Below are 54,375 nucleotides of genomic sequence, written 5' to 3'. Positions count from 1 at the left end.
CCGCAGCCGTCGAACTGGAACATCGCGCTGACCCAAGGGGACGCCAGCCGCGACGATCTGATTTCTGAGATGGGCACCGGGCTGTTGGTCACCTCAATGATCGGCAGCACGATCAACCCCAACACGGGCGATTATTCGCGTGGGGCGTCGGGCCTCTGGGTCGAGAATGGTGAAATCACCCATGCGATCAACGAATGCACCATCGCGGGCAACCTGCGCGACATGCTGCGGGCGATGATCCCGGCCAATGACGCGCGCACGCACCTCAGCCGGGTTGTGCCCTCGCTGCTGGTGCCGGGGATGACGCTTGCCGGTGCCTGAGGATGACCTTGCCCTTTTGATCGACGCTGCGCGCAAAGCGGGTGCTGTGGCGCGCGGCTTTACGGGGGCCACGGCGAAACGATGGGACAAGGCCGATAACGCGGGCCCGGTGACCGAGGCCGATTTGGCGGTGAATGACCTGCTGCTGGCAGAGCTGCGCGGCGCACGCGCCGACTATGGTTGGCTGTCGGAGGAGACCGAGGACAATACCGACCGACTGGGCCATGAGCGGGTCTTTATCATCGACCCGATCGACGGCACCCGGAGCTTTGTCGAAGGCTCCGACACTTGGGCGCATTCGCTGGCTGTGGCAGAGGCGGGCGAGATCACGGCAGCCGTGGTCTACCTGCCGATGCGCGACATGCTATACGCCGCCAGTCGTGGGGGTGGGGCGACGCTGAACGGCGCGCCGATCCGCAGCTCATTACAGACCAATCTGACCGAGGCCACGGTGCTTGCCGCCCGCCCCGCGCTGGTGGCCGAACGCTGGCACGGCGGCGCGCCGCCCGTGTTCAAACGCAGCTACCGCCCCTCGCTTGCCTACCGCATGGCGCTGGTGGCCGATGCGTCCTTTGACGCGATGATCACCCTGCGCCGTACGTGGGAATGGGACATCGCCGCTGGCACCTTGATCGTGGCCGAGGCGGGCGGCACCTGCGCCACCGCCACGGGCGCGCCGCTCAGGTTCAACAACCCTGATCCGCGCGTGGACGGCATCGTCGCGGGCGGCCCCGCAGTGCACCGCGCGTTGATCGACGCCCTTGCGTGACTGGCCCTATCTGCTAGGCACTGTGCGCAGCACCGCAGCTTTGACAGATCAGAGGACAGTCCCATGACCCAACGCCTGCACCTTGTTTTCGGGGGCGAACTTATCGACCCGACCAAGAACGCGTTCAAGAACGTCGACGACATCCATATCGTCGGCATTTTCCCGGACTATGCCAGCGCCTATGATGCGTGGAAATCCGAAGCGCACCGCACCGTGGATAACGCTCACATGCGCTACTACATCGCCCACCTGCACCGCCTGCGCGACGAGGAAACCTCAGCTTCCTCTACCGAAGAGCTGGAATAAACCACCATGGCGGCGCGGTCGCTGGGGCTTACGGCTTATCGCGCCCTCGTGCGCCGGGGTGGGGCCGAAAGCGCGCCTGCCTATGCACCGCGCCCCCAAGGTGAACTGGTCTGGATGCATGCCGCCGAGGCGGGCAATGTGCTGGCCGTGCTCGACCTTGCCAAACGGCTGATGGCGATGCGCGACCGGGTGGCGGTTTTGGTGACCCTGCCCGAAGGCGCTGCGGCGCATGATATACCGACAACAGAGTCCCGCGACCTATTCGTCGTCCAAGCGCCCAGCGAGCATCCCGAGAATGTAGAGCGGTTCCTTGAGCACTGGCAGCCCAGTTTGTGCTTGTGGACATGGGGTGCGCTAAGGCCGAACCTTGTGCTGGAGACCTCCGCCCGTGGCTGTCCAATGATGATGATCGACGCCGACAGCGCTGGTTTCGATGGCCGCCGGGACCGCTGGCTGCCCGACGTGACCCGGCAGTTGCTTTCGGCCTTTGAGCTTGTCTTCACCCGCTCCCCCACCGCGCTGCGGCGCCTTGTGCAGCTTGGCCTCCCCCGCACTAAGGGAGAGGCGACATCGCCGCTATTAGCAGGCGGTCAGGCGCTACGCTGCGCGGATTCTGATTTGGCGGATATGTCCGCTTGCCTTGTCGGTCGCCCGGTTTGGTATGCCACACAGATCCTGCCCGAAGAGATACCCGTCGTGCTGACCGCCCACCGCCAAGCGCTGCGCCTGTCGCACCGGCTGCTGCTGATCCTGCACACCCATGACTACCCCACCGCCGACATCGCCTATGAGCGTGCCCGCGCGCGCGGGTTCACCACGATGCGGTGGGGGGATGACCCCTACCCCGATGAAACCACTCAAGTCATGGTGGCCGATGACCCCGGCGACCGGGGGCTGTTCTTTCGCGTGGCACCGGTGTCGTTCCTCGGCTCTTCGCTGGTGTCTGGCCATGGCGGCTGCGATCCCTTTGAGGCGTCGGCGCTTGGGTCCGCGGTACTCTATGGTCCCAAGGTGCGAAATTATCTCCCCTCCTACGGGCGGCTGGCCACGGCGGGGGCAGCGCGGATCGTCAATGATGCGGGCGCGCTTGGCAATGCGGTGTCGCGGCTCATCGCGCCGGATCAGGCGGCGACGATGGCCCACGCGGGTTGGGACGTGATCAGCGAAGGGGCCGAACTGGCCGACCGGGTCATTGAACTGATGCAAGACCGGCTCGACGAACAAATGGGGGCCACATAATGCGCGCGCCTGACTTCTGGCACTTGCCCCGCCCCGACTGGCGCGCGCGCCTGTTGCAGCCGCTGGGCGCGCTTTACGCCACGGCCACCGCGCGACGCTTGGCCAGCGGGGCGCCCTTGCTGTTGGGCATTCCGGTGATCTGCGTCGGCAATATCAATGCAGGCGGCACTGGCAAAACGCCCACGGTGATGTCGGTGCTGCAATATCTTTTGGAGCGCGGCCATCGCCCCCATGTCGTCTCACGCGGTTATGGTGGCACGCTCGAAGGGCCGGTGCGGGTTGATCCAGCGCAGCACAGCGCGAATGAGGTGGGAGACGAGCCGCTGCTGCTGGCCGCTTTTGCCGATGTCTGGGTGGCCCGTGATCGTGCGGCGGGTGCGCAGGCGGCAGAGGCGGCGGGAGCCAGTGTCGTGGTGCTTGATGACGGCTTTCAAAACCCGGCTCTGGCACAGGATATCAGCATCGTTGTGGTGGATGCAGTCAAAGGCTTTGGCAACGGCCTCTGCCTGCCAGCCGGACCGCTGCGCGAGCCTGTCGCAGCCGGTCTGGCGCGGGCTGACTTACTGTTGTCGATTGGGGATGACGCAGCGCAGACGGCTTTCGCGGCAAGGCTGCCAAAGACCGATCTCCCCCACGCGCGGGCCGAACTCACGCCCCTGCAAACAGGGATGGATTGGTCCGACTCGCAAGTGCTCGCCTTCGCAGGCATCGGCCATCCTGAGAAGTTCTTTGCCACGCTGCGCGGGCTGGGGGCCACGATCCTGCACGCCGAGGCGCTGGAGGATCATCAGCCGCTCACGGCGCGGCTGATGTTGCGGCTAGAAACCGAAGCCGCAATGCGCGGTGCGCAGCTTGTCACCACCGAAAAAGACGCGGTGCGCCTGCCGATGGAGTTCCGCGCCAAGGTGCTGACCCTGCCGGTGCGCCTGTCCCTGCCCGAAGGCAATGCGCTGCACGCGGCGCTGGATAGGCTGCCACCGCCCTAGGCCTTGTTGTCTTCGCCCAGCTTCGGCGCGGGCCGGTGCAGCGAAAGCTCGGCCCCCGAGAAGGTGAAGGGCGACCGCAGCCCCGGCACGCCATCAAGCTCAATCTGCATGCCCCGCGCCACGACCTGCGGATCGGCCATGACATCGGCCATGTCGTTGATCGGCCCGGCAGGCACGCCATGCGCCTCGCAAGCGGCCAGCAGATCGTCACGGCTGCGCAGACGGGTTGCCCCGGTCAGGCGGCGGATCATCTCGGGCCGGTTAGCGACCCGGTCGGCGTTCTTGAGGTATTCCGGCGCGGTGGCCATATCCTCAAGCCCCAGCAACTGACACAGCCGCTGATACTGCCCGTCATTGCCCGTGGCGATGATGAGATGCCCGTCGGAACATTCAAACACCTCGTAGGGCGTCAGGTTCGGATGCGCATTGCCCATCCGTGTCGGCGCCTTGCCGGTGGTCAGATAATTCATCGCCTGGTTGCCCGTGATCGCCACAGCGCAATCCAGCAGCGCCATGTCGATATGTTGGCCCACGCCGGTTTGGTGACGCTGGTGCACGGCGGCCAAAATCGCGGTGCTGGCGTAGACACCAGTGAAGATATCGGTGATCGCCATGCCGGATTTCTGCGGGAGGCCGTCCGGCTCGCCGGTGATCGACATCAGCCCGGACATGCCTTGGATGATGAAATCATAGCCCGCCCGATGGGCGTAAGGGCCAGTTTGACCGAAACCCGTGATCGAGCAATAGATGAGCTTGGGGAACTGCGCAGACAGGCTGGCATAGTCCAACCCGTATTTCGCCAATCCCCCGGTTTTGAAATTCTCGATCAGGATGTCCGCATCAGCCAAGAGTTCTTTGACCTGCGCCTGACCTTCCTCGGTGCGGAAATCCACGGTGACAGAGGCTTTGCCCCGGTTCGTTGAATGGAAATAGGAGGCGGTGATATCCTCATCGCGGGTGACGAAGGGCGGGCCCCATTGGCGGGTGTCATCCCCCGCCGGGCTTTCCACTTTGATCACCTCACACCCGAGGTCCGACAGTGTCTGACCGGCCCAAGGGCCAGCCAGAACACGTGCCAGTTCGACGACTTTTAGTCCTGCAAGCGGCGCGGTCATTAGCCGGCCAGCGCTGCGTCGAGGAGGTCTTTCATGTCGGCATAGGACATGTTGGAGTGCTTCTTGCCGTCGATGACAAAGCTCGGCGTGCTCGAGATGTCATCCTTTTCGGAGTTCTCGGTGTACCATGCCACCAGCGCTTCGGCTTTTTCCCCGTCCTTCAGGCATTCATCCAGCGTCTCATTGTCGAGCCCGGCCAGACGGCCAATCTTGCGCAGCTCTTCGACGATGGCCGCAGGCTCGCCGGCGCGGGTCCATTCGCTTTGCGATTTATAGATCAGATCGGCGATGCCAAAGAATTTCTCCTGACCGCCGCAACGCGCCACCATCGAAGCCCAAAGACCGTAGCGGTCAAAGAACACTTCGCGGTAGATGAATTTCACTTTGCCGCTGTCGATGTAGTCGGCCTTCAGCTTTTTGAAGGTCTCATTATGGAAAGTCGCGCAATGCGGGCAGGTGAAGGAGGCGTATTCGATCATCGTGACCGGCGCGTTTTCGTCGCCCATGACCATCTCGGTGATGCCAGAGGTATCCACATCGCCTTCGGTCGTCTGGGCGTTCGCGGCACCTACGAAAGGTGTCAGCGCGGTGCTGCCAAGGGGGGAGGAGCCGAAGCTGCTCGCGGCATACCAGCCACCAAGACCAAGCGTGGCGAGACCGCCAAGGATTACGTTTCTGCGATTCATAAGTTGTTCCTTTGTCTGTTACGTCAGCTTTAGGTTGGTCAGCTTTGGTTCTTGTTCAATATGTTCTCGCCCAGACGTGCAAGGGCTTCGCGCAGCCCCTCGTCGGCCACGGGCTTGGCGGCTTCGGCTGCTTTGCGTTGCAGCGCAGGGTTAGGGGCGGTTTTTTCGGCCTTGGGTTTGTGGTCAAACGCCACCTGCCCTTCGGCAAAGCCGGTCGCCGCCGTCTGGGTGATCCGCACCCGCGCGATGGCGTTATGGCCATAGACCGCATTGACCCGCGCGCGCAGCTGTTCCTTTTGCATCTCCAGCATGGGCGCATTGGCCCCGGTGGTCAGCAGGGTCAGCGTGGCCCCGATGCCTTCCTTGCGGCCATAGCTGACCTCAACAGGGCGCGAGATGGCGGCAGTTGCTTCGCCCGCGATCTCGGTCCAATGGGTCAACAAACGCGATTGCGCAAAGCCACGGGTCTCGCTCGCCTTGCGAATCTGCTGCGAGAGCAGGCTGTCGGTGCGTTTAAACCCTTTTGTAGTCGTACGACGTGGCGGCATGGCTTTGTTTCCCGAATGTGCTGACATACATAACCATTTGCCCCAGCGTCACCAGCCCCTGCCCCCTCGAAAGGCCTAAACATTGCGTGAGAAGACATCCGTCAGCAAGCTGCCGCCGATCCTGCTAGAGTGGTACGACACCCATGCCCGCGCCCTGCCGTGGCGTGTGCCGCCGCACGACCGGATGGCAGGCGTCACGCCTGATCCCTACCGCATCTGGCTGAGCGAGGTCATGTTGCAGCAGACGACTGTGGCCACGGTGAAAGACTATTTCGCGCGTTTCACCACCCGCTGGCCGGATGTTGGCGCGCTTGCGGCGGCGGCAGACAAGGATGTGATGGCCGAATGGGCGGGCCTTGGATACTACGCCCGCGCCCGCAACCTGCTGAAATGCGCGCGCGCCGTGGTGGCAGAGCATGGCGGCAATTTCCCCGCGGACCATGACGCGCTGCTAAAATTGCCGGGGATCGGGCCTTACACGGCGGCGGCGATCTCCTCCATCGCCTTTGATCTGCCCCATGCGGTGCTGGACGGCAACGTTGAGCGGGTGATGGCGCGGGTTTACAATATTCACACGCCGCTGCCTGCAGCAAAGCCCGAGTTAATGGCGCGGGCCGTGGCGCTCACACCGCAGGGCCGCCCCGGCGATTATGCCCAAGCGGTGATGGATCTCGGCGCCACGATCTGCACGCCGAAATCCCCGGCCTGCGGCATCTGCCCTTGGCGCGAACCCTGCGTCGCGCGGGCGGAAGGAACGGCGGCGCTGCTGCCAAAGAAGACGCCAAAAAAGCCAAAACCAGTGCGCCACGGCACGGTCTACCTCGCCCAGCGCGAGGACGGCGCATGGCTATTGGAGACACGGCCCGACAAAGGGCTGCTTGGCGGGATGCTCGGTTGGCCCGGTTCTGACTGGATCGACACGTCTGAGCCGCGCCCCGAAGGGACGCCGCCCATGACCGCCGATTGGCAGCCCCTGCCCGGCGAGGTGCGCCATACCTTTACCCATTTTCACCTGATGTTGACCGTGCAGCACGCGCGGGTCGGCCATGGCACCGCGCCTGAAATTGGTGAATTCATCGGCCAAAACCAATTCAGCCCAAGTGATTTGCCCACCGTGATGCGCAAGGCGTTCGACCTGACGCGCTAGCGCCGCGTCAGGCTTTGAGCGCCGACTGAACTGCGGTATATCTGGCGCGAAGCAGTAAGGTGACCCATGGCAAACCGAATTATTTCTCCACAAGACCTCGCGCGCCTGTCGCGCGCCCTGCCGTTCTGGATGTCGCTGCTGCTGATCCCGCTGGCGTGGTTCTGTGCCATGCAGGGCGGCTGGACCATCGCGCTCCTGCCGCTGGTGACGTGGTATCTGTTTTCCTTGCTCGACGCGGTGCTGGGGCTGAACCTCGACAACGCGGACCTAGAGGCCACCGAAGATGACCTCTATTGGTACCGCCTCGTCACGCTGATCTGGGCGCCGCTGCAATTTCTCACCGTCTTCGGACTGATCTACTATGCCACCCGCGCCGGACATCTAGGCACGGCAGAGCGGATATTCCTGTTCTTCGGCGTTGGCGTGATTACCGGCACCATCGGCATCAACTATAGCCATGAGTTGATGCACCAGCGGAACAAGACCGAACGCCTATTGGCGGACACCTTGCTGGCAATGGTCCTCTATTCGCATTTCCGCTCAGAGCATCTTTTGGTGCATCACCGACATGTCGGGACACCGCGTGATACGGTGACCGCGCGCTATAACGAGGGGTTCCACCGCTTTTACCCGCGCGTGCTGCGCGAGTCGCTGACCTCGGCGTTTCATGCCGAAAAGAACATGCTGGCGCGCAAGGGGCTGCCGTGGACCGATCCGGGCAACCCGTTTTTCAAATACTGGGCGCTGCAAGCCGGCTTTCTGCTGCTGGCGCTGGTGCTGGGCGGGTGGAGCGGTCTAGGCCTCTTCCTTGTGCAGGCCGGGGTGGCGATCTGGCAGTTGGAACTGGTCAATTACATCGAACACTACGGGCTGACGCGCAAACATCTGGGCGGTGGCAAATATGAGCATGTGCAGCCGCGCCACTCTTGGAACGCGGCACATAAGGCCAGCAACTGGCTGCTGATCAACCTGCAACGCCATTCCGATCACCACTACAAACCCGACCGGCGTTTCCCGGTCTTGCAGACCTATGGCACGGGCGATGCGCCGCAGCTGCCCTATGGCTATCCGGTGATGACCATGGCGGCGATGGTGCCCCCACTTTGGCGGCGAATCATGAACCCTCGCGTGCGCAAATGGCGCGAGATGTATTACCCCGAGATCACCGACTGGAAGGCCTACAACAAAGCCAGCAATCCGCTGCCCCGGCTTTGAGCAAAGCAACGCAAACTTAAACTTTCCCTGTCAAACCCGCCGCACGCGTTACCAGTGGAGCGGTATAGATGCAGCAACAGACGTAACCCCCAAAGGCGGGCCGCGATGGCCCCTGCCTGATCGTCGAAGACAGTGAGTTTGACCGAGAGAAACTGCGCCGCATCCTTGCGCGCGCCTATGGCGGAATGCGGGTGGAGTTTGCGCCCAGCATCGAAGCCGCCCGGCGGGCGCTGGAGAGCGGGGACAAAGCGCTGATCCTCCTCGACAACAATCTACCCGACGGGTTGGGCGCGAATTTCGCGTTGGAGCTGGCTTGCGACGACCGGCATGCAGACACCCCCATTATCATGGTCAGCGATTGGCCCTCGCCTATCATGTGGGAGAAAGCCGCCTCTGCTGGGGTTCTTTATGTGGTGAATAAATCGGAGTTCGACGCGGGCTACATCGAAACAGCCCTGCGTCAGTTCAGATCCCACGAGCGGCGCATGAACTAGAGGGACAAAAAAACCCCGCCATGGGGCGGGGTCAAGGTAGGCACCCGTGTGGCTGCCCGTCACGCAGAGGGGCCACGGGTGCCGGCGGTGTTCGATTGTTCGGAGTAGATCAGTTGGCCATCTCGGCTCTGATCTGCTGACGCAGAATGTCGATCGGGACATTCTTGCCGTCTTTCTTGTAGCACCAATAGGTCCAGCCATTGCAGCTTGGCGCTTTCTCATAGGCCGCGCCTACCTGATGGATCGACCCTTTGACATCGCTGCCAATCAGGGTGCCATCGGCACGGACTTTGGCCTTGTGGCGGCCATTCATGGAATAGAGGTTTTCGCCCGGGCGCAGCATGCCACGCTCGACCAACTGACCGAAAGGCACGCGCGGTTCAGCACGTTTAGAGGTGGTGGTTTGCAGCGCTTCGTTGTCGAATTTGCGCACCATGGAGATGCGTTTTTCGGCAACCTTGCGATAGGCTGCCTCACGCTCGATCCCGATAAAATCGCGGCCCAGCATCTTGGCCACAGCGCCGGTGGTGCCGGTGCCAAAGAACGGATCGAGAATCACATCGCCGGGGTTGGTCGAGCCAACGAGGATGCGGTGCAACAGGCTCTCGGGCTTTTGCGTCGGATGCGCCTTGTCGCCCGCATCGTCTTTCAGACGCTCATGGCCGGTGCAGATCGGCAGTACCCAATCGCTGCGCATCTGGATGCCTTCGTTCAGCGCCTTCAAAGCTTCATAGTTAAAGGTGTATTTGCTGTTCTCGCTTTTGCCGGCCCAAATCATCGTCTCATGGGCGTTGGTGAAGCGTTTGCCGCGGAAGTTCGGCATCGGGTTGGACTTGCGCCAGACCACATCGTTGAGGATCCAGAACCCCTGATCCTGCAGCGCTGCGCCGACACGGAAGATGTTGTGATAGCTGCCGATCACCCAGATCGCGCCGTCGGGTTTCAGCAAACGCCGCGCGGCTTTAAGCCAAGCGCGGGTGAAATCATCATAGGCTTTGAAGCTGGCGAATTGGTCCCATTCGTCATCAACTGCATCGACCTTGGAGTTGTCCGGGCGATGCAAATCACCCCGCAACTGCAAGTTGTAGGGCGGATCCGCGAAGATCAGATCCACCGACTCTGCTGGAAGGGCGTTCATTGCCTCAATGCAATCGCCCGCAACAATAGTGTTCAAGGGAAGCGCCGCAGCGCCCTTTGTCATCGTTTTCATATCTCTGCCTCATTACCCGGCGCTTAAGCGCTCATTGGTTGTGGATAAAATGGGGCATCAGAGATTCGTGGTCAATTTCTTTTTTGAATCAATCGGTTAACAAATTAGCTTGATACAAGATGTTGTGTATAGGTTTGAATAAACGTCTATGGTGTGGGGTAACACCAAGATCCCGCAGGGCAGCCATGTGGCTTTTCGATCCGTAGCCCATATTGGTTTCCCAGCCATATCCAGGATGCTGTTGCGCCAAGTCCACCATGAGTCTATCGCGCACGGTTTTGGCAACGATAGAAGCCGCTGAGATCGACAGACAGCGGGCGTCCCCTTTCACCACAGGTTGCGCCGGAAGGCTCAGATCGCGTGGAAGCATATTGCCGTCGATCAATGCGTAATCCGCCGCGCAGGCCAATCCGGCAAGTGCGCGGGTCATCGCCAAATGGCTGGCACGCAAGATGTTGTGTTCTTCGATCTCTTCGACGGTGGCATGGGCCACGCAAACGACAGCCATCGACATGATCTCATCATAGAGCCGTTCTCGGGCGCGGGCGGTCAGCTTTTTAGAATCGTTCAGCCCCTCGGGGATCTGCCCTTCGGTAAAGACCACAGCGGCGGCTGTGACCGGCCCGGCCAGCGGGCCACGGCCCACTTCGTCCACACCGGCGATGGTGCGAAAGCCGCGGGTAATCGCGCCGCGTTCAAATTCAAAGTCAGGTATCATGGGGCGGGTGAAACCGCATGCGCCCAAAAGGTGCAACAAAAAAGAGAAAGGGGAGGCGCCCGAACACCCCCCCTTTCAAAACCCGAGCGACAGGGACGTGCCGCTCGGTCAAGGCACGTCGGTGTTACCGACGGGCCAAGCTGTAACCCGAGTCGCGCAGGCAGCGGGCATCATAGCCGTAGCGTGCGCCGTCCGCCGTCTTCACGCGCTTGGCGCAATAGTTTGGCAGTCGGTCGACTTGGGTATAATTCTCTTCAAGGCAGGGCTCACCGAACATCATCACCTTGCCGTCTTCGCCGTCATAGCTGCGGAAGCACTGCTGCGGCAGCTGCTTGCGGTCGACCCGCTCTGGCAAAGGGCGCACTTCGCGCTTGGGGTAGGTGGCGCGGTCGCGCTCAGGATTGGTCTGGACGCTGCGGCGCGGCTCGGGGCGCGGATCAATATAGGGGCGCTGGTGTGGCCGCTTGGAAACCGTGGGGTAAAGGCGTGGCGCCTCATAGACCGGCGCGGCGCGGCGACGGGTGACCGTTTCGCGTTCTTCGCGGTCCTTTTTGTTGTCGTAGATCATCTTGCCTACGATTGCGACGCCCGCAATCGCGGCGAGGGTGCGCAACACTTCCTTTTCATCGGCAGCGGCAGGACGGGCACCAAAAGCGGTGATGGCAACCGACAGGGCGGCGATGGTAGCAATGAACTTGCGGTACATGGGTCTGGTCCCTTCTCGTTTATCGACGCGTTCGCTGCGCCCTTGATCGTCTACGGCCTTAACTCGGGGGCCGCGTATCGGTTACGGCCTTAACTCGGGGGCCGCGTATCGGTTCGTGTGTCTGTTGGTGCCATCAAATTGGGGGGAGGGCCAAAGACAGGCAATAGCAGGGGGTCGTTATCCGATAACAGGGCACCAAAAGCGGCTTGGTTATTGAATATCAACGGGCGAAAGCGCATTAAAAACATATGAAAAACCCATGCCTCACCCTCTCGACCGCGCTGGCGGTCACCCTGGCCCTGCCCGCAGCGGCAACGGCCGGATGCTTTGCCGATTACAAGGCCAAGCAAGACAATCCGCTGCGCCTCCATTACGGGGTGGCGCAGATTTCCGAGGCCTGTGAGCCAGCCTCCGCCGAATCCGAACTTACACCGCGTCTTGCGGCGGAGGGCTGGACATTGTTGAATGTACTGTCTGTCTTCGATGACGAAGGCTTGGATCAAAGGAAAGACAGTGCAGGAACATTCTACCTCCGCTTCTGACATGCGCAGATTTGGCGGGCGTTTCGTGATCGGTGGCATCGCCGCCGTCGTGGCCGTACTTCTGGCCGGGGCGGTTGTGCTACTCTGGGCGCTGCCAGATGCGAACGTCTTTAATGCGCGGGTTGAGCGGATCTTTATCGAAAATGACGATCTGACCACCCAGGCCGAGATCAAACTGCTCGAAATCCTCGCTCAATCCGGCACTGCATTCTCAGAGACTTTGGCCAGCTACCGTGTCGTTATTGTCGTGCTGCTGGTCTTTGCCAGCGCCATGCTGGTCGCGGCGATGGTATTTTTGTTCATGCTCGTCGGCTTCAACCGCCGCATGGCACAGATTGAGCGGACGGGCATTCAGGTGAATTCCCTGCTGATCAGCCGCGAAGAAAACACCGTTTACCTCAACAACCTCGGCTTCAAACTCACCGCCGCCGCGATGGAGACGATGTCTGTCCTTGCGGAAGCGCGGATGGATGACGACGTGCTGTCGGGCTCTGAGATTGAAGGCATGATCTCGGGCCGCAATGCCGCGGATTGTGATGAGGCCGCCGGTGCCACGCGGATCAAACGCCTGCGCGACACACTGGGCAACCAACTGGTGTCGGAACTGCTGGTCAAAAACATCGCCCGGCGCGGCTACATGTTGGCGATCAACAAGGACGTCATCAAGGTTCTTTAACCCCGGCAGAGCGCCGCTCTGCCCTGCCCGCGCGCGGCTGGCCCTAGCCAACGCCCTGCAGGCACGTTAAATGGCGTCAAATTTAATTGGACAGACTGGAGTAATCAGATGGGTTATCGCGTCGCCGTCGTCGGTGCCACAGGCAATGTGGGCCGTGAAATGTTGAACATCCTTGCAGAGCGTCAGTTCCCCGTGGACGAGATCGTGGCGCTGGCCAGCCGCCGCTCGCTGGGGTCCGAGATCAGCTTTGGGGATAAAACCCTGAAGTCCAAAGACCTCGACACTTTCGATTTCACCGGCTGGGACATCGCGCTTTTCGCCGTGGGCTCCGAAGCGACCAAGAAATACGCCCCTGCCGCTGCCAAAGCGGGCTGCGTGGTCATCGATAACTCGTCGCTCTACCGCTATGATCAAGACGTGCCGTTGATCGTGCCGGAAGTGAACCCCGAGGCCGTGCACGGCTATTCCAAGAAAAACATCATCGCCAACCCCAACTGCTCTACCGCGCAGATGGTTGTGGCGCTGAAGCCACTGCACGACCGTGCGGGCATCAAACGCGTTGTCGTCTCGACCTACCAGTCGGTGTCCGGCGCGGGCAAGGACGGCATTGATGAGCTTTGGGATCAGACCAAGAGCATCTACAACCCGACTGACGATAAGCCTGCGACCAAGTTCACCAAGCAGATCGCCTTCAACGTGATTCCGCATATCGACGTCTTTCTTGAGGACGGTTCGACCAAGGAAGAATGGAAGATGGTCGCTGAGACCAAGAAAATCATCGACACCAGCATCAAGGTCACCGCGACCTGCGTGCGCGTCCCGGTTTTCGTAGGCCACGCCGAAGCCATCAACATCGAGTTTGAAGACCACCTTGATGAAGCCGAAGCCCGCGACATCCTGCGCGAAGCACCGGGCATCATGGTGATCGACAAGCGCGAAGACGGTGGCTACGTCACGCCCGTCGAATGCGTCGGCGATTTCGCCACTTTCATCAGCCGCATCCGTCAGGACAGCACCATCGACAACGGTCTGAACCTGTGGTGCGTTAGCGACAACCTGCGCAAGGGTGCCGCCCTGAACGCCGTGCAGATCGCCGAGCTGCTGGGCCGCGAAGTGCTGAAAAAGGGCTGAGCTTCAGCCACAGTTCTGGAATAGGAAAGGGGGCCAAGCGGCCCCCTTTTTTCATCTCAACAGTTTAGGTTCGACAAACTTAAACCGGCTCGAACTTATGCGCCTTGGCGTCGTAATATTCCAAGCTGCCCTCGCCGATGTCCGTCCACAGCCCGTGCAGGCTCAACGTGCCGGCATCGACCTTTTCCTTGATCCAAGGGAAAGTCATCAGGTTCTCAAGTGAGGTCATCACCGCCTGCCGCTCAAGCTGAATCTGCTGCTCTGCCGGGTCTTCGACCTTCTCCACCAGATCATATTTTGGGCGCAGCAGGTCCATCCAACGGCCTACGAAACTGTCTTGGTTCTCAAGCTCAGGCGCTTTGCCCTGACACATCTGGATACAACTTGCGACGCCGCCGCAGCTGGAATGGCCCAACACGATCAGATGCGCGACCTTCAGTGCGTTCACGGCATATTCCACCGCTGCCGAGGTGCCGTGCTGCTTGCCATCCGGCTCATAGGGCGGGACGAGGTTGGCGATATTGCGGTGAATAAAGAACTCCCCCTGATCCGCGCCAAAGATCGAGGTCACATGCACGCGGCTGTCGCAGCAGGAGATCACCATCGCGCGTGGGCGCTGCCCTTCGGCGGCCAAACGGCGGTACCAGGTTTGGTTTTCGGCATAGCCAGTCGCCTTCCACCCTTGATAGCGTTGCAACAGATACGACGGCAGAGCCTTGGCCTTGTCCATGTGTAAACGTCCCCTAATGCGTGATGTGGTTTTAGCGCAGATAGCGCAAATGCCATACGAATTCGAGAGAAAAGGCACTGCCATCGCAACCCTTTAAACATCTTCTCGCGCCATAGTGCTTCAAGGCCGTGGGGGCTGATTGAAGGATGATAACGATGCAACTTATGCAAATACGCCCGACCGAGCAGGTCAATGTCGATCAAGATTGTTTGGGGCTGCTTTACACCCAACTTGGCGAGGTGGGGGCCGAAGATGTCGTTTGCCGCGCGATGGAGGAATTGGCCCTGCGCATGTCACATTGCAAAAAGCTGCATCAGGCCCAAGACCGTGCAGGGTTACGCAAGAGCGTGCACCGCCTGATCGCAATTGCAGAGCAGATTGGCATGGCGCTGGTAGCTCAGGTCGCGGCAGATGTGATGGCCTGTATCGACGCCGAGGATGATATCGCGACGGCGGCAACCCTATCACGGTTGGTCCGCAGCGGGGAACGGTCACTGACCGCGATTTGGGACTTGCCGGACCTGACGATCTGACCGCTTGCGGGTGGCGATGGAAAAGGTAGGCTGCGCGCAAATCCCGATTTGCAAAGGTTTGTCATGTCCGCCGAATTCGCCCCCCCCTCCTCCGCCACCCTGCCGCTGCATGTCTTGAGCGAAGCCGCGCTTGAGGGTTGGCTTGCCGATCAACCCAAGCCGGTGCAGGCTTGGGTCGATGCCAGTGGCTTTGCCGGGGGGCTGGGTCAGGCGCTTGTCGTGCCGGGCGCCGAGGGCACGCCGGTGATGGCGCTGGCAGGCTATGGCAATGACGCGGCACGCCGCCGGGGGCGGTTCCACCTTGCTGCCGCCGTCGCGCGCCTGCCCGCAGGCGAGTACCGCATCGAGAGTGGGCTGCCCAAGGATCAAGCGGCCAATGAGGCGCTCGGCTGGCTGCTCGCAGGCTACCGTTTCGACCGCTACCGCGACCAGACTCCGCTGGCAGCCCGTCTTGTTGCGCCCGAAGGGATCGACGCCGATCAAATCGCTGCACTGGCCACGGGCGAAATGCTGACCCGCGACCTGATCAACACCCCCGCCTCTGACATGGGGCCGCCCGATCTCGAAGCTGCCGCGCGCAAATTGGCCGAGCAGCATGGCGCGAGGATCGAAGTCACCACCGGCGACGCGCTGCTAGAGAACAACCTGCCGATGATCCACACCGTAGGCCGCGCCGCCGACCGCGCGCCGCGCTTGATCGACATGGCATGGGGCGATACGGGGCCAAAGTTGACGCTTGTTGGCAAAGGTGTCTGTTTTGACACTGGCGGGCTGAACCTGAAACCCGGTGCCTCAATGGCATTAATGAAAAAGGACATGGGCGGGGCCGCTGCCGTGCTGGGCCTGGCGCATATGATCATGGCTACCGGAATGGCAGTGCAGCTCCGCGTGCTGATCCCGGCGGTGGAAAATTCCGTCTCTGGCAACGCCTTCCGCCCAGGCGACATCCTCACCTCGCGCAAGGGGCTGACGGTTGAGATCAACAACACCGATGCCGAAGGGCGCTTGGTGCTGGCCGACGCGCTGGCGCTGGCGGATGAAGATAAACCCGATCAGATCATCTCAATGGCGACGCTCACGGGGGCCGCACGGGTGGCCGTGGGGCCAGACCTCGCGCCCTATTACTGTGATGACGCGGATTTCGTCGCGGCACTGGAAAACGCCGCTGCCGGTTCTGCCGATCCGGTCTGGCGGATGCCCTTCCATGATGCCTATGAAGCGCTGATTGAGCCCGGCATCGCCGACCTCGACAACGCGCCCAAGGGGGGCTTTGCCGGGTCGATCACCGCGGCACTTTTCCTGCGCCGTTTTGTGACCGACAGCAAATACGCGCATTTTGATATCTACGGCTGGCAGCCTGCTGACGCCCCTGCACGGCCCAAAGGTGGCACCGGCCAAGGCACGCGCGCGCTCTATGCCGCACTGCCAGCCCTGCTGAAACTATGAGCGATCCGCGCCTCACCCCTGATCCAGCCCTCGCCACCCAGAACCGCCCCGCGCAGGTTGCGGTGCCGGTGGCCGACCTTTGCCGCCGGCCCGACGGGCCACGCGACCGGCAGGTGTTGTTTGGTGAGCCGTTGACCGTGCTGCATGAAGCCTCAGGCTGGGCCTATGTGCAGGCCGAGAAGGATGGCTATTGCGGCCACGTCCGGCAAAGCGCGCTCACCGCGCCGCGCAAGGCCACCCATCGCGTCAGCGTGCCCGCCACCCACGCCTATGCCCGCGCCGACCTCAAATCGCCTGACCTGCTTAGCCTTAGTTTCGGCAGTTTGGTGACGGTCACGGCCGAGACCAAGGATTTCGCCGAAACCCCGCAGGGCCATATCCCGCGGGTCCATCTCGCCCCCGTCGATGCCCGGCAAACCGACCCCGCGCAGGTGGCCGCGCTGTTCCTCGGCACGCCCTACCTTTGGGGTGGCAACAGCCGTTGGGGGATCGATTGCTCGGGCCTCGTGCAGGCAGCACTACTCGCTTGCGGCATCCCCTGCCCCGGTGACAGCGACCAACAAGAGACCACCGTGGGCGCGCCGGTCAGTAGTGACTATCAGCGCAACGATCTACTGTTCTGGAAAGGCCATGTGGCGCTGGTGGTGGATGCCGAGACGATGATCCACGCCAATGCGCATGCGATGGCGGTGCGCTATGAAAATATCGCCGATGCCATCGCCCGGATCGAAGCCGGGGGTGATGGCCCGGTCACCGCACATCGCCGCCTCGGCGCTTAATCTACTGCGCGGATCAGCTTGCGCTCCAACACGCGCAGCACGGCCTTAAGGTCATGGCCCCGGCGCAGCACTTGCCCGCCGGTGCCCACCACCGCATACATCCCCTGCCGGTTGCGCAACTTCGGCCGCTTTTCGATCCGGTAGAGCGGTATCTCTGCCGTGCGCCGAAAGACCGAGAACACTGCCACTTCTTTCAGATGAGAAATCCCGTAGTCGCGCCACTCTCCCGCGGCGACCATTCGGCCATAAAGCGATAGGATCAGCGACAATTCCGTGCGGTGAAAGGCGACCTGTTCAGGGGTACGTTCAAAAGCCGAGATCGGCGATGGGGGCTCAATGCTCATAGTTTGACAGTTGACCCTGACGGAGGTCAAATCAAGCCCTGACATGGCCGAATGCGCCGCTCAAATTTCCTTGAAAGCGTTACAGAATTGTGCAACCAATCTGAAAAATGAAACACAAAGGCATGGCGAAATGACCCCAAAAGCCCGCGCCCGCAAATGCGCCGACGTGATGTTTGCCCAAGATTCCGCCTCTGCCGGACTGGGCATGACCATCGACGATGTGACCCCCGGCGGTGCGGTTCTGTCGATGTCGGTGCGCGCGGATATGCTCAACGGTCACGGCATTTGCCACGGAGGTTTCATCTTTACACTGGCCGACAGCGCCTTTGCTTTTGCCTGCAATAGCTACAACCAGACCACTGTCGCCCAGCAGAACCAGATCACCTATCTCAGCCCCGGTCAGCCGGAGGAGCGGCTGACCGCCACCGCGCGCGAAGTGTCACGCAGCGGGCGGTCGGGCATCTATGATGTGACCGTCACGGGCGCGGATGACCGTGTCGTGGCCCTGTTTCGCGGGCTCTCCCGCAGCATCAAGGGCCAGCTATTTTCCGAGGAGGAGCCGACCTGATGAAAGACCTGACCCCCGCAAAGGACACGCTCGACCCTATTGAGATCGCCAGCCGGGACGAGATCAGCGCCCTGCAATTGGACCGTCTGAAATGGTCTCTGCGCCACGCCTACGACAATGTGCCCTTCTATAAGCAAAGCTTTGACGATGCGGGGGTGCATCCGGACGACCTGAAAGACCTCTCCGATCTGTCACGTTTTCCCTTCACGGTGAAAACCGACCTGCGCGACAATTACCCCTTTGGCATGTTCGCCGTGCCGCGCGATCAGGTGGCGCGAATTCATGCCTCTTCGGGCACCACGGGGCAGCCGACGGTGGTGGGTTACACTAAGGACGACCTCGCCAATTGGGGCCAAGTCGTCGCCCGCTCCCTGCGCGCGGCAGGGATGCGGCCCGGTGACATGCTGCACAATGCTTATGGCTATGGGCTGTTCACGGGCGGCTTGGGCATCCACCTTGGCGCCGATGCGCTTGGCCTGTCGACCGTGCCGATCTCGGGCGGGATGACACCACGCCAAGTGCGGCTGATCGAGGATTTCCAGCCCAAGGGCATCACCGTGACCCCGTCCTACGCGTTGTCGATTTTGGATGAATTCGCCAACCAAGGCATCGACCCGCGCCAATCTTCGCTGGAGGTTGGGATCTTCGGGGCCGAACCTTGGACCAATGCCATGCGGCTAGAAATCGAACAGGCCTTCGACATGCATGCCGTCGACATCTACGGCCTAAGCGAAGTCATGGGGCCGGGCGTGTCGATGGAATGTGTGGAGACCAAGGACGGGCTGCACATCTGGGAAGATCACTTCTATCCCGAGATCATCAACCCCGAAACCGGTGCCCCGGTTAAGGACGGTGAGATGGGCGAGCTGGTGTTCACCTCCCTCACCAAACAGGCCTTCCCGATCATCCGCTACCGCACCCGCGATTTGACACGTCTACTGGCCGGCACCGCCCGCTCCATGCGCCGGATGGAGAAGGTCACGGGCCGCAGCGATGATATGATCATCCTGCGCGGGGTGAATGTCTTTCCGACACAGATCGAAGAGGCGCTGATGGCCACACCGGGGCTTGCGCCGCATTTCCAGATCGAGCTGTCGCGCCCCGACCGAATGGATCAGATGCGCGTGCTGTGCGAATGCGCGAATGCCAGCATCACCACCGACGCCCGCGCCGCTGCGATCAAGGCGCTCTCGGCCCAAATCAAACAAACGGTCGGCATTTCGGTCAAGGTTGAGGTCATGGACGTCGGTGGCGTTGCCCGATCAGAGGGCAAAGCCGTGCGCATTCTCGACAAGCGACCAAAGGGCTAAACGCCCCAAGCCTAGCCGCAGGTGACCCGTGCAATCTTTCCTTCCGCGTCCAACACGATGTTGGTGCGGTTGGGGTTGGCGTCCATGGTCACTGAATCGCCCTCAGTATAGACGCGCTTGGGCTCTGACACGATGCTTGCAGCGGCACGTGGGCGTCCAACCAAACCCCACCAGCTGCCCTCCTTACAGGATTTCGCCAGCGGCTTGGCAGGCGTGGGCGCGGTAGGTGTGCTGGAACTGCTAGAGCTGCTAGAGTTGCTGGACGGCTCATTCACCGCATTGATGACCGAACTAGGCAGGGGCTTGGGTTTCGTCGAGGCGGCGGCTGTTTCTGTTCGTGCTGGACGGGGCGCTGTCTGGGCGGGCGGTGTCGTTGTGGCCCTCGGAGGCGTTATCTGTGCCCTCGGCGCCGTGGGCGCCGGAATGGGGTTCTGTACCGGTGCAGTCGCCACTTCGGCGCAGCCTGCCACCAATAGGGGTGCCAAGAAAACTAATCTCATGTTCCAAACCTCGTAATTCGCGTGGCGTCGGAGCAAGGGCCGACCATCCCGCAACAGGTAGGTCCATCCCGCGCGCCGCCAAGGGCAAGGCGCTTTGCATTTGCTGGAACCCGCCGATAACACTACTGTAAGCGCCAGATCACGGAGCCTTCCCCATGCGATTTTCTTTCAACCGCAAACGTTTCAAAGACCTGAGCGAACAAGAGGTGCTGGCGCTCGCCATCTCCTCCGAAGAGGATGACGCGCGCATCTATCGGGGCTACGCCGAACGGCTGCACGCCGAATACCCCGACAGCGCCGCCGTCTTTAAAGGGATGGCTGAGGAGGAAAATGAACACCGCCGCCGCCTCATTGACCTACACCGCAGCCGCTTTGGAGAGGTGATCCCCCTCCTCCGACGCGAGCACGTCTCAGGCTACTACGCGCGCCGCCCAGTCTGGCTGATCGAGAACCTCTCGCTGGAGCGCATCCGGCAAGAGGCCGCCGCGATGGAGCAGGACGCCGAGAAATTCTACCTCGCCGCAGCAGCCCGCACCACCGACGCGGCCACCCGGCAACTGCTCGGCGATCTGGCCGCGGCCGAGGCAGGGCACCAAGACAGCGCACAAGACCTGACCGAGAAACACCTCGATGACGACAGCCGCAGCGACGAAGACAATCGCGCGCATCGGCAATTCCTGCTAACATGGGTGCAGCCGGGCTTGGCCGGGCTGATGGACGGCTCCGTCTCAACCCTCGCCCCGATCTTTGCCACCGCCTTTGCCACCCATAATACCTGGACGACCTTCCTCGTCGGCCTCGCCGCCAGTGTCGGCGCGGGCATCTCGATGGGGTTTACTGAGGCCGCGTCCGACGATGGCGAGTTGTCGGGCCGGGGATCCCCCATCAAGCGCGGGGTGGCGTCGGGCGTGATGACCACTGTAGGCGGCTTAGGCCATGCGCTGCCGTATCTGATCACCGACTTCTGGACCGCGACCGTGGTGGCGATCATCGTCGTCTTTGTGGAGCTTTGGGCGATCGCGTGGATCCAGAATAAGTTCATGGAAACACCCTTTTTCCGCGCCGCGTTCCAAGTGGTGCTGGGCGGCGCGTTGGTCTTTGCTGCCGGGGTGCTGATCGGCTCAGGGTAGGGCAATGCCCCCTGCCCCATTGCACCCCGCGAGCGGGCTGGCTAATGCTTGACCCATGGTCGCGATCTTCCTGAAAACTCTGCCGTTCTTTGCGCTGATCGGCCTTGGCTACTGGGCCGGGCGCACGCGGTTTTTCTCAGCCGAAGCGACGGCCTATCTCACCAAATTCGTCTTCTACTTTGCCCTCTCGGCAATGCTGTTTCGCTTTTCCGCCAACCTGTCACTGGCGGAGGTTTGGGACAGCCGCCTTGTCGCTGCCTATCTTTGGGGGACGGCTTTCGTCTATGCCATCGCCAGCCTCGTCGGTTTCCTGCGCAGGCTCGACGTGGCCACCAACGGGATCGAGGCGCAATGCGCTGTGATCGGCAACACTGGCTTTTTGGGCGTGCCGATGCTGACGCTGCTCTTGGGGCCAGAGGCGATTGGCCCGGTGCTGCTGGCGCTGACCGTAGACATGATCATTTTCTCGAGCCTCATCGTGATCCTGATTGTCGGCTCGCGCGAGGGGCAATTGCGGCTAGCCACCCCAAAGATCGTCGGGCTGGGGTTGCTGAAAAACCCGATGATTGTCGCCATCACGCTTGGGTTCCTCTGGTCCGGTTTCGGCATCCCAATCCCCGTGCCGCTGAACGAATTTCTGGCCATCCTCGGCGGTGCTGCGACCCCCGGCGCGCTTTTCGCCATCGGCGCGTCGCTCGCCTCCAAATCCGCCGAGCGGATTGAAATCGCGGGCTGGCTGACCTTCTGCAAGCTGGTGCTGCACCCGCTGTTCGTGGCCTTCGGCGCGCTGTTCCTCTTCGGCGTTGACCCTTACAAAGCCGGCGTCATCATCGCCACGGCGGCGCTACCGGTGGCGGGCAATGTCTATATGCTTGCCCAACACTACGGCGTCGCCCCTCAGCGTGTGTCCGCCGCCATTCTCGTCTCAACCACAGTCAGTATCGTAACCGTCAGCCTTGTCGTAGGCTGGGTCTCGGCGCTGTGACACACTCAATTTCGAAAGGAACGCTGCCATGAAAACCATCTCGGAAAACGCCTGTTTCGGTGGCACGCAGGGGGTCTACTCCCACGGCTCCAGCGCCTGCGGCTGCGACATGACCTTCGGCCTATTCCTGCCCGCCGAAGCACAAGACGGCCCTGTCCCGGTGCTGTGGTATCTGTCGGGCCTGACCTGCACCCATGAGAACGCCATGACCAAAGCGGGCGCGCAGCTTTGGGCAGCCGAGCACGGCATCGCGGTGGTCTTCCCCGACACCTCGCCGCGCGGCGAGGATGTGGCGGATGATGAGGCCTACGACCTCGGCAAAGGCGCGGGGTTCTATGTAAATGCCACGCAGGAGCCTTGGGCGACGCATTACCAGATGTGGGACTACCTCGCCGATGAACTGCCCAGCTTGATCGGCGAGAACTTCGCCATCGATATGGAGCGGCAGGGCATCACCGGGCACTCCATGGGCGGCCATGGCGCGTTGACCTTGGCGATGAACCTACCGGGGCGGTTCCTGTCGGTCTCCGCCTTCGCGCCGATCACCCATCCGACCTCGAGCGATTGGGGCAAGAAACAACTCAGCGCCTATCTGGGCACGGATGAAACCACATGGGCCAAGCATGACAGCACACTGCTGATGCGCGAAAAGGGCTTTGATGGCCCCATCCTGATCGACCAAGGCAGCAGCGATCAGTTCCTTGACCTGCTGAAGCCCGAAGCATTGGCCGAAGCCATGACCGCCAAACGCCAGCAAGGCACCTTCCGCATGCAGCCAGGCTATGACCACAGCTATTTCTTCGTCGCGAGCTTCATGGAAGATCACGTCGCCTTCCACGCCGATGCGCTCTATGCGGGTTAACCGATGACCGCGCTTTATATCGACGCCGACGCCTGCCCGGTCAAAGCCGAGGCCGAGCGGGTCGCAACGCGCCACAAGGTCAAGATGTACCTCGTTTCCAACGGCGGCTTGCGCATGTCGCAAAACCCGTTGGTCGAAGTGGTGATCGTCCCCGACGGGCCCGACATTGCCGACATGTGGATCGCCGACCGCTGCGGCAAAGGCGATGTGGTGGTGACGGGGGACATCCCGCTGGCCGCCAAATGCGTCGAGGCGGGCGCGCGGGTGCTGAAACACAACGGCGAAGCGCTGACACAGGCCAACATCGGCAACGTGCTGGCGACCCGTGATCTGATGACAGACCTGCGCGCCGCCGACCCCTTCCGCCAAGGCGGCGGCAAGGGGTTTACAAAGGCCGACCGCTCCCGCTTTCTCGAGGCATTGGAGCGGGAGCTGCGCGCGGCGGCGCGGGTCTAGCCCCGCGTTAGAGAATTGTTAGGGCAAGTGATATGACACCACAGGCAGTCGTTTTCGACATCGGCAATGTGCTGATCGAATGGCAACCGGAACGCTTCTACGACAGCGTCATCGGCGAAGACCGCCGCCGCGCAATGTTCGACGCGGTCGATCTGCATGGCATGAACGACCGCGTCGACAGCGGCGAAAACTTCCGCGACACGATCTATGCCACAGCCGAAGAATACGCCGACTGGGGCGATGAAATCCGCCTTTGGCATGACCGCTGGATCGAGATGGCCGCCCCGGTGATCGACCATTCCCTACGGCTGATGAAAGCGCTGCAGGCACGCGGCGTGCCAGTGTTCTCGCTCACTAATTTTGGCATCCAAAGCTATGACCATGCAGCGACGCACTATCCTTTCCTACGCGAATTTGACCGCGATTTCATTTCGGGCCATCTGGGCATGATCAAGCCCGTGCCTGCCATCTACGAGGCGGTGGAGCAGGGCAGCGGCCTGCCGGCGCAAGCACTTCTCTTCACCGATGACCGCGCCGACAACATCGCCGCCGCCGCCACTCGCGGCTGGCAGACCCATCACTTTACGGGGCCGCAAGGCTGGGCCGACCGGCTCGTCAACGCCGGGCTGCTGAGCCGGGAGGAAGCCGCATGACCGATATCCCCAATATCTCCTTCGACGAAGGCGAAGCTCTGCTGGATTGGATCGCGCTCACCGATGCGCTTGCGGCGGGCCATGACCTTCCCAAGGCCGAGATCGGCGATACCTTCCTCTATCGCGGTAAGGACACATTGCTTAGCCGTGCCGCATGGATCGACGGGCTGGGCATCGCGGTGAAATCCGCCACGATCTTCCCCGGCAACCCCGACCGCGAAGTGCCAATGGTCAATGGCGGCGTGTCGCTCTTCGATGACGAATCCGGAACGCTGGCCGCCATCGTCGACTTCCACCTCGTGACCAAATGGAAAACCGCCGGGGACAGCCTGCTGGCCGCCCGCCGCCTCGCCCGCCCGGACAGCAAAAACATCCTGATCGTCGGCGCGGGCACCCAAGGCCGCGCGCTCCACTCCGCCTATTCCGCAGCCTTTCCCAAAGCGCATTTCACCGTCTGGAACCGGACACCCAAGAACGCCGAGGCCATGGCCGCTGAGTTGGATATCAACGTGGCGACCGACCTCGAGCATGCCGTACGCGCCGCCGATATCGTCACCTCTGCCACGATGTCGACCGACCCGCTGATCAAGGGCGAATGGCTACACCCCGGCCAGCACATCGATCTCATCGGTGCTTACCGCCCCGACATGCGCGAAGCCGACGACACGGCGCTGCGACGGTCGCGTGTCTTCGTCGATAGTTTCGACACCACCATCGGCCATATCGGTGAAATCAACATTCCGCTTGAGGCAAGCACCATCACCCGCGACCACCTGATCGCGGATTACTACGACCTTGCGCGTTTCACCCGGCAAAGCGACGATGAAATCACCCTGTTCAAAAACGGCGGCGGCGCGCATCTGGACCTGATGACCGCGCGGCACATCCTCGAACGGTGGCGGGCGCGTTAAGCGGTCACCAGCCCCTCCAGCCGCTTTTCGCGGATCGGCAGATGCACGATCGCACTAAACGCCCCCACAGCCACGCCGATCCACCAAACGCCGGTGTAGCTGCCATAGATGTCATACATCCGCCCGCCCAGCCACACGCCGAGGAAGCTGCCCAGTTGGTGGCTGAAGAACACGATCCCATAGAGCGTGCCCATATAGCGTAGCCCGTAAATATGCGCGACCAGACCGCTGGTCAGCGGCACCGTGGCAAGCCAAAGCGCCCCCATGCCGACGGAGAATAGGATCACCGTAACTGGCGTGATCGGAAACATAATAAACAGCGCGGCGATCACCGTGCGGCCCACATAGATGCCCGCGAGCAGGTACTTCTTAGAGTACCGCTTGCCCGCCCACCCAGCGAGCAAAGTGCCCGCTATATTGGCCAAACCGATCAGCGAAATCGCCACCGCGCCGAGCGCCGAGGTGGTGGTGATGCCGATGTTATGCAGCACACCTCCGGCCAAAATCGGGCCGCACATCTCGGTCACGAAAGCCGGGAAATGCGCGGTGATAAAGGCCAGTTGGTAGCCACAGGAGAAGAACCCAAGAAAAATCAGCGTATAGGACGGATCGCGGAAGGCCTTGCCGAGGATCTGCCCCATCGACTCCTCAAGCTCGGCGCGGCTGGCCATCGCCGGCGCGCGCATCATCGGTAGGGTCAGCAACATCGCAAGGATCACGCCCGCGAAACTGACAAAGGTCATCTGCCAAGACATGAAGCTGAGCATCCATTCCGCCACCGGCGCGCCAAAGACCTGCCCCGCGCTGCCCGCCGCCGTGGCAATCGCCAGCGACATGGAACGGTTGTCGTCTGACGACGCCCGGCCCACCACCGCCAAGATCACGCCAAAGCCCGTGCCAGCGATGCCGAACCCCACCAGCCAAGCATAGGTTTGATGCTCAATCGGTGTGACGGAATTGGCCGATAGCAGCAGCCCCACGGCATAGATGAGCGCCCCGATGATGATCGCCTTCCGGTCGCCAATTTTCTCCGCCAGCGCCCCAAAGATCGGCTGGCCGATGCCCCAAGCAAGGTTCTGGATCGCAATGGCGAGGGAGAATTCGCTGCGCGCCCATGCAAATTCTTCGGCGATCGGGATTTGGAACACGCCGAAGGACGCCCGCACCGCGAAACTAACCATGATAATGATGCAGCCGACCATAAGGACCGGGGTGAACAGGGGCGCGCGCGTCTGCATGGAGGAAATCCTTTCCGCCGCAGATTATGAGTTTCCCCGCCGCCGTCAATTGCGCATCCGCAGGGCAAAGGCTGGCCAGCCTGCCCGCGCTGCCGTAAACTCTAACCAACAAACCAAACGGAAACCCCATGGACGAAATCGACAACAAGATCATTGCAGAACTGCGCCGCGATGCGCGGATGTCCTATTCTGCGCTGGCCGCCACCACTGGCCTGTCGCGGGTCACGGTCCGCGCGCGTGTTGAGCGTTTGGTCAGTTCCGGCGCGATTTTGGGCTTCACGCTGATCCTGAAAGAAGACATGCGTCACAGCCCGATCCGGGGTCACACCCTGCTGGCCATCGAAGGCGCGGGCACCGACCGGATCAAACGCATCCTTGCCGGTATGCCTGCGGTGCAAGCGATCCATGCGACCAATGGCAAATGGGATTTGATCGTCGAGACGGGGACCGAGACGGTCGAAGAGCTCGACAGTGTGTTGGGCCAAATCCGGCGGATTCAGGGGGTGAGCTCAAGCGAGACGAACCTGCTGTTGGCCACGCAGATGACGGTTACGAAGTAACCTATTCGGCAGACAACACCACCACTTCGACCCGCCGGTTTTCTTCGCGGCCTGCTTCGGTCAGGTTGCTACCGCGCGGCGCGAGATAGCCTGCGCCCCGCGCCTCCAGCCGGTCAGGGTCCACGTCATAGCTCTGCACCAAGCGTTCCCGCACCGCCTCTGCGCGCTTGCGGGAGAGGACGGTGTTCGCCTCCAAGCTGCCCACCGCATCGGTATGGCCCACCAGCGCCACGCGCAGGCCGGGGTCTGCCTTTAGCAGCTCGGCCAAACGCTCCAAGGTGGCAAAGGGGCCAGCCCCAAGCGCGGAGGTGCCGGTTTCGAACTCCAACCGGTTGAGCACCACATGCCCCTCGGCCTTTAACGTCGCGGCGAGGTCGCCTGTGGCGGTGGCAAGAGGCACCTCGGCCGTCGCTTCCGGCGTGATCGGCGTGCTTTCGCCCTCAGGCGCATCGCCGCTGCGGGCCTGAACGATCTGCACATAGGCCGAGGTCGCCGCCGTGCTGGCAAGAATGCTGATCGCCTCGGTCGGCGTTCCATCGTCCGCCCGGCGCAGGGCGGTGATGAAATGGAAGGCGCGTAGGTTGACGTACATATTCGGCCCCGGCAGCACCTCAATAGCAAAACGGAAATCAAAGCCGCCGCATTCGCGCGCGGCACAGTCGAGAACGATGTCGTAGCCGGCTTCGCTGAGTTGCTGCCGCAGCGGGCGCATCACCTGCAAAGCGGTCAATCCCGGCGTGTCCATCCGCCAAGCGGCGCGGCGCACGGAGCCATCCACGTTAACCCGCGCCACCTGCCCATCAGCATAGACACCTACCGGCGCGGCATAACGATCCGGCGCGGTGTTACGCTCTGCCGTCATCCGCGCGGTGCTGGGCAGCGCTAGTTCCAATGCTGTGGCCGGGGCTGCCAACAGCAACCCGATCAGGGCCGCAGCGACGCCTGCGCGGCTCATCGCGCCTGCGCGTGGTAATCGTCGTTCGGACGCATGTCGGTGGCGCTGGCCACCCGGTTGGTCATGTTGAAGAACCCCGCCACGCTGGCGATGTCGAAGATGTCCCGATCAGTGAAGCCCGCATCGCGCAGCGCTTGACGGTCGGCTTCTTCAACCTTGGCGCTCGCCTCGGTCAGTTTCACGGCGAAATCCAACATTGCGCGTTGCTTTTCGGTGATCTTGGCTACGCGGTAGTTCATCACCAAGGCTTCGCCCAGTTGCGGATCGCCCGACAACTCGCGCACCGCCGCACCGTGGGCGACAAGGCAGTAGTAGCATTTGTTAACCGAGGAGACCGCCACCGCGATCATCTCGCGCTCCAGCTTGCTCAGCGCGCTGTCGCCCAGCATCAGGTCGTTATACATGCCGGTAAAGGCGTTGAGCTTGTCGATGTCAAAGGCATAGGCCCGCAGCACATTCGGCACCATCCCAAGCTTATCCTGACAGACATCAAAGTATTTCTGCGTCGCCTCAGGCAGCGGATCGACCATTGGCAGATCAAGGGCGGTGGGCATGTCTTTGGCCATGGGCGGCTCCTTTATTCCGGGCTTTGACGGTAATGATAGCGCCCGACCGGGGCAAAGCCCAGCTTGGCATAAAGCGCCTGTGCGCGAGTATTGGCCTCGACACAGAGCACCGACAGACGGTCAGCGCCTTGCGCCGCGCCCCAATGTGCCGCAGCGCGCATGATCCATGTGGCAACGCCTTGGCGCTGCTGATGGGGCAAGACCTCGACCGCGTGGACCATGCAGATGCCCTCATGCACGGCGGCAAAGGCGACGCCCGCGGGTTTTTCGTTCCAACGCGCCAGAATGCCGGTTTTGGTCGCGGCGCGGTCCATCACGGCAAGGCGCGCGGGGCCAACCCCTCCGGCAGCCCAAACCTCGGTCATGATCGCGAGCGGCTCCCAAATGCAAAAGGCGGTGACCGGGGGCAATGGTACATCCGTGAGCCGGGTGATCGGAGCGCTAAGAACAGTGACCGGATCGACCACGCCGTAGCCCCGCGCGGCCAAGAGTGCATCGAGATCATCTTCGCCAGCGCGGACCATGAAAAGCGGGCGCTGACCCATCGCGCGCATCGCCGCTTCGGCAGTGGGAATATCGGCATCAGCAATCGCGCCGCACGCGGTCGCCGCCGAGACACGTTTGCCGCCGCCCTGCCCCTCGCGCAGGGTCCATGGCCCGTGGTCTAACCGCCGCGCGGCGGGCCATGTCGCGTCGCCCGCATCAAAAAACGCCCGCGCTTCACTCATGCGAAAGCGGCCTTAAGCTTCTCCATCGCGACTTCGACCATCCCCGGATCGCTGCCCCGGATCACCACATGCGCGCCGTAAATACCGTCTTTCTGGAACGGGTAGCTGCCCATCGATAGATGCGGGTATTCCTCGGCCAGCGCACCCAAAGGCCCGGCAATATCACCCTCGCCCCGGTCGATGCGCAGGGTCTCACTGATTAGCGGCTGTCCACCTGTCAGCCCCGGCAAAACACTGGCGACCATGGCTTCAAACACCGCAGGCACCCCGGCCATGACAAGCACATTCTCAACCACAAACCCCGGCGCGGCAGAGACTGGGTTCTCGATCAGTGCGGCACCATCGGGGATACGTGCCATGCGCAGGCGGGCTTCGTTCATCTGCGTCCCTACGCGGGCGTAATGTTCCGCCAGTATCTGGCGCGCATCGTCGCGCACGTCGATATCACGGTTAAAGGCAGCGGCGATGCAGTCGGCAGTGATGTCATCATGGGTCGGCCCAATGCCGCCCGAGGTAAACACATGCGTATAAACCGCCGAAAGTGCCTGCACGGCGGCGATGATCGCACCGCGATCATCCGACACCACGCGCACCTCTTTCAGGTCGATCCCCACCTTCGTCAACTCCCCCGCAAGGTGATGCATATTGCTGTCGCGGGTCCGGCCCGAGAGGATTTCGTCGCCGATGACGATCATCGCAGCGGTGGGGTTTGACATGGGGGCGGCTCCTTGAGGATGGCGTCCCTTCGGTATAGGCCGCGTCCCATGCGCTTTCAAACCCAACTTGTCCCCGCCCGGCTGATCCGCCGTTACAAACGCTTTCTGGCCGATTGCACGCTTGAGGAAACGGGCGAAGAGGTGGTGGCCCATTGCGCCAACCCCGGCTCAATGATGGGGCTGGCAGAACCGGGCAGCCGCATTTGGCTGGAGCCGAACGACGATCCGAAGAAAAAGCTGAACTATGGTTGGCGGCTGGTCGACCACGAGAACGGTCATTTCACCGGGGTCGACACCGCCCTGCCCAACCGTGCGATGAAGGCGGCGTTGATCGCGGGTGAAGTCGCGCCCCTCGCCGCCTATACTGAGGTGCGGCCCGAGGTGAAATACGGTGAAAACTCTCGCATCGACTTCCTGCTGCGCGGCGATGGGCTGCCTGATGCCTATGTCGAGGTGAAATCAGTCACCCTCTCGCGCCAAACGGGTCTGGCGGAGTTTCCCGACAGCGTGACCGCGCGCGGGGCAAAACACCTTGGCGAATTGGCGCGGGTGGCTGAGGCCGGGCATCGCGCCGTGCTGCTTTACCTAGTACAGCGCACCGACTGCACGCAGATGCGCCTCGCGGCAGATATCGACCCGACCTATGCCGCCGCGTCCCTTGCCGCTCGCGCCGCAGGTCTGGAAATACACGCCATCAGCACCCATATCACCCCCCAAGCCGTCATACTGGCGCAACCGATCCCCTTTACGGGCTGAGCTGCACTGGCCCTCGCCGGAAAGCCACGTTAAATAGGAGCGAACACAAGGATGGAGAGAGCGGTGAACAACGCACACCAGGGCCGCCAGACGCGCGACGGCATTCGCATTTACGAGCCTTCGGATCACGCCGGAATGCAAGCGGCTGGCCGTTTGGCCGCCACGATCCTTGACGAGATCGCGGAACATATCTTTCCCGGTCAAACCACCGGAGAGCTTGACCGCCTGATCGAAGAGAAGGTCAACGCCGCCGGCGCAAAATCTGCGACCATTGGCTACAAGGGCTACCAGCACGCCAGCTGCATCTCGGTGAACCATGTGGTTTGCCACGGGATCCCGAGCGACAAGAAGTTGAAAGACGGCGACATCCTAAACATCGACGTGACCGTGATCGTCGATGGCTGGTTCGGCGACACAAGCCGCATGTATGTCGCAGGCAAGCTGCCCCGCAAGGCTGAGCGGCTGATCAACGTGACCCACGACAGCCTGATGCGCGGCATTGAGGCGGTGAAGCCGGGCAATACCTTTGGCGACATTGGCCATGCCATCCAGACTTTTGTCGAAGGCCACCGCATGTCCGTCGTGACCGATTTCTGCGGTCACGGTCTGGGGCAAGTCTTTCACGCGCCGCCCAACGTGCTGCACTATGGCCGTCCGGGCACCGGCGCGGTGTTAGAGCCGGGCATGTTCTTTACCATTGAGCCGATGGTGAACCTTGGCCGGGCCGAGACCAAAACCTTGGCCGACGATTGGACAGCGGTCACCCGCGACAAATCCCTTTCCGCGCAGTTCGAGCATTCGGTCGGCGTGACCGAAGATGGGGTTGAGATCTTTACCCTCTCGCCGGGCGGGTTGTTCCACCCGACCTATAAGACTGACTAAAGCGCGACGGGGGCATTGCCCCCGCCCGCCTATGCGTCGATCGCAACCAGATGGTTGTCCCAAGCCCGCGTGGCCGTGGTAAGCCCCGAAAGCGTCGCATCCTGTAGCGACAGGATACCGCCCAGTCCGTCCGTGGCGACGAACCCGCCCCGGCCCGGCGCCAACCCGCAGACATCGGCGCGGCGGTGGCTGGCGAGGAATCCGCCTGTTTCATCAAAGACATGCAGTCTTCCCCCGCGCGGTGACGTGATGCCGACGGATTTACCATCTGCGGCAAATGCCACGCTGCCTGCGTAGCCTTCCATGGCGATTTGCTCGGCCAGATCGGCCTCAGCAAGGATCGCCGACTGCCCGCGCCGGTGCAGCGCCAACAGCGGCACGCCATCGCCCGGCTCCCCCTGCCATTGCATTGCAAAAGCCACCTGCCCGTCAGGGGCCAGCGCTAAATGGCGGATCGAGTTGAGGTGCAGGTCATCGGGCAGTTCAACCTGCTCCAGCATCTCGCCCGAGAGGCTGACATAGGACAGGTTAGGCTGCATATCTTCGATGTTCAGCTTTTCCCGCCCGCTGTCGGGATGGGTGCGAATGCCGCCATTGGCCACGACCAGCACATCCTCGGCCCAGCGGCGGATTTCATGCGGGCCGATCCCACCCGAGGCGATCTCTCCGATCCGGGCATAGCCCTGCGCGCGGGACCACAGCCCGATACGCCCCTCGCCCGTGTCGATCTCATTCTCGCTGGTGGCAAGGATGGCCCCGCCCTTAAGATACGCCCCATGTCCGTAGAAATGCCGCCCCTCCGGGGCGTCGAGCCGATGGGATACGCGGCCCTGCACACAGTCAATCACCAGTGCAAACCGCCCCGGTCGACGGGCAAAGGCCACGGCTTCGGGCGCTGTCGGATGCGCCGCAGCCGCATGGCCCCGGTCAGGCAGCGGAATGCGAAAAATGTCGTGGCCGGTCCCGTCCAAGCCGAAAAGCGCATAGGCCCCGGAAGGGTCGCGCGCGGCGGCAAGGTAGGCAGGGCTACCAGCGGCGGCCCAGCCCATACGCGGCAGGCCAGTGGCAGTAGCCAAACCGGCGAGGAAGTGGCGGCGTGAGGGCATCAATCACCATCCGCCGAGTTAAACCCGACCGTGACGCCAAGTGCCGGGGCGATCTCCTCGCCCACCGTTTCCAAGACGGCGCGCACATCATTCTGCAAAGCCTCGACCCTGATGCGGCCCAGCGGGTCGGCCACCCCGGCAAAGACCGGGTCTTCCAAAGCGCGGGCGGCGGTGAGCGCGCGGTCAAAGGCGGCGTCGGTTTCGGGCGTCGGTTGATCCGACAGGGTGCGGGCAAAGTCCCGCAACGCTTCGAGCGACAGCGCCACATTGCGCAAGCTACGGACAGAACGCCGCGCCTCGGCCACCTGCGGTTTGGGGGCGTCAAAATTGCCCATCGGGCGGCCTAAGCGTTGGTCGGCGACGAACTCCAACCCCGTGGCAAGGGCGGTGTAAAGCGCCTGTGACGCCTCGCGCGGGCTGAGGAAACGGCTGTTGCCCGCCTCCCCGGCGCTGCTGAGCGTGGCGGCGAAATCCTCACGCCAATCGGTGGCGACCTCGCGCCCCAGCACGGCCAGATCGGCAGACATCGCACGGACCAACGCGCAGCTATAGCTGCCAGTCGCGTAGTCTGCGAAACCTTCGTCATAAAGCAGCCGTTCCAGCGCAAAGAGCCCCCGCGCGGCGATCGATACTTCGGCGTAGTCCCCGCTTGTCGCAATCGGGTCTTCGTCGGCCACCAATCGCGCCACGCTGCGCCCTACCAAGCCGCGCGCATCTGGCCAAAAGGCGATGGCCAGCCCGCGCCCGTCCTCTTCCAACGGCCCAAGGGTCAGATGCGCGATACCGAGCCACGCATCGAAGGCATCTTGATAGGAAGGCTGCAGTGCCGCGCTGGTACAATCCGCCTGCGCGGCGCTGTCGAGAGCGGCGGTTGCCTCGGCGAAGCGGGCAGTTCCCGGGAGGGCGTGATCGTTGATCACCTCGCTCACCCCGGCAAGGGCGGGGGCGGCGGACAACAGGAAGGTGGCGGTCAGAAGGCTGCGCATCAGAGGCTCTCCAGATAGCGGATCAGGGCGTCGCGGTCGGCTTTGGGCATCTCTACCACGGCATCGCGGGCGGGCTGTGCTTCACCGCCGTGCCAGAGCACCGCTTCGAGCAAGGATCGCGCGCGCCCGTCGTGCAGGAATTGGGTATGCCCGTTGACCTGTTCGGTCAAGCCAATCCCCCAGAGCGGCGCGGTGCGCCATTCGCGCCCATTCGCGCGGCCCTCGGGGCGGTTGTCGGCCAGCCCTTCGCCCATGTCATGCAGCAAAAGGTCGGTCATCGGCCAAATCAGTTGGAAGCTCTGCTCGGGTTGATCCTCCAGCCGTTCGGTCACGAATTTCGGCTGATGACAGGAGGTGCAGCCCGCTTCATAGAACACCGCCTTGCCGCGCAGCACCTCGGGTGCTGAGACATCACGGCGGGCGGGCACGGCGAGGTTGCGGCTGTAAAAGGTCACCAGATCAAGCCCTTCGGCGTCGATCTCTGTAGCCCGCGCGTCGCCATCGCCATGCGGCGCGGCGCGGCAGGTGGTCTGCTTGGTAGTGCAATCGCCCCAAGCTGCGTCGAAGATCGGAGAGGAAATCCCGATGTCGCCGGCAAAGGCACTGGCGGATTGTTCGCGGATCGTCGGTGCCCCGGATTTCCAGCCGAAACGGCCCAGCATCGGGCGCGCGTGCTCAAACGACCAGACGATCTGCGCGCGGCCTGAGATACCGTCGCCATCGGCGTCTTCGGGGTCTGCGAGGGCCAGAATATCAGCCGCTGGGATCGCCTCAAGCAGGCCCAAGCCGATCATCGGCGGTGCCACACGCGGGCTGAGCATTGCGCCCTCGGCCAAGGGGCCATAGCCGAGGTCTTCGGCGCTGTAGGTGGGGCGGCGCAGGCTGGCTGTTTCGCCGTCGGATAGGGCGACTTTCGCCTCTTCATAGCGCACATCCAGCCGGTATTCAGCCGGATGCCCTGCCGTCCCGAAATCTTGCAGTTGGCCACCATAGACCGGATCGGGCCGCGTGCGTGGGGTGCTATCCCCCACCGACAGCAAGAACGCCTCGATCTCGCTCATCGCCTCTTCGGGGGTGGTGGGGACCGAGATGCGCAGGAACATCGATACCGCGTCATCCTCTGGCCCCTCGGGTGGGTGGCCGCGTCCGTCTTTCAGATGGCACCGCTGGCAAGAGCGCGCGTTGAACAGCGGCCCCAACCCATCAGAGGCAAGGGTGGAGGACGGCGACGACACCCAAAGCTTTTTGAACAGCCCGTTGCCCACTTTGAAGTCCAACTCACGCTCAAAGGGGATGTTGCCCGAAGGTAGCGAGAACGTATCGGCATTGCCGCGCGGGCTGACCGTGGCGGCACCTGCGGGGTTCGTCTCGAAGGGTTCGGGCCTGTCGAATTCGGTCGCGGGGGCCGTCACTGTGGCAATCCGGGCGGCCTCTTCGGCGGTGCGGGGGATCACATTCAGATGCGGCGCATCAAGGTCCGGCGGAGCGGCGAAGGCTGTCGTGGCAGCAGTGGCCAAAAGAAGTTGGATTAAGTAACGCATGACGGCAGCCTTGGTTCTTGGAACGACGGGCACGGCATTCGGCGCGCCCGTCGTTCCGTATCCCCCCGGCCCCAAATGCGGCTCGGGGGGGAGGTTAATTTATTGGAAAACCGCGTCCGGCGCATCGAGGCTGTCAGACCCTTCAAAGGCGATCTCATCACCGCCCAAAACGGTCACGGCCCGCTCGATCGCGCGGGTCTGGTTGACCAGCGCATCGACCGCGCTCATGATCAGCGCTTCGCCCTCGGCATTGCCCCGCTCTAGCATCATGTCATAGCTGAAACCCGCTTCGGCGGCGGTCTTGATCTGACCCAGTTCCACCATGGAAGCATCCAGCCCCGCGCGCAGGTCTGCGTCGACGGTGGCATCGGCGCTGGCGACGAGATCGGACAGCGACGCGCCGGACACCACGCGGCCATCGACGCGCAGATATTCACCCAAATAGACGTTCCGGACGCCCAAACCATCGTAGTAGTGGCTGTTGTGGGTGTTGTCCGAGAAGCAATCATGCTCTTCCTCGGGATCGTTCAGCATGACGCCCAGTTTCATCCGCTCACCAGCTTGTTCGCCGTAGGAAAGCGAGCCCATGCCGGTCAGGATCGCGTTGATCCCGGCGTCTTCGTCTTCGAGCACGGCGGCGCGTGCGTCACCACCTTCGGCCCACTGGCCGGACATCCATTCGAGATCGCTGACCAAGAGATCGGTCGCCGCTTTCAAGTATTGGCCGCGACGGTCACAGTTGCCGCCGGTGCAGTCTTCGCCGGTCGCGTAATCCGTCCAAGGACGGTTGCCCGCGCCGTGATCAGTGCCGTTCAGGTCTTGGCCCCAAAGCAGAAATTCGATGGCGTGGTAGCCGGTCGCGACATTGGCCTCGACCGCGCCTGCCTCATGCAACTGCCCTTCGAGCAGGTCTGGCGTGATCGCGGAGGCATCCACCTTTTCCCCGCCCAGCGTGAAATTAGGGTTCGCGATGACGTTCAGTACCGCCAGTTGGTTTTCATCCGTTTCACCGCCATAGGAGGCATCAACGTAATCGATCAGCCCCTCATCCAGCGGCCATGCGTTTACCTTGCCTTCCCAGTCATCGACGATGGCATTGCCAAAGCGGAAAACCTCGGTCTGCTGGTAGGGCACACGAGCGGCGAGCCATGCGGATTTCGCAGCCTGAAGAGCCTCGGCGGAGGGGGTTTCGATCAGCGCGTTAACAGCCTTTTGCAGGGTCTGCGCGGTGGTCAGGCTGTCTTCGTAGCCCGCCTGCGCGATGTCGGCATAGGTGCCAAGCACCTCAGCCTTATCTTGGGCAAATGCCGGAGCGGCGGCGAATGTGATCAGCGCAATGGCCGTAGTCGCTTTGAGGCGCATCGAATGTCCTTCCTTAACTATCACTTTGGCACCGACACGACCTGCGACGGGCCTTCGGGCAATAGGTGACTTAATTAGTCGGAAAAGACAAGAGCACACTTAAAGAGGGGTTGTATGGGTTAAAAAGTCGTTAGTTCGCTGCTCTTTCCAGCAGGGTCACATGGGTATCGCCATATTTCCGCGTATCGATCCGGGCGAATCCCTCGGGTGCGTGCATGGGGGTATTTTCCTCCCAAACGATCATGGCGCAGGGGGCAAGCCAGCCGCCTTCAGCAGCCGCGACGAGCGCCTTTTGCCCCATGGACTTGCCATAAGGCGGGTCTAGAAAGACCAGATCGAAAGCGCCCTGCGCCCACGGGCCGAGCCGCGTGGCGTCGTTGCGCAGCAGCTGGGTTTCAGCCTCAGCCCCAAGCGTGCGGGTATTTTCACTGATCAGACGTTGCCCGGTACGGCCATTTTCGACGAAACAAACGGATGCGGCCCCGCGCGACAGCGCTTCGAACCCAAGCGCGCCGGTCCCTGCAAACAGATCAAGCACCCGCGCATTTTGGATCACATCGTGATGGGTCAACATTGAAAAGAGGCTCTCGCGGACCCGGTCCGAGGTTGGGCGCAAATGCGCTCCGGCGTCGCCCTTGCCAAGCGCCGCTAGCGGACGACCACGGTATTTCCCGGCGATGATCCTCATGGCCGGAGCAGCGCCTTGAGGTCGGTCGCAGGGTCGGCAATCAAGGCCGGGTCGGGCGATTTGCCCGCCTCGATCAGCCGTTTGCCGACCATATAGCCCCGTGGGTCGTTCGCGGCATCAACGGCCAACAACGTGTCACCGAGGTAGTACCAGAAGGACGCGCTGCCGTCGCCCCGGCGGCTCACCACACGGTCATAGCCTGCGTTTAGCCCGGCGATTTGCAGCTTTACGTCATATTGGTCGGACCAGAACCACGGCGTGGCGACATATTCTTTGCCCGCGCCAAGGATGTTTTCCGCGACGACTTCGGCCTGATCAATGGCGTTCGGCACGCTTTCCAACCGGATGCGCCCGCCGCGATAGGGGAAAGAAGTGCAGTCCCCTGCCGCCCAGATGCCCAGTACACTCGTGCCGCCCTGCGCGTCGACTTTGATGCCGTTTTCGATCTTAATCCCCGCGGCTTCTGCCAGCACGACATCGGGCTCAATGCCCACACCGGTGATGACGAAATCGGCGGCGATCTCTGTCCCGTCGCTCAGCCGTGCGCCGGTGACTTGAGTGTCACCCAACAGCCGATCTAGGCCAACACCTTCGCGCAAGCTCACGCCGTGGCTCTCATGCAGAGCGCGAAAATAGTCGCTGGTCTCGGGCGCTGCGACCCGTTGCAGGATGCGGTCAGCCATTTCCACCAGCGTCACCTCAAGCCCCAGTTTGGCGGCGACCGCCGCGGCCTCCAGCCCGATATAGCCACCGCCGACGATCAGCACTTTCGCGCCTTTCACGAAACACGGGGCCATCGCATCGACATCCGCCAAATCGCGCACGGTGAAAACGCCCTCAAGCGCCCCACCAATCGCCGCAGGCAGCTGACGCGGGACTGAGCCGGTGGTCAGCACCAGTTCGTCGTAGACGATCTCGCCATCGGATGTGGAAAGAACACGCGCCTCGGGGTCAATGGCGGTGGCGCGGCAGTTGGTTTTGAGCGTAATCCCTTGGTCGGCATAGAATGCCTCAGGCCGCAGAAACAGACGCTCCAGCGTCATCTCCCCCAGCAGGTATCCCTTGGACAGCGGCGGGCGTTGATAGGGTGGGCAAGGCTCGGCACCGATCAGCGTGATCCGCCCCTCGAACCCGCCATTGCGCAGTTTCGCCACGCAAGAGGCCCCCGCCTGCCCGGCTCCGATCACCACCACATGCTGCATCTGCCTACCCCCGATTGATCTGGTTTCAGTCGCGGTCAAAGCCTATATCTGGCTCCAAGACAACCGCAATGACAGGAGAGGCTATTCCATGACGATTTCTCAAGGCTCGACACTGCCCGACGCAAAACTGGTTCAGATGGGCGCAGATGGGCCCGAGCCGGTGCAAATGGCCGACAAGCTCAAAGGCCGCAAGGTTGTTGTCTTTGCCGTGCCAGGCGCTTTCACCCCAACATGCCACTCCGCCCATGTACCCAGCTTTGTGCGCACCAAGGATCAGTTCGACGCCAAAGGCGTGGATGAGGTGATCTGCATTTCCTGCAACGACCCATTCGTGATGAAAGCGTGGGGCGAGGCGACCGGCGCGAGTGAGGCCGGGATCACCATGTTGGCCGACGCCAGCAGCGAATTCACCCGCGCCATCGGCATGGATTTCGACGCCGAAGGTGCGGGGCTGGTCGGCCGGTCCAAGCGCTATGCGATGCTGGTCGATGACGGCAAGGTGACCCTCTGGCAGCCCGAAGAAAGCCCCGGCACATGCGAGATTTCCGGCGGTGAGGCGCTGCTGGACAATATGTAAAAACAAGAACGCCCGGCCAGATTGGCCGGGCGTTTTGCAAACTAGGCGTGCCCTGCAAGGTCCAGCAGGGGCGAAGACCTACTCCGCAGCAGCCTGCACGATGGTGCGCGTGGGGAATGGGATGTCGACACCACCCTCATCCAGCGCCTCTTTGACCTTGCGGGTCATATCGGCCTTGAAGGCAAAGTAGTCCCCGGCACTGCACCAAACCCGCACCAAGAAATCCACAGAACTGTCGCCGAGGTTGTTCACCTGAATAAAGGGCTCAGGATCCGTATGGGCGCGCTCATCCTCCATGATGGTGCTACGAATGATCTCTTCAGCAGTCTTGAGGTTCGCCCCATAGCCCACGCCAAAGGTCCACTCCGCGCGGCGTGTCAGGTTGACGGAATAGTTGGTGATCACATTGCCCCAAACTTCGGAGTTCGGCACGATGACCTGCACATTGCTGAGGTCAGCCAGCACCGTGTAGTTCAGGTTGATCTGTTTGACTGTGCCCATCTCGCTGGCGATGACCACAAAATCGCCGATTTTGATCGGGCGGAACAGGATCAGCATAACGCCTGCCGCGACATTCGACAGCGTGCCTTGCAACGCCAGACCAATCGCCAGACCCGCCGCACCGATGACCGCCACGACCGAGGTCGTCTTGACCCCGAAGGTATTGAGCACAAAGAGAATTGTGAAGCCTAGCACCACATAGCGCACGATGGAGGCGAGGAATTCGAACAACATCTCGTCCAGATGCTTGTGCCGCTTGCCAAGGTTCTCCACCCGGTGCTGTAGCCAACTGGAAATGATCCAGCCCAGCAGAAGAATAACGATCGCGCCAATCACCGATCCCGCCGCGCTGGCAAGAAATTCGAGCGTCAGCAGATCGGCGATCGTCTTGCCCTGCCACAGTTCCGTTTCAATCAAATCTTCCATCCGGTCTCTCCGTCAGTCGTTCCCGGCCCCAAAGAGACCATCCATCTTACGCGCCAGTTTCGCATCAAGCGAGCTAAGCCCGTCTACGTCATGGGTGATCAACGTTACCTCCACACGGCTGTAAACATTGCTCCATTCGGGATGGTGATTCCATTTTTCCGCCCAAATAGCCACCCTTGTCATCCAACCAAAGGCATCGGCGAAATCCTTGAACTTGAACGTCTTGTGGATCGCATCACGGGTTTCGACCATTTCCCAACCGGTGTTGAACAGCGGTTGCAGAAGGGTTTTGCGGGTCTCGATGCTTAATCTCTCGGTCATTCTTGTTCCTCGATCGTCGTCTTTTTGAAGGGGCCGTAGTCGGTCAGCACGCTGATCTCCTCATCCACGGCGTTACGCTCGGCCTGTAGATATTCACCCACGGCAGAGGCAAAGCCGGGGTCGCGCATCCAATGAAGCGACCACGTTGGCGACGGCAGATAGCCCCGCGCGAGCTTGTGCTCGCCCTGCGCGCCCGCCTCGACACGGGAAAGCCCATGCGCGATGGCGAAATCCATCGCGCGATAATAGCACAGTTCGAAATGCAAAAAGGGGTGATGCTCGGTGCAGCCCCAGTAGCGGCCAAAAAGCGTCTCTGCACCGATGAAATTTAGCGCCCCAGCAATCCAACGCCCGTCGCGCTCGGCCAGCACCAGCGCAATATCGTCGCGCAGGCTTTCTTGCGCATGGTCGAAAAACTCACGCGTGAGGTAAGGCGAGCCCCATTTCCGCGCGCCGGTGTCTTGGTAGAACTGCCAAAAAGCGTCCCAATGTTCCGGCTCAATCTGATCTCCGGTGAACGTGTGGATGCTGCCGCCGAAATCCTGCGCCTGCGCGCGTTCCTTGCGGATGTTCTTGCGCTTGCGCGAGGACAGGCTGGCGAGGAAACCGTCAAAATCGGCGTAGTCGCGGTTGTGCCAGTGAAACTGCTGGCTCTTGCGGCTCATAAGGCCCAAGCCCTCCGCCCGCGCGACCTCTTCTTGGGTGCAAAAGGTGACATGCAAAGACGACAGCGCGTTGTTGTCGGTCAGCTGCACCGCGCCCTGAACCAACGCTGCGGTGCCCGTCTCTTCAAACTCAGGCCGCACCAAGAAACGCCGCCCGGTGGCGGGGGTGTGCGGCACAGCGATCTGCAGTTTAGGGTAATACCGCCCGCCCGCGCGCTCATAGGCATGCGCCCAGTTGTGGTCGAAGATATACTCGCCTTGGCTGTGCGATTTGGCATACATCGGGGCCACGGCAATCACCTGGCCTGCGAGGCGCGCTATCAGATATTGCGGTTGCCAGCCCGTGCCGGGGCCAACTGATCCGCTCCGCTCTAGCGCTGAAAGAAAACGGTAGGTGGTGAAGGGATCGCGCGGCCGCGCGCCTTCTGCGGCCTCAGGGCAGGCGCATGCGTCCCACTCCTCTTGGCCGATCTGTGCCAGTTCCGGCACCACCGTAATCTCGATTTCCTGCGCGTTCATCTGAGCCTTGCCTGCCTTGCGTCCTATGTGTGGCCTTGGCCCCGCAGATCAAGGGCGCGGTTGCGGCAGATAGCCCTCAAAGGTCACGTTCTGCGCCACCTGACGCGCGATGTCTTCCTCTGTTTGACTGCGGATCGTCCAACAGAGCACCGCCGCCCCTGCGGCCTTTAGCTCCGCCACGCGCGGGCGGCTCAGGTCGTCAGCCTCATGGCTGATGAAACAGGAACCACTCCCGGCATAATCGGGAATCCCACGCAGCCTGTCGCAAGTTTGCGCGGGCAACGGCCATTCGTCGGGGCGGTAGGCGCTGGTGGTCAATCCGCGCGGCACGTCGGGCAGCAGGCGCGCAAGTTCGCGCACCGAATGCGGATTAAACGACATGACCGCCAGATCACCGCGATAGCTGCCAATCAACTTGGCAGCGGCCGCCTCAAGCGGGCCCACGTCCGGCCCCATGCCACCGTCTTGATCCTTGAACTCCACCAGCAGTGGCACGCGCCCCCCCACAAGATCGAGGATTTCCTCAAGCGTCGGGATCCCCTCATCGCCGCCTTTCAACGGGATCGCCGCAAGGGCGCTTGCTTCGCGCAGCCGGACCGCACCGCGCTCTGCGGTCAATCGCTCCAGCCCATAGTCGTGAAAGACCATCGCTTTGCCATCGGCGCTAAGTTGCAGGTCAATCTCGATCCCGAAACCCGCCTCCACCGCCGCACGCACCGCCGCACGGCTGTTTTCGGGCCGTCCGGCGGTCACTTCATGCAGCGCGCGGTGCGCCAGCGGGGTGTTCAGAAAGGCCTTAGGAAGGGTCATTCGATTTCAAAGATGCCTTCGATTTCGACAGCAACGCCCAGTGGCAGCGATGCGGCAGAAACCGCCGAGCGGGCGTGACGGCCCGTGTCGCCCAGAGCCTCGACCATGAAATCGGACGCGCCGTTGATGACTTTGGGCTGGTCGGTGAAATCAGCGGTGGAGTTCACAAAACCGGTCAATTTCACCACCCGCTTAAGCCGATCCAGATCGCCGTCACAGGCCGCACGAACCTGCGCCAAAAGGCTCAACGCGCAGCTGCGCGCGGCGGCGGCCCCGGCCTCGACATCCATGCCATCGCCCAAACGCCCGGTGATCAACCCATCGGGCCCGTTGGAGATCTGGCCCGAGACATAGACCGTATTGCCAGTGACCACGAAGGGCACATAGTTCGCGGCAGGTGCGGGCGCGTCGGGCAGAGTGATGCCGAGCTCGGCAAGGCGGGCGGTCAGGGACATGGCGGTTTCCTTTGGCTAGAGTTTAACCGGACGCTAACCGCCCGCCGCCCCGAGGAAAAGCCCCTTTGCCGATCCCCCAGCCCAGTGTCTCAGCTTTCCCGGAAAGCACGGGCAAAATAATCTGCCATCGGCTTGAGAAGATAGGCCATGGGAGTACGTTCGCCGGTTCGGATGAACGCCTCTACGGGCATGCCGGGGAGCAGGATCGTGCCCTCTTCCAGTTTGTCCGTCTCGCCGGGGTTAAGCGCAATCTCGGCGCGGTAGTAGGTCTGGCCAGTGGCGTCATCTTCAATGGAATCTGCTGAAACCTGCAAGACTTTCCCCACCAATTCCGGCGTGGTGCGTTGGTTCAAAGCGGACAGGCGCAGGTTCACTTCCTGCCCGACGGCGACTTGATCAATATGAATTGTTTGCACCCGTGAGGCGATGATCAGCGGGCGATCTTGGGGGACGAGGTACATCAACGGCTCCGCCGCGCGCACGACCGAGCGTGGGGTCTGCACCTGCATGGCATAGATCACCCCTGACACCGGTGCGCGAATATAGAGCCGGTCGATTTCACCCTTAAGCGCGCGGCGCTGTTCGGCGATCTCCAATTCTCGATAACGCAGATCCCGGAGTTGGGTAATCGCCTCTTCGCGGCCGGCCGAGCGCAGCTTGAGCCGCTCAATATCGATCTCTGTCACGCGTTCCTGCGACTGCGCCTTTTGCGCTGAGAGTTCGCCGATCTGCCCGCGAAGCCGGGCTTGTTCGCGTTGCAGGTTCAAGACGGCAGAGGCTTGCGTCAGCCCGCGATCCAGCAGCGACTGCTGATTGCCCAACTCTTCTTCGATCAGTTCCAACTGCCGGGCAAGCGCCGTTTCCTGCGCATCGACCCCGCGTATCTGCGCATTGATCTGCGCCCGGCGTTTGCCCAATTGCTCAAGCTCTTGGGCCACGCTGACGCGGCGCGCGTCGAACAGGTTGCGCTGGCCATCCACCAGTTCCTGCACATCCGGGTTTGCAGACGCCGCGGCGTTCAACTCTTTGTCAAAGACAACTTCTTCGGCTTCGTCACGCTGCGCTTCCAAACGTCCCCGGCGGGCCATGAGCTCATAAAGTTGCCCCTCAATGATGGCCAACTGCGAGGTCAACTGCTCTGCGTCAAGCTGCAACAAAACATCCCCAGCGGCGACGCTATCGCCTTCATCCACCAAGATTTTTGCCACCACGCCGCCCGTTTCATGCTGCACGATCTGCCGATTTCGGTCGACTTCGATCCGGCCTGACGCGACCACAGCCCCAGTGATTTGACTGGTCATGGCCCATGTGCCGAACCCACCAAAAAGCACGAACAGCCCCAGAAACCCAAGGATCAAGGGCCGTGTTGCCGACCAACGTTTGTCAGACTGATCGCTCATGCCACCCCCCCGGAATGCGCGGGCGCCTGTTTGATTTCGCGGTGGTTCTGCACCATTTCGGCCAGCACTTCGTCCTTGGGGCCAAAGGCTTTGCGCATACCGTTGTCGAGCACCAAGAGCGTGTCACATTCCTGAATGGCCGCCGGGCGGTGCGCCATGATCAACACCGAGCGCCCGCTGGCTTTCATCTGCCGGATCGCATGGTTCAACGCCTGAGAACCGACATTATCGAGGTTCGAGTTCGGCTCATCCAACACAATAATCACCGGGTCATCATAAAGCGCGCGCGCCAGCCCGATGCGCTGCATCTGCCCCCCAGAGAGCCGTATTTGGCCCGCGCGAATGGGGGTGTCATAGCCTTGAGGGAATTCGAGGATCATCTCATGGGCCGCAGCCATTTTGGCGGCTTTGACCACCTTTGCATCGTCGGGGTCGGGTGACAGCCGGGCAATGTTTTCAGCGATGGTACCGTCGAACAATTGCACCCTCTGCGGCAGGTATCCGATATGCCGTCCCAGCGTCTCGCTTCCGTAATGCTCAAGCGCGGCCCCATCCAGACGGATTGTGCCCCCCGCAGGCTGCCAGACGCCGGTGATCGTGCGGGCCAGTGTTGATTTCTCCGCACCCGAGGGGCCGATGACACCCACCGCCTGCCCCGGCTCTACAACAAAGTTCACTGACTTTATCGCGGCCTGTTTTTCGCCCGGTGCGACAACGGTCAACGCTTTGGCAACCAGTCTGGCTTTCGGTTTGGGCAGCGTGGTGCGCGTGGGCTCAACCCTCACGGCCCCCAACAGCTGCGCGAGATTGGCCCAACCCGCCCGTCCGCGTTGCACCACGGGCCATTGGTTCAACGCCAATTCAACCGGCGCCAAGGCCCGCCCCAACAAGATAGAACCGGCGATCATCGCACCCGGCGTCATCTGATTTTGCAAGACCAACCAGGCACCAAGCCCCAGCATCGCGGATTGCAAAAACAACCGCAGCGTCTTGGTCATCGCCGTGAATGTTCCGCCGACATCCGTGGCCCTGACCTGCTGCTCAAGCGCCTGGCCACGGGCCTGCTGCCAGCGCGTGAAAGCCGCATCGCGCATTCCCATGGCCTGCACCATCTCGGCCTCAACCCTGATCTGGTCTGACATGGCATTCGCCGCCTGCCCTGCGGTGCCTGCCCGCGCTTGGCTTTCGCGCGACAGCATTTGGTTTGCCACGGTGATCGCGACCAGCACCACCGCACCGCTTACCGCCAGCCACCCCAGCAGCGGATGGAACAGAAAGATCGCGGCGAAGAAAATCGGCGTCCACGGCGCATCAAATGCGGCCATCAGCACGGGCGAGGTCATTAAACGCTGCACAGCTTCGAGATCGGCAAGACCTGCGTTGGTTTTAACATCTGGGGCCACGGCGGATTTACGCACGACTGCGTCAAACACCCGCCGGTCGAGATCGGATTGAAACCGCGCGCCCACCCGCGCCATGATCCGACCGCGCGTGTAATCCAACACCCCCATCACACCATAAAGAAAGACCACGAGGACCGAGAGGGCGATCAAGGTTTCCTCTGAACCAGAGCCGAGCACGCGGTCATAGACCTGAAGCATATAAAGCGGACCAGTGAGCATGAGCAGATTGGCGAAAAGGCTGAACAAGGCCACGGCCCAATAAAGACCCCGGCTGCGGCTGCGCACGCTGCGCAGTTCTGACAGCCCTCTTTTTACCACATCGCTTTGCATCGATACCTTTCGACCCCGTCAGCAGCCCGGCACCGTTGTCTCGCGCACCATACCTTACTTAAAGGCATAATTAATTTAACAACCTATTGCCAACCCTCCTTTTCTGAGAGTCTGGCACCCGACCGAGTTAGCGGTCGAGAAAGCCCGGCGCGGGTGCGGCAGAGCCGCTGCCACTGCTCCCGCCGCCAAAGATGTCGCGCAACACCCGGTCGATTACGTTTTCAGCACCACCGCCTCGGTTGCCGCCTTGGGGCTGTTGCGGTTGCTGCGGTTGCGGCTGGGGTTCAGGCTGCACTTGAGTGAAATTGCTTGGCGGGGCCGGGGCCAACATTGGCAATTCGGTTAGCGGCATCCCCTCATGGACGCGGCTCATGGTTTCGCGCCAGATTTCTGCGGGCAGACCGCCGCCCGTGACCCCGGTCAGCGGCGTGTTGTCGTCATAACCCATCCAAACACCGGCCACGTAATCCGCCGAGAAACCAACGAACCATGCGTCCTTGTTGGCAGAGGTGGTTCCGGTCTTGCCGGCCAATTGCCGTCCGCCAAACTGGGCGCGCTGGCCGGTCCCTTCCGAGATCACCTTCTCCATCATATAGACTAACTGGCGCGCGGCATCTTCTTGAATCACCCGCTCGTTGATACCGCCCCCGGTGCCCATCAACGGTTCCGTCTCGCCCAGCAGACGCAGATCAACCAGACCGTACGGCGTCACCGACGAGCCGCCGTTCAGGATGCCCGCATAAGCGCCGGTCATCTCAAGCAGGGTGCCTTCCGACGCGCCAAGCGCCAGCGCCGGACCAGCGGCCAGATCGCTTTTGATGCCGAACTGCGTGGCGACCGTACTCACCGTCTCGCGGCCAACGCTTTCAGAGACCTTTACCGCCGGGATGTTCAACGAATCCTTTAGCGCGTCGGTCAGGCTTACCGGACCTTTGAAGTTTTTGGTGTAGTTCTTGGGACACCATTCGCCCGATCCGGGAATGTTCAGGCAGTAGGGTTCGTCGACGATGATGTCATCGGGCGAATAGCCCAAATCGAGTGCGGCGGCATAGATGAAGGGTTTGAACGCCGACCCGGTCTGACGCATCGCTTGCGTGGCACGGTTGAACGCCCCTGCGACCTTGGTCTTGCGCCCGCCCACCAGCGCGCGCACGGCGCCATCCGAAGACATGACGACAATCGCCGCCTGCGCCTTGGAGGTGTCTTTCACCTTATTCTCAAAAATCCATTTCAGCCCGTCCTCGGCGGCGCGCTGAATGCGTTGGTCGAGGGTGGTTTTGATGATGACATCTTCGGTGGTGTTGCGGGTAAAGAACTCTGGCCCCGAGGACATAACCCAATCGGCAAAGTAGCCACCGGCCTCGGCCTCGGCCGCTTCGGAGAGTTGTGCGGGATTGGCGATGGCTTCATCGGCCTCCGCTGCGGACAGATAGCCCTGCTCTTCCATCAGGCGGATCACCGTGGCGGCGCGACTTTGCGACCGATCAAGGTTGTTGGTGGGCGATAGCGTGGTGGGCGCGGTCAGCAGACCGGCCAGCATCGCACCTTCAGAGGCGGAAAGCGCCGCCGAGGGTTTGCCAAAGAAACGCTGTGCTGCAGCCTCGGCACCAAAAGCACCACCGCCCATATAGGCACGGTTGAGGTAGATCGAGAGAATGTCGTTCTTGGAGTATTTCAGCTCCATCGCCACGGCAAAGAGCGCTTCCTTGGCTTTGCGGCTTAAGGAGGACCTACGGCAATCGGCCTCATACTCTTTCTCGGTCATGCCCGAGCTGGCATCATAGGGTTCGCCCAAACACAGCAGCTTGGCCGTTTGCTGCGTGATGGTCGAACCGCCGTGGCCCGAAAGCGGGCCGCGCCCCTCACTGAGGTTGATGCGCACCGCCGATGCGATGCCACGCGGGCTGACGCCGAAGTGTCGGTAGAAGCGCCGGTCTTCGGTGGCGATGACCGCGTTCTTGAGGTGCTTGGAGACGGATTCAGCCGAGACCACGCCGCCAAACTGGTCACCGCGCCAGGCAAAGACATCGCCTTCGCGGTCCAACATGGTGACAGAGCCGCGCGCGCGGCCATCAAGCAACGCTTCGAGCGGCGGGATCGTGGTGTAGATATAGCCGACAGCCAAGGCCAACACGAGGAAGGCCACAAGGCTCACACGCCATGTAATTGTCCAGATCAAACGCCAGAACCAACGGGCCAGTGCGGCGAAGAAGCCAACTATCCCCCCGCGCCGAGGCCGTTTGGCTCGGGTCGCCTTACGACGCGCGGGTGCCGCCTTGCGCGCGGCTGGTTTGGCCTGCGCGCTCGCCTTGGGCTTCGGCTTGGCTTTGCCCGAATACCGTTTGTCAGCCACGAGAGGGCGTTTGCGCTTGTTTTTATCGGTCATATAATTGCCTGCCCGGCCTGATTTTTCGACACTCTAAACTGCTTGCAGCGGATTGTTTAGCGCTGCAACGCGCAATCGGCGTCAAATGTCTGATTAATTTATAAGCAGATTCCAACCGGCGCCCGCTTTTTAAGCGACGATGCCAATGATTGGCGCAAATTTGGCAAGCAAACCTGTCCAAGAGCGCCTGATTCCTCGTTTTCTCATGCTGCACGGGCAACCGCCCACTTCGGTAAGCACGCATTCGGACCCGCAGACAGGAAACGACCATATGAAACCCATCTTAATACTTCCCCTCGCAGCGGCGGTCAGCGCTCTGCCCGGGCTGGCGCTGGCACAGGACGCAGAATACGCGACGCTGGCGGATACGACCTTCATCTTTAACACGCTCCTCTTCCTGATCGGCGGCTTCCTCGTCTTTTGGATGGCGGCAGGTTTCGCCATGCTAGAGGCCGGGCTTGTCCGCTCCAAGAACGTCACAACGCAGCTGACCAAGAACATGGGCCTCTTTGCCATCGCGGCGGTTATGTATTGGCTGGTCGGTTACAACATCATGTATCCCGGTGAGGGCAACTGGATCATTGAGGGCATCTTTGGCACATTCGCAACCAAAGACATCAAAACCGAGATCGACGCAGGCGGCTATTCCAACGCTTCCGACTTCTTCTTTCAGTTGATGTTCTGCGCCACCACCGCCTCTATCGTCTCGGGCGCGCTGGCCGAGCGGATCAAACTCTGGCCCTTCCTGATCTTCGTGGTCGTCCTCACAGGCTTCATCTACCCGATGGAAGCATCCTGGCAGTGGGGCGGCGGTTTCCTTTCCGCGATGGGCTTTAGCGACTTCGCCGGTTCGACCCTCGTGCACGCCGCTGGTGGTTTTGCCGCCCTCGCCGGGGCCATCGTACTGGGGCCACGTTTGGGCAAATACGCCAAGGATGGCCGCGTTGTGCCAATGCCGGGCTCCAACCTTGCGCTTGCCACTCTGGGTACGTTCATCCTGTGGATGGGCTGGTTCGGCTTTAACGGTGCCTCACAGCTTGCCATGGGCACCATCGAAGACGTGGACGCCGTGGCGCAGATCTTTGCCAACACCAACATGGCTGCCGCAGCCGGCGCTGTTGCCGCGCTGATCCTGACTCAGGTGCTTTATAAAAAGGTCGACCTGACCATGGTGCTCAACGGCGCGCTGGCGGGTCTTGTCTCAATCACCGCGGGGCCGCTTGACCCGACGTTGTTCGGCGCGCTTTGGATCGGTGCTGTGGGCGGTGTCATCGTGGTACTGACCGTGCCGATGCTCGACAAGTTCAAGATCGATGACGTGGTCGGTGCGATCCCGGTTCACCTGATCGCTGGCTTCTGGGGCACACTGGTTGTGCCGGTCTACACCGAAGGCACATCCTTCGTCACACAGATCACCGGCTTTGCCGCAGTGGGCATCTTCGTCTTCGTGGTCAGCCTTGTCGTCTGGATGATCATCAAAGCCGTCTCAGGCATCCGCGTCAGCGAAGAAGCCGAGATCACCGGGCTGGATATGTCGGAGCTGGGGATGGAAGCCTACCCCGAGTTTGCCAAAGGCTAAGACGCCCGCGCCAAACGTAAGACATAACACCGCCCGGCCCGAAATGGCCGGGCGGTCTGCGTTAGGGGGCTAATGGCAACGCAATCGTGAAAGTCGTGCCGACACCCGGCGCGCTGACATAGCGGACATGGCCGCTGTGACGGTCCAAGATTTGCCGGGTGATATGCAGGCCCAGCCCACTGCCATAGGCGGTTTTTGTGTCGGAGCTATCGATCTGCGAAAAGGGCGCGAAAACTTGATCCTCAGCTCCCGGTGGGATGCCACAGCCGCTATCGGTTACAGTCACTTCCGCCATGGCCTTGTGCTGCTGCAAACTGATCTCGACCAGCCCACCCGGCAAAGAGAACTTCACAGCGTTAGAAAGCACATTGTCCAAAGCCTGGGCCATCCGCTCGGCATCCGCTTGCACAACAAGTGCAACCTCAGGGAGGTCGCAGGAAAAGCGGATACATTTGTCGGGCTGCAGGCTTTCGGCGCGCGCCACCGCACTTTGCACCATGGGGCCAAGGGCGCAAGGTTCCAGCGCCATGCTGAACTGCGCGCTGCTCAGGCTTTGGGTATCAATCAGATCATTCACAAGTTTCGTTAGCGTGTCAGAGCTGCTGGTCGCCCGCCCAATCAGGCGGGCTTTTTGCGCGTCGTTTACCTTTGTCCCGCCTTGAGACAACAGGCCAAGAGCCCCATTGATCACCGTCAGCGGGGTCCGCAGTTCGTGGCTAACCGTGGCAAGGAATTGCGCCTGCATCTGCTCGGCAGCGATCGCTTTTTGTGCGGCGATTTTCTGCACGGTCACATCCAAAAGCGCGACTGCCCAGCCAACCTGTTTTTGCCCCTCACCCAATGAAATCGCATGAGCGCGAACCGCAAAATGGCGGCGGCCCAGCTGAATGTCGGTCACATCCGGCAGGCATCCCCGTGCCGCGAGGTAGCGTACAATGGGACCCAACTCTCCAAAATCGCGCAGGAGCGGGACAGGCTCCGCCTCTTTGCGCAGCAACTCTGCCGCCGCGGGGTTCGTTTCAATCGCCGCCCCCGCTGGGTCAATTACAAAGACGGGGTCGGTGCTGTTGTAAAACAATAGCTCCCGCGCGATTGCGCTGACATCGATCCAGCGATTGTCGGCCACCAGCCAAACCACAAGCGTCAGTGACAGGGCAAAGGAGAATGGCGTGGGGTCGGTGTCAAAAAGCGTAAACCCACCCAGAATATAGGCCAGATTGGCGACCATCGGAATGAGCGTCGCTGCAAAAAGCTTGTGAAAGAAACTGCGCACCGCGGGGTTGGCCGTCCGAACTGCGCTCCCTGCTACAACCGCTGCCGCCATGATCACCATATAGAGATATGTGATCGCCACAAAGAACAGCGGACCATGGTCTGACAGGACGAAAGAGCCATCCTCCCCGGTTAACCATTTGGTCTCTGGTCCGTAAAATTTCTGGTGCCAGTCCGTCGTCACCGCGGCGGATGTGATTAACGCAGGCGCTATAACAACACCCAGAGGCACCAGCCAGCGTGGCACTTTGGCCCCAAGCGCGTATTCGTACAGAAAGAAAGCCCAGAAGGTCGGCAGCAGGACAAAGCCGATCCAAGACCATCGGCTGATCGCAAAGGCGCAGGTGGCTGAAGGGGCAGAGAGTTCGATCCCGACCGAAAGCAGCCAAAGGTCCATGGCAACAATGGCCGAAAGGAACCAATGTTTGCCGGGCAGGCTGCTATGCCCACGCACCCAAACGCCCAACCCGGTGACGAGCGTGGCTGTCACAATCACCAGCTGTATGGCCGGCGAGGCTACATCCAATCGAATGCACTGAAAAATTGATTCTAAAATCTGCCTGACCCTAAGTTTTCGTTTAGGGTAACCAAACAGGCCATTCCGGCCAAGATTTGATTTAATCGAGACATAACCGGGGCATAGCGTATCACTCTCCGGAACAATCGAGGATGTCAGGAGAGATCGGGCCGCGACAGGCGCGGCCCGAACAGGCGTTAGATGCCTACGTCAATGATCGCACGGGCCAGAATTGGCACGCTGTTCTGGTTCAACCCTGCGATGTTCATGCGGCTGTCGCCCACCATATAGATGCCATGCTTTTCACGCAGCGCCTCTACTTTGTCCGGCGTGGTGCCAAGGCGCGAGAACATGCCGCGGTGCTGGGCGAGAAAGCCAAAACGGTCCGACCCAGACAGGCGCTGCAACTCACCAGCCAGTTGTTCGCGCAGGGCCAGCATGGTGTTACGCACGTCTTCAAGCTCGGCCATCCAATCGGCTTTGAGCTCAGCATCGGTCAGAATAGTCGACACGATCCGCGCGCCATGATCGGGCGGGAAGCTGTAGTTCTGACGGTTGAGGAAGGCCAGCGTGGCTTGGTTCAGCCCCTGTGCGGCTTCCGAGGCGACCATCATCAGGATGCCGGTCCGCTCGCGGTAGATGCCAAAGTTCTTGGAGCAGCTGGCCGCGATCAGGCATTCCGGCACCGAGGAGGCCACTTTGCGGGTCGCGGCGGCATCGGCTTCCAACCCATCGCCAAAGCCCTGATAGGCGATGTCGATCATCGGGACGGCACCGGTGCTTTGCAGCACTTCGATCACCGCGTCCCATTCACTGCTGTTGAGGTTCGCGCCTGTCGGGTTGTGGCAGCAACCGTGCAGCAGCACCACATCGCCCTTTTTGGCGGTCTTGAGGTCTTCGATCAGCCCGTCAAAATTCACGCCGCCGGTTTCACTGTCAAAATAGCGGTAGTTCACCACTTCCATGCCCAGATAGGACAGGATCGACAGGTGGTTCGGCCATGTCGGGTCAGAGACAAACACCCGCGCCTGCGGGTTCGCCATGCGCACCAGTTCAAAGGCCTGACGCACAGCGCCCGTGCCGCCGGGGGTGGCAGCCGCCGCGACTGCACCGCGGGGCACGGCATCGCCCAACACCAGCGCAGCCATCGCATCGGCATAGGCCGGATCGCCGGCCAGCCCGGTGTAAACCTTCGTGTCTTGGCTTTCCCAGATGCTCTGCTCGGCGGCTTTCACGGCGCGCATGATCGGGGTGTTGCCGCTGGCGTCTTTATAGACACCGACACCAAGGTCGATCTTCGTGTCACGCGGGTCTTCGCGGTAGGCCTGTACAAGGGCGAGGATCTTGTCAGCGGGCTGCGCCTTGAGCGTCTCGAACATGGGGTTCTCCGGTTGAATGTGATCAGAAAAAGGTTAAGCCGCGCCAGTGGCGACGGGCACGGTGGGGAACATGCCCCATTCCGCCCATGAGCCATCATAAAGCGACCATTTGCGATGCCCCGTCCGCTCCAGCGCCAGCGCCAGTACGGCGGCAGTGATGCCCGACCCGCAGGAGGTGATGACGGGTTTGGACAGGTTAATGCCTGCGGCCTCAAAGATGGCGCGGGTCTGCTCGGGGGTCTTCATCGTTTTGTCGTCGTTCAGCAGCTCGGTGAAGGGCACATTGCGCGCGCCGGGAATATGCCCCGCACGCAACCCCGCACGCGGCTCGGGCGCGTCACCACGGAACCGGGCAGCGGCGCGGGCGTCGACGATCTGCGGATCGCCAAGTTTCGAGGCATGGGCCACTTGGGTGACATCGCGGACCATCTGGTTCTGGAAGCGCACGGTCATATGGCGGTCACGCGGCACGGGCGGCATATCCTCGGTCGGGCGATCCTCGGCCTGCCACTTCGGCAAACCACCATCCAGCACGGCGACGTTCTCCTGCCCCATCAGGCGGAAGAGCCACCAGACACGCGCCGCCGACATCAGCCCGGCACCGTCATAGACCACCACCTGATGCCCATCGCCCACGCCCATGGCGCGCAGGCGCGACATGAATTTCTCGATCGGGGGGGCCATATGCGGCAGGTCCGACCGCGCGTCAGAGATGTCATCAATGTCAAAGAACCGCGCGCCGGGAATATGGGCGGCGTCATACTCGGCCTTCGGATCACGCCCGGCGTCGGGCAGATACCACGAGGCATCAAGGATGCGCAGATCGGGGTCTTTCAGGTGCTGAGCCAACCAGTCGGTTGAAACCAATGTCTTGGGATCGTCGGCCATTGGGGCCTCCTTCGTCGCGGGCGTTGCCTCTGACTATAACCGGTAGGGGGTGCTGGCAAGTGGAAGGGGGCTGGTGAGAGGCGTTGCCTGCCCCTGGGTTGGCAATGCTATGGGGTATTCATGCCACTTTATAGTTCAGGTTTGATGTGTGCTTGCGAAGGAGCACCCAGCCTCACCAAATCGCCTACCCCGGAGAGGGGCAGGCGATGGCCCGGCGCCTGCGGCTTGATTCCGGGCTAGGGCGTGCTTCTTACCCGTGGTCTTTCAACAACCGCTGCTTCTGCCGCGACCAGTCGCGCTTGGCCGCCGTTTCGCGCTTGTCATGCAGCTTCTTACCCTTAGCGACACCGATCTTGATCTTGGCCATGCCACGATGGTTGAAATACATCACCAAAGGCACGAGCGTCATGCCCTTGCGCTGCGTGGCGTTCCACAGATCGGCCAGTTGCTTGCGGCTGATCAGCAACTTGCGGCGGCGGCGTTCCTCATGCTGGAAGGTCTTCGCCTGCCGGTAGGGTGCTACATAGGAGTTCACCAGCCACAGCTCGCCATCCTCCACGGCGGCATAGCTCTCGGCGATATTCGCCCCGCCTTCGCGCAGAGATTTCACCTCGGACCCTTCAAGGATGATGCCGCATTCGATGT

Annotated in this window: 60 protein-coding genes (2 of these 60 cut by a window edge); 28 read left to right on the top strand and 32 right to left on the bottom strand. The window is 61.7% G+C overall.

Annotation, left to right across the window (positions count from 1 at the left end; translation table 11 throughout):
• The 5 genes from DSM14862_RS01915 to lpxK all read left to right on the top strand — a co-directional run.
• On the top strand, window positions 1-321 hold the end of the coding sequence (locus tag DSM14862_RS01915) for a TldD/PmbA family protein (protein WP_007118718.1). Its footprint begins 1,026 nt before the window's first position; only the last 321 of its 1,347 coding nucleotides appear in the window; its start codon lies off the left edge, out of view; its stop codon occupies window positions 319-321.
• Window positions 314-1,090: a 3'(2'),5'-bisphosphate nucleotidase CysQ gene (locus tag DSM14862_RS01910; protein WP_007118717.1), complete on the top strand. Its 777-nt coding sequence runs from the start codon at window positions 314-316 to the stop codon at window positions 1,088-1,090. The genes DSM14862_RS01915 and DSM14862_RS01910 overlap by 8 nt, the downstream gene beginning before the upstream one ends.
• Window positions 1,091-1,153: 63 nt before the next feature.
• The gene (locus DSM14862_RS01905) at window positions 1,154-1,396 is read left to right on the top strand and encodes a DUF4170 domain-containing protein (protein ID WP_007118716.1); all 243 of its coding nucleotides are present in this window, start codon (window positions 1,154-1,156) and stop codon (window positions 1,394-1,396) included.
• A gap of 6 nt (window positions 1,397-1,402) precedes the next feature.
• Window positions 1,403-2,635, top strand: a complete 1,233-nt coding sequence (locus DSM14862_RS01900) for a 3-deoxy-D-manno-octulosonic acid transferase (RefSeq protein WP_007118715.1) — start codon at window positions 1,403-1,405, stop codon at window positions 2,633-2,635.
• The gene (gene lpxK, locus DSM14862_RS01895) at window positions 2,635-3,621 is read left to right on the top strand and encodes a tetraacyldisaccharide 4'-kinase (protein ID WP_007118714.1); all 987 of its coding nucleotides are present in this window, start codon (window positions 2,635-2,637) and stop codon (window positions 3,619-3,621) included. The genes DSM14862_RS01900 and lpxK overlap by 1 nt, the downstream gene beginning before the upstream one ends.
• Here the strand turns inward: lpxK and DSM14862_RS01890 are convergent.
• From DSM14862_RS01890 to DSM14862_RS01880, 3 genes are read right to left on the bottom strand one after another with little or no spacing between them, the layout of a single operon-like run.
• Complete coding sequence (locus DSM14862_RS01890; protein ID WP_007118713.1) at window positions 3,618-4,736, bottom strand: CaiB/BaiF CoA transferase family protein; 1,119 nt, start codon at window positions 4,734-4,736, stop codon at window positions 3,618-3,620. The two genes, lpxK and DSM14862_RS01890, sit on opposite strands and share 4 nt — an antisense overlap.
• Window positions 4,736-5,422, bottom strand: a complete 687-nt coding sequence (locus DSM14862_RS01885; protein WP_007118712.1) for a DsbA family protein — start codon at window positions 5,420-5,422, stop codon at window positions 4,736-4,738. Before DSM14862_RS01885 ends, DSM14862_RS01890 begins: the two co-directional genes overlap by 1 nt.
• 38 nt (window positions 5,423-5,460) lie before the next feature.
• Window positions 5,461-5,970, bottom strand: coding sequence for a DUF721 domain-containing protein (locus DSM14862_RS01880; protein WP_040700823.1), 510 nt, complete (start codon window positions 5,968-5,970; stop codon window positions 5,461-5,463).
• Window positions 5,971-6,052: 82 nt separating this feature from the next.
• On the opposite strand from DSM14862_RS01880, the gene mutY reads away from it, so the two are divergent.
• The 3 genes from mutY (at window position 6,053) to DSM14862_RS01865 (ending at window position 8,826) form a co-directional block, all read left to right on the top strand.
• Window positions 6,053-7,117 carry an A/G-specific adenine glycosylase gene (mutY, locus tag DSM14862_RS01875; RefSeq protein ID WP_007118710.1) on the top strand — a complete coding sequence of 355 codons (1,065 nt, stop codon included), beginning with the start codon at window positions 6,053-6,055 and terminating at the stop codon, window positions 7,115-7,117.
• 66 nt (window positions 7,118-7,183) lie between these two features.
• A complete protein-coding gene (locus tag DSM14862_RS01870; RefSeq protein WP_007118709.1) occupies window positions 7,184-8,332 on the top strand; it encodes an alkane 1-monooxygenase in 1,149 nt (382 codons plus the stop codon).
• A gap of 116 nt (window positions 8,333-8,448) precedes the next feature.
• Window positions 8,449-8,826 (top strand): response regulator, encoded by a 378-nt coding sequence (locus DSM14862_RS01865; RefSeq protein WP_040700451.1) that lies wholly within the window; start codon window positions 8,449-8,451, stop codon window positions 8,824-8,826.
• 109 nt (window positions 8,827-8,935) lie between these two features.
• Here DSM14862_RS01865 and DSM14862_RS01860 read toward each other — a convergent pair whose 3' ends face one another.
• From DSM14862_RS01860 to DSM14862_RS01850, 3 genes are all read right to left on the bottom strand, one after another.
• A complete protein-coding gene (locus DSM14862_RS01860) occupies window positions 8,936-10,036 on the bottom strand; it encodes a site-specific DNA-methyltransferase (protein ID WP_007118707.1) in 1,101 nt (366 codons plus the stop codon).
• 88 nt (window positions 10,037-10,124) lie between these two features.
• On the bottom strand, window positions 10,125-10,754 hold the full coding sequence (locus DSM14862_RS01855; protein WP_040700820.1) for a ribonuclease HII: 630 nt from the start codon (window positions 10,752-10,754) through the stop codon (window positions 10,125-10,127).
• A gap of 124 nt (window positions 10,755-10,878) precedes the next feature.
• Window positions 10,879-11,460: a hypothetical protein gene (locus DSM14862_RS01850; protein ID WP_007118705.1), complete on the bottom strand. Its 582-nt coding sequence runs from the start codon at window positions 11,458-11,460 to the stop codon at window positions 10,879-10,881.
• Window positions 11,461-11,708: 248 nt separating this feature from the next.
• On the opposite strand from DSM14862_RS01850, the gene DSM14862_RS01845 reads away from it, so the two are divergent.
• The 3 genes from DSM14862_RS01845 to DSM14862_RS01835 all read left to right on the top strand — a co-directional run bounded on the left by DSM14862_RS01845 (window position 11,709) and on the right by DSM14862_RS01835 (window position 13,809).
• Complete coding sequence (locus tag DSM14862_RS01845; protein ID WP_007118704.1) at window positions 11,709-12,002, top strand: hypothetical protein; 294 nt, start codon at window positions 11,709-11,711, stop codon at window positions 12,000-12,002.
• A gap of 1 nt (window position 12,003) precedes the next feature.
• Window positions 12,004-12,678, top strand: a complete 675-nt coding sequence (locus DSM14862_RS01840; protein WP_007118703.1) for a winged helix-turn-helix domain-containing protein — start codon at window positions 12,004-12,006, stop codon at window positions 12,676-12,678.
• A gap of 108 nt (window positions 12,679-12,786) precedes the next feature.
• Entirely contained in the window at window positions 12,787-13,809 is a 1,023-nt protein-coding gene (locus DSM14862_RS01835) for an aspartate-semialdehyde dehydrogenase (protein WP_007118702.1), read from the top strand.
• A gap of 79 nt (window positions 13,810-13,888) precedes the next feature.
• Here the strand turns inward: DSM14862_RS01835 and DSM14862_RS01830 are convergent, their stop codons facing one another.
• On the bottom strand, window positions 13,889-14,539 hold the full coding sequence (locus DSM14862_RS01830) for a carbonic anhydrase (RefSeq protein ID WP_007118701.1): 651 nt from the start codon (window positions 14,537-14,539) through the stop codon (window positions 13,889-13,891).
• A gap of 155 nt (window positions 14,540-14,694) precedes the next feature.
• Between DSM14862_RS01830 and DSM14862_RS01825 the strand changes: the two genes are divergently transcribed.
• From DSM14862_RS01825 to DSM14862_RS01815, 3 genes are all read left to right on the top strand, one after another.
• Window positions 14,695-15,072 carry a hypothetical protein gene (locus DSM14862_RS01825; RefSeq protein WP_007118700.1) on the top strand — a complete coding sequence of 126 codons (378 nt, stop codon included), beginning with the start codon at window positions 14,695-14,697 and terminating at the stop codon, window positions 15,070-15,072.
• 63 nt (window positions 15,073-15,135) lie between these two features.
• Window positions 15,136-16,518, top strand: a complete 1,383-nt coding sequence (locus DSM14862_RS01820; RefSeq protein ID WP_007118699.1) for a leucyl aminopeptidase family protein — start codon at window positions 15,136-15,138, stop codon at window positions 16,516-16,518.
• On the top strand, window positions 16,515-17,297 hold the full coding sequence (locus tag DSM14862_RS01815; RefSeq protein ID WP_007118698.1) for a C40 family peptidase: 783 nt from the start codon (window positions 16,515-16,517) through the stop codon (window positions 17,295-17,297). Before DSM14862_RS01820 ends, DSM14862_RS01815 begins: the two co-directional genes overlap by 4 nt.
• On the opposite strand, the gene DSM14862_RS01810 is transcribed toward DSM14862_RS01815, so the two are convergent.
• Window positions 17,294-17,641, bottom strand: a complete 348-nt coding sequence (locus DSM14862_RS01810; protein WP_040700818.1) for a DUF2794 domain-containing protein — start codon at window positions 17,639-17,641, stop codon at window positions 17,294-17,296. The genes DSM14862_RS01815 and DSM14862_RS01810 overlap by 4 nt on opposite strands.
• A gap of 130 nt (window positions 17,642-17,771) precedes the next feature.
• On the opposite strand from DSM14862_RS01810, the gene paaI reads away from it, so the two are divergent.
• Together paaI and paaK are read left to right on the top strand one after the other, a co-directional pair.
• Window positions 17,772-18,209: a hydroxyphenylacetyl-CoA thioesterase PaaI gene (gene paaI / locus DSM14862_RS01805; protein WP_040700816.1), complete on the top strand. Its 438-nt coding sequence runs from the start codon at window positions 17,772-17,774 to the stop codon at window positions 18,207-18,209.
• Window positions 18,209-19,519 (top strand): phenylacetate--CoA ligase PaaK, encoded by a 1,311-nt coding sequence (gene paaK / locus DSM14862_RS01800; RefSeq protein WP_007118695.1) that lies wholly within the window; start codon window positions 18,209-18,211, stop codon window positions 19,517-19,519. The genes paaI and paaK overlap by 1 nt, the downstream gene beginning before the upstream one ends.
• Before the next feature lie 11 nt (window positions 19,520-19,530).
• Here the strand turns inward: paaK and DSM14862_RS01795 are convergent, their stop codons facing one another.
• Window positions 19,531-19,650: an I78 family peptidase inhibitor gene (locus DSM14862_RS01795; RefSeq protein ID WP_165481270.1), complete on the bottom strand. Its 120-nt coding sequence runs from the start codon at window positions 19,648-19,650 to the stop codon at window positions 19,531-19,533.
• A 1-nt stretch (window position 19,651) separates the two neighbouring features.
• Between DSM14862_RS01795 and DSM14862_RS01790 the strand changes: the two genes are divergently transcribed.
• From DSM14862_RS01790 to DSM14862_RS01760, 7 genes are all read left to right on the top strand, one after another.
• Entirely contained in the window at window positions 19,652-20,035 is a 384-nt protein-coding gene (locus DSM14862_RS01790; protein WP_165481269.1) for a hypothetical protein, read from the top strand.
• Window positions 20,036-20,174: 139 nt separating this feature from the next.
• A complete protein-coding gene (gene mbfA / locus DSM14862_RS01785; RefSeq protein ID WP_007118692.1) occupies window positions 20,175-21,149 on the top strand; it encodes an iron exporter MbfA in 975 nt (324 codons plus the stop codon).
• Window positions 21,150-21,204: 55 nt separating this feature from the next.
• On the top strand, window positions 21,205-22,134 hold the full coding sequence (locus DSM14862_RS01780; RefSeq protein WP_007118691.1) for an AEC family transporter: 930 nt from the start codon (window positions 21,205-21,207) through the stop codon (window positions 22,132-22,134).
• A gap of 28 nt (window positions 22,135-22,162) precedes the next feature.
• Complete coding sequence (gene fghA / locus DSM14862_RS01775; RefSeq protein ID WP_007118690.1) at window positions 22,163-22,996, top strand: S-formylglutathione hydrolase; 834 nt, start codon at window positions 22,163-22,165, stop codon at window positions 22,994-22,996.
• A 3-nt stretch (window positions 22,997-22,999) separates the two neighbouring features.
• Window positions 23,000-23,452: a YaiI/YqxD family protein gene (locus DSM14862_RS01770; protein WP_007118689.1), complete on the top strand. Its 453-nt coding sequence runs from the start codon at window positions 23,000-23,002 to the stop codon at window positions 23,450-23,452.
• Window positions 23,453-23,484: 32 nt separating this feature from the next.
• A complete protein-coding gene (locus DSM14862_RS01765) occupies window positions 23,485-24,105 on the top strand; it encodes an HAD family hydrolase (protein WP_007118688.1) in 621 nt (206 codons plus the stop codon).
• Window positions 24,102-25,016 (top strand): ornithine cyclodeaminase family protein, encoded by a 915-nt coding sequence (locus DSM14862_RS01760; RefSeq protein ID WP_007118687.1) that lies wholly within the window; start codon window positions 24,102-24,104, stop codon window positions 25,014-25,016. Before DSM14862_RS01765 ends, DSM14862_RS01760 begins: the two co-directional genes overlap by 4 nt.
• Here the strand turns inward: DSM14862_RS01760 and DSM14862_RS01755 are convergent.
• On the bottom strand, window positions 25,013-26,254 hold the full coding sequence (locus DSM14862_RS01755; protein WP_007118686.1) for an MFS transporter: 1,242 nt from the start codon (window positions 26,252-26,254) through the stop codon (window positions 25,013-25,015). The genes DSM14862_RS01760 and DSM14862_RS01755 overlap by 4 nt on opposite strands.
• A gap of 128 nt (window positions 26,255-26,382) precedes the next feature.
• On the opposite strand from DSM14862_RS01755, the gene DSM14862_RS01750 reads away from it, so the two are divergent.
• Window positions 26,383-26,814, top strand: coding sequence for an Lrp/AsnC family transcriptional regulator (locus tag DSM14862_RS01750; RefSeq protein ID WP_007118685.1), 432 nt, complete (start codon window positions 26,383-26,385; stop codon window positions 26,812-26,814).
• 1 nt (window position 26,815) lies between these two features.
• On the opposite strand, the gene DSM14862_RS01745 is transcribed toward DSM14862_RS01750, so the two are convergent.
• From DSM14862_RS01745 to DSM14862_RS01730, 4 genes are read right to left on the bottom strand one after another with little or no spacing between them, the layout of a single operon-like run.
• A complete protein-coding gene (locus tag DSM14862_RS01745) occupies window positions 26,816-27,769 on the bottom strand; it encodes an OmpA family protein (protein WP_007118684.1) in 954 nt (317 codons plus the stop codon).
• Window positions 27,766-28,335, bottom strand: a complete 570-nt coding sequence (locus tag DSM14862_RS01740; protein WP_007118683.1) for a peroxidase-related enzyme — start codon at window positions 28,333-28,335, stop codon at window positions 27,766-27,768. Before DSM14862_RS01740 ends, DSM14862_RS01745 begins: the two co-directional genes overlap by 4 nt.
• An 11-nt stretch (window positions 28,336-28,346) precedes the next feature.
• Window positions 28,347-29,063 carry a GNAT family N-acetyltransferase gene (locus DSM14862_RS01735; RefSeq protein ID WP_007118682.1) on the bottom strand — a complete coding sequence of 239 codons (717 nt, stop codon included), beginning with the start codon at window positions 29,061-29,063 and terminating at the stop codon, window positions 28,347-28,349.
• A complete protein-coding gene (locus DSM14862_RS01730) occupies window positions 29,060-29,779 on the bottom strand; it encodes a competence/damage-inducible protein A (RefSeq protein ID WP_007118681.1) in 720 nt (239 codons plus the stop codon). The genes DSM14862_RS01735 and DSM14862_RS01730 overlap by 4 nt, the downstream gene beginning before the upstream one ends.
• 48 nt (window positions 29,780-29,827) lie before the next feature.
• On the opposite strand from DSM14862_RS01730, the gene sfsA reads away from it, so the two are divergent.
• Window positions 29,828-30,535, top strand: coding sequence for a DNA/RNA nuclease SfsA (gene sfsA, locus DSM14862_RS01725; RefSeq protein ID WP_007118680.1), 708 nt, complete (start codon window positions 29,828-29,830; stop codon window positions 30,533-30,535).
• A 51-nt stretch (window positions 30,536-30,586) separates the two neighbouring features.
• Window positions 30,587-31,417, top strand: a complete 831-nt coding sequence (gene map / locus DSM14862_RS01720) for a type I methionyl aminopeptidase (RefSeq protein ID WP_040700446.1) — start codon at window positions 30,587-30,589, stop codon at window positions 31,415-31,417.
• A gap of 29 nt (window positions 31,418-31,446) precedes the next feature.
• Here map and DSM14862_RS01715 read toward each other — a convergent pair whose 3' ends face one another.
• The 6 genes from DSM14862_RS01715 to DSM14862_RS01690 form a co-directional block, all read right to left on the bottom strand.
• Window positions 31,447-32,523, bottom strand: coding sequence for a DUF1513 domain-containing protein (locus DSM14862_RS01715; protein ID WP_007118678.1), 1,077 nt, complete (start codon window positions 32,521-32,523; stop codon window positions 31,447-31,449).
• Window positions 32,523-33,509, bottom strand: a complete 987-nt coding sequence (locus DSM14862_RS01710) for an imelysin family protein (protein WP_007118677.1) — start codon at window positions 33,507-33,509, stop codon at window positions 32,523-32,525. The genes DSM14862_RS01715 and DSM14862_RS01710 overlap by 1 nt, the downstream gene beginning before the upstream one ends.
• Window positions 33,509-35,050 (bottom strand): di-heme oxidoreductase family protein, encoded by a 1,542-nt coding sequence (locus DSM14862_RS01705; RefSeq protein WP_007118676.1) that lies wholly within the window; start codon window positions 35,048-35,050, stop codon window positions 33,509-33,511. The genes DSM14862_RS01710 and DSM14862_RS01705 overlap by 1 nt, the downstream gene beginning before the upstream one ends.
• 99 nt (window positions 35,051-35,149) lie before the next feature.
• Window positions 35,150-36,412, bottom strand: a complete 1,263-nt coding sequence (locus DSM14862_RS01700) for an imelysin family protein (protein ID WP_007118675.1) — start codon at window positions 36,410-36,412, stop codon at window positions 35,150-35,152.
• Window positions 36,413-36,542: 130 nt separating this feature from the next.
• Window positions 36,543-37,100, bottom strand: a complete 558-nt coding sequence (gene rsmD / locus DSM14862_RS01695; protein ID WP_007118674.1) for a 16S rRNA (guanine(966)-N(2))-methyltransferase RsmD — start codon at window positions 37,098-37,100, stop codon at window positions 36,543-36,545.
• Window positions 37,097-38,302 (bottom strand): NAD(P)/FAD-dependent oxidoreductase, encoded by a 1,206-nt coding sequence (locus DSM14862_RS01690; RefSeq protein WP_007118673.1) that lies wholly within the window; start codon window positions 38,300-38,302, stop codon window positions 37,097-37,099. The genes rsmD and DSM14862_RS01690 overlap by 4 nt, the downstream gene beginning before the upstream one ends.
• 88 nt (window positions 38,303-38,390) lie before the next feature.
• Between DSM14862_RS01690 and DSM14862_RS01685 the strand changes: the two genes are divergently transcribed.
• Entirely contained in the window at window positions 38,391-38,879 is a 489-nt protein-coding gene (locus tag DSM14862_RS01685) for a peroxiredoxin (protein WP_007118672.1), read from the top strand.
• 78 nt (window positions 38,880-38,957) lie between these two features.
• Here DSM14862_RS01685 and DSM14862_RS01680 read toward each other — a convergent pair whose 3' ends face one another.
• The 8 genes from DSM14862_RS01680 to DSM14862_RS01645 all read right to left on the bottom strand — a co-directional run bounded on the left by DSM14862_RS01680 (window position 38,958) and on the right by DSM14862_RS01645 (window position 48,095).
• The gene (locus DSM14862_RS01680; RefSeq protein ID WP_007118671.1) at window positions 38,958-39,806 is read right to left on the bottom strand and encodes a mechanosensitive ion channel family protein; all 849 of its coding nucleotides are present in this window, start codon (window positions 39,804-39,806) and stop codon (window positions 38,958-38,960) included.
• 12 nt (window positions 39,807-39,818) lie between these two features.
• On the bottom strand, window positions 39,819-40,127 hold the full coding sequence (locus tag DSM14862_RS01675; RefSeq protein WP_007118670.1) for a 4a-hydroxytetrahydrobiopterin dehydratase: 309 nt from the start codon (window positions 40,125-40,127) through the stop codon (window positions 39,819-39,821).
• Window positions 40,124-41,311 carry a GNAT family N-acetyltransferase gene (locus DSM14862_RS01670; RefSeq protein WP_007118669.1) on the bottom strand — a complete coding sequence of 396 codons (1,188 nt, stop codon included), beginning with the start codon at window positions 41,309-41,311 and terminating at the stop codon, window positions 40,124-40,126. Before DSM14862_RS01670 ends, DSM14862_RS01675 begins: the two co-directional genes overlap by 4 nt.
• Before the next feature lie 48 nt (window positions 41,312-41,359).
• Complete coding sequence (locus DSM14862_RS01665) at window positions 41,360-42,121, bottom strand: glycerophosphodiester phosphodiesterase family protein (protein ID WP_007118668.1); 762 nt, start codon at window positions 42,119-42,121, stop codon at window positions 41,360-41,362.
• Window positions 42,118-42,576 carry a RidA family protein gene (locus DSM14862_RS01660; protein ID WP_007118667.1) on the bottom strand — a complete coding sequence of 153 codons (459 nt, stop codon included), beginning with the start codon at window positions 42,574-42,576 and terminating at the stop codon, window positions 42,118-42,120. The genes DSM14862_RS01665 and DSM14862_RS01660 overlap by 4 nt, the downstream gene beginning before the upstream one ends.
• 89 nt (window positions 42,577-42,665) lie before the next feature.
• On the bottom strand, window positions 42,666-43,976 hold the full coding sequence (locus DSM14862_RS01655; protein ID WP_007118666.1) for an HlyD family type I secretion periplasmic adaptor subunit: 1,311 nt from the start codon (window positions 43,974-43,976) through the stop codon (window positions 42,666-42,668).
• Window positions 43,973-45,709, bottom strand: coding sequence for a type I secretion system permease/ATPase (locus DSM14862_RS01650; protein ID WP_007118665.1), 1,737 nt, complete (start codon window positions 45,707-45,709; stop codon window positions 43,973-43,975). The genes DSM14862_RS01655 and DSM14862_RS01650 overlap by 4 nt, the downstream gene beginning before the upstream one ends.
• Before the next feature lie 127 nt (window positions 45,710-45,836).
• A complete protein-coding gene (locus DSM14862_RS01645; protein WP_007118664.1) occupies window positions 45,837-48,095 on the bottom strand; it encodes a transglycosylase domain-containing protein in 2,259 nt (752 codons plus the stop codon).
• A gap of 271 nt (window positions 48,096-48,366) precedes the next feature.
• Here DSM14862_RS01645 and DSM14862_RS01640 point away from each other — a divergent pair, with 271 nt between their 5' ends.
• Window positions 48,367-49,674: an ammonium transporter gene (locus DSM14862_RS01640; RefSeq protein ID WP_040700813.1), complete on the top strand. Its 1,308-nt coding sequence runs from the start codon at window positions 48,367-48,369 to the stop codon at window positions 49,672-49,674.
• A gap of 61 nt (window positions 49,675-49,735) precedes the next feature.
• On the opposite strand, the gene DSM14862_RS01635 is transcribed toward DSM14862_RS01640, so the two are convergent.
• The 4 genes from DSM14862_RS01635 to smpB form a co-directional block, all read right to left on the bottom strand.
• On the bottom strand, window positions 49,736-51,436 hold the full coding sequence (locus DSM14862_RS01635; RefSeq protein ID WP_131541664.1) for a histidine kinase N-terminal 7TM domain-containing protein: 1,701 nt from the start codon (window positions 51,434-51,436) through the stop codon (window positions 49,736-49,738).
• A gap of 224 nt (window positions 51,437-51,660) precedes the next feature.
• Window positions 51,661-52,842 (bottom strand): amino acid aminotransferase, encoded by a 1,182-nt coding sequence (locus DSM14862_RS01630; RefSeq protein WP_007118661.1) that lies wholly within the window; start codon window positions 52,840-52,842, stop codon window positions 51,661-51,663.
• Window positions 52,843-52,875: 33 nt separating this feature from the next.
• Window positions 52,876-53,730: a 3-mercaptopyruvate sulfurtransferase gene (sseA, locus tag DSM14862_RS01625; protein WP_007118660.1), complete on the bottom strand. Its 855-nt coding sequence runs from the start codon at window positions 53,728-53,730 to the stop codon at window positions 52,876-52,878.
• A 250-nt stretch (window positions 53,731-53,980) separates the two neighbouring features.
• On the bottom strand, window positions 53,981-54,375 hold the 3' portion of the coding sequence (smpB, locus tag DSM14862_RS01620) for an SsrA-binding protein SmpB (RefSeq protein ID WP_007118659.1). 94 nt of this gene lie beyond the right edge of the window; the window shows 395 of its 489 coding nt (coding positions 95-489); its start codon lies beyond the right edge, outside the window; its stop codon occupies window positions 53,981-53,983.

The sequence above is a fragment of the Sulfitobacter indolifex genome (assembly GCF_022788655.1).
GTDB classification, from domain to species: domain Bacteria; phylum Pseudomonadota; class Alphaproteobacteria; order Rhodobacterales; family Rhodobacteraceae; genus Sulfitobacter; species Sulfitobacter indolifex.
This window is presented reverse-complemented; position numbering and strand designations above follow the sequence as displayed.

Coding starts and splice junctions, on each gene's coding strand:
- DSM14862_RS01645 (WP_007118664.1), bottom strand. CDS start 48,095: ATGACCGATAAAAACAAGCGCAAACGCCCTCTCGTGGCTGACAAACGG.
- DSM14862_RS01815 (WP_007118698.1), top strand. CDS start 16,515: ATGAGCGATCCGCGCCTCACCCCTGATCCAGCCCTCGCCACCCAGAAC.
- DSM14862_RS01880 (WP_040700823.1), bottom strand. CDS start 5,970: ATGCCGCCACGTCGTACGACTACAAAAGGGTTTAAACGCACCGACAGC.
- DSM14862_RS01830 (WP_007118701.1), bottom strand. CDS start 14,539: ATGGACAAGGCCAAGGCTCTGCCGTCGTATCTGTTGCAACGCTATCAA.
- lpxK (WP_007118714.1), top strand. CDS start 2,635: ATGCGCGCGCCTGACTTCTGGCACTTGCCCCGCCCCGACTGGCGCGCG.
- DSM14862_RS01675 (WP_007118670.1), bottom strand. CDS start 40,127: ATGACCGAGAGATTAAGCATCGAGACCCGCAAAACCCTTCTGCAACCG.
- sseA (WP_007118660.1), bottom strand. CDS start 53,730: ATGGCCGACGATCCCAAGACATTGGTTTCAACCGACTGGTTGGCTCAG.
- DSM14862_RS01755 (WP_007118686.1), bottom strand. CDS start 26,254: ATGCAGACGCGCGCGCCCCTGTTCACCCCGGTCCTTATGGTCGGCTGC.
- DSM14862_RS01750 (WP_007118685.1), top strand. CDS start 26,383: ATGGACGAAATCGACAACAAGATCATTGCAGAACTGCGCCGCGATGCG.
- DSM14862_RS01855 (WP_040700820.1), bottom strand. CDS start 10,754: ATGATACCTGACTTTGAATTTGAACGCGGCGCGATTACCCGCGGCTTT.
- paaK (WP_007118695.1), top strand. CDS start 18,209: ATGAAAGACCTGACCCCCGCAAAGGACACGCTCGACCCTATTGAGATC.
- DSM14862_RS01765 (WP_007118688.1), top strand. CDS start 23,485: ATGACACCACAGGCAGTCGTTTTCGACATCGGCAATGTGCTGATCGAA.
- DSM14862_RS01630 (WP_007118661.1), bottom strand. CDS start 52,842: ATGTTCGAGACGCTCAAGGCGCAGCCCGCTGACAAGATCCTCGCCCTT.
- DSM14862_RS01735 (WP_007118682.1), bottom strand. CDS start 29,063: ATGAGTGAAGCGCGGGCGTTTTTTGATGCGGGCGACGCGACATGGCCC.
- fghA (WP_007118690.1), top strand. CDS start 22,163: ATGAAAACCATCTCGGAAAACGCCTGTTTCGGTGGCACGCAGGGGGTC.
- DSM14862_RS01690 (WP_007118673.1), bottom strand. CDS start 38,302: ATGCAGCATGTGGTGGTGATCGGAGCCGGGCAGGCGGGGGCCTCTTGC.
- DSM14862_RS01640 (WP_040700813.1), top strand. CDS start 48,367: ATGAAACCCATCTTAATACTTCCCCTCGCAGCGGCGGTCAGCGCTCTG.
- DSM14862_RS01715 (WP_007118678.1), bottom strand. CDS start 32,523: ATGCCCTCACGCCGCCACTTCCTCGCCGGTTTGGCTACTGCCACTGGC.
- DSM14862_RS01745 (WP_007118684.1), bottom strand. CDS start 27,769: ATGAGCCGCGCAGGCGTCGCTGCGGCCCTGATCGGGTTGCTGTTGGCA.
- map (WP_040700446.1), top strand. CDS start 30,587: ATGGAGAGAGCGGTGAACAACGCACACCAGGGCCGCCAGACGCGCGAC.
- DSM14862_RS01790 (WP_165481269.1), top strand. CDS start 19,652: ATGCTTGCAGCGGCACGTGGGCGTCCAACCAAACCCCACCAGCTGCCC.
- DSM14862_RS01760 (WP_007118687.1), top strand. CDS start 24,102: ATGACCGATATCCCCAATATCTCCTTCGACGAAGGCGAAGCTCTGCTG.
- DSM14862_RS01650 (WP_007118665.1), bottom strand. CDS start 45,709: ATGCAAAGCGATGTGGTAAAAAGAGGGCTGTCAGAACTGCGCAGCGTG.
- DSM14862_RS01770 (WP_007118689.1), top strand. CDS start 23,000: ATGACCGCGCTTTATATCGACGCCGACGCCTGCCCGGTCAAAGCCGAG.
- DSM14862_RS01905 (WP_007118716.1), top strand. CDS start 1,154: ATGACCCAACGCCTGCACCTTGTTTTCGGGGGCGAACTTATCGACCCG.
- DSM14862_RS01665 (WP_007118668.1), bottom strand. CDS start 42,121: ATGACCCTTCCTAAGGCCTTTCTGAACACCCCGCTGGCGCACCGCGCG.
- DSM14862_RS01840 (WP_007118703.1), top strand. CDS start 12,004: ATGCGCAGATTTGGCGGGCGTTTCGTGATCGGTGGCATCGCCGCCGTC.
- DSM14862_RS01890 (WP_007118713.1), bottom strand. CDS start 4,736: ATGACCGCGCCGCTTGCAGGACTAAAAGTCGTCGAACTGGCACGTGTT.
- DSM14862_RS01885 (WP_007118712.1), bottom strand. CDS start 5,422: ATGAATCGCAGAAACGTAATCCTTGGCGGTCTCGCCACGCTTGGTCTT.
- DSM14862_RS01860 (WP_007118707.1), bottom strand. CDS start 10,036: ATGAAAACGATGACAAAGGGCGCTGCGGCGCTTCCCTTGAACACTATT.
- DSM14862_RS01820 (WP_007118699.1), top strand. CDS start 15,136: ATGTCCGCCGAATTCGCCCCCCCCTCCTCCGCCACCCTGCCGCTGCAT.
- DSM14862_RS01850 (WP_007118705.1), bottom strand. CDS start 11,460: ATGTACCGCAAGTTCATTGCTACCATCGCCGCCCTGTCGGTTGCCATC.
- DSM14862_RS01740 (WP_007118683.1), bottom strand. CDS start 28,335: ATGGCCAAAGACATGCCCACCGCCCTTGATCTGCCAATGGTCGATCCG.
- DSM14862_RS01670 (WP_007118669.1), bottom strand. CDS start 41,311: ATGAACGCGCAGGAAATCGAGATTACGGTGGTGCCGGAACTGGCACAG.
- DSM14862_RS01700 (WP_007118675.1), bottom strand. CDS start 36,412: ATGCGCCTCAAAGCGACTACGGCCATTGCGCTGATCACATTCGCCGCC.
- DSM14862_RS01810 (WP_040700818.1), bottom strand. CDS start 17,641: ATGAGCATTGAGCCCCCATCGCCGATCTCGGCTTTTGAACGTACCCCT.
- DSM14862_RS01705 (WP_007118676.1), bottom strand. CDS start 35,050: ATGCGTTACTTAATCCAACTTCTTTTGGCCACTGCTGCCACGACAGCC.
- DSM14862_RS01780 (WP_007118691.1), top strand. CDS start 21,205: ATGGTCGCGATCTTCCTGAAAACTCTGCCGTTCTTTGCGCTGATCGGC.
- rsmD (WP_007118674.1), bottom strand. CDS start 37,100: ATGAGGATCATCGCCGGGAAATACCGTGGTCGTCCGCTAGCGGCGCTT.
- DSM14862_RS01655 (WP_007118666.1), bottom strand. CDS start 43,976: ATGAGCGATCAGTCTGACAAACGTTGGTCGGCAACACGGCCCTTGATC.
- sfsA (WP_007118680.1), top strand. CDS start 29,828: ATGCGCTTTCAAACCCAACTTGTCCCCGCCCGGCTGATCCGCCGTTAC.
- DSM14862_RS01660 (WP_007118667.1), bottom strand. CDS start 42,576: ATGTCCCTGACCGCCCGCCTTGCCGAGCTCGGCATCACTCTGCCCGAC.
- DSM14862_RS01680 (WP_007118671.1), bottom strand. CDS start 39,806: ATGGAAGATTTGATTGAAACGGAACTGTGGCAGGGCAAGACGATCGCC.
- DSM14862_RS01730 (WP_007118681.1), bottom strand. CDS start 29,779: ATGTCAAACCCCACCGCTGCGATGATCGTCATCGGCGACGAAATCCTC.
- DSM14862_RS01825 (WP_007118700.1), top strand. CDS start 14,695: ATGCAACTTATGCAAATACGCCCGACCGAGCAGGTCAATGTCGATCAA.
- DSM14862_RS01685 (WP_007118672.1), top strand. CDS start 38,391: ATGACGATTTCTCAAGGCTCGACACTGCCCGACGCAAAACTGGTTCAG.
- paaI (WP_040700816.1), top strand. CDS start 17,772: ATGACCCCAAAAGCCCGCGCCCGCAAATGCGCCGACGTGATGTTTGCC.
- DSM14862_RS01870 (WP_007118709.1), top strand. CDS start 7,184: ATGGCAAACCGAATTATTTCTCCACAAGACCTCGCGCGCCTGTCGCGC.
- DSM14862_RS01835 (WP_007118702.1), top strand. CDS start 12,787: ATGGGTTATCGCGTCGCCGTCGTCGGTGCCACAGGCAATGTGGGCCGT.
- DSM14862_RS01900 (WP_007118715.1), top strand. CDS start 1,403: ATGGCGGCGCGGTCGCTGGGGCTTACGGCTTATCGCGCCCTCGTGCGC.
- mbfA (WP_007118692.1), top strand. CDS start 20,175: ATGCGATTTTCTTTCAACCGCAAACGTTTCAAAGACCTGAGCGAACAA.
- DSM14862_RS01845 (WP_007118704.1), top strand. CDS start 11,709: ATGAAAAACCCATGCCTCACCCTCTCGACCGCGCTGGCGGTCACCCTG.
- DSM14862_RS01710 (WP_007118677.1), bottom strand. CDS start 33,509: ATGCGCAGCCTTCTGACCGCCACCTTCCTGTTGTCCGCCGCCCCCGCC.